Raw genomic sequence first — 54,452 nt, 5'->3', positions numbered from 1 at the left:
AACAGGCCGCCTTATGCGACCGGGACATCCAGAAATGTAAATCGCAACAAATGACCCTATGGCGCGCAAAGATTCAGGAATTAGAGCTGGAAACAGCCAACGCCAAGGTCCGACAAGTAAACAGCTTCATCAACAAATGGCGTATGACCACGGATGAAGAAACCTACAAACGTTCGGATCACTGGGCGGAACCGCTGGAATTTATTGTCAATGGCGGCGATTCCGAAGACTTTGCGATCATGAAATATATCAGTTTAAAGGAACTGGGCATCCCTGCATCAAGTATGAGAATTGTTGTGACCAATGATGTTCTTCGGGGGAAGACACACACCATACTCAGCGTTGATACAGGAAGTGAACGGTATGTTCTGGATTCTCAAAATAATACGATCTTGAGAGAGGATCTTGTGCGCTATTACGTTCCTTTTTACTCGTTAAATGAAACAAAAAGATGGGCCCACGTTCCTAAGCAGGCTGCCGATCTGAAAAAGGCAGCAGGGGTTGAAAAAAATGACTGAAACAATGGCCAGATTAGAGCTTAACAAATTCATGTCGGATGATGTACCGGATGAAAAACTGCCCTCTACATCCAGACCCCTAAAAATCGGGGCCTTAATAGCGATTGTGCTGCTGATCATTTGCTACTTTGCTTCCGACTTCTTTATTAGTAAGCAAAAAGCACAGATCCTGCATGAATTGAAAACCCGACAGGAAATCACCGTTGTCAGCAAAGCCGAAATTGTTCGAACCTGGATTGGCCAGACGGGTCAAAGGGCCAATCAAATTGTGAACAATCCGTTGTTTCGTCTTTTTGCGGCTGAAATCAATCAAGCAAAAACAGACGACTTACCCCGGGCACTGGCGGAGCAACTGCCCTATATGCAAAACGCGATTACCAGCTTCACACAGGAAAGCGATGTTCTTTCAGCCTATCTTGTAGGGGCGAATGGTCGGGCCTATCTTGCCTCTAGCGGGGCTTCGGGCTTGAGTGATCAACAACGTGAGCTTGCGATCGCGCAATATGCTTCCAAATCAATAACAACCTCCCCTTTGCGGGTCGTTGGTGAGACCCTTGTTTACGACTTTCTGATCCCTGTCCTTCCGGCACAATCTGCTGCCTCAGCAGAAAATGCAAAAGTCGCAGGTGTTCTTGTTATGACCGTACCGGCGTCTGGTCAGATCGCGGAAATCCTTAAGCCATCGCGTATTTCAACATCTGGCGAGAGAACCCGTTTTTACCAGATTTCGAATGATAACTACTTTGAGATCACTCCAACGTCACCTCCTTTTCTTGCAGAGCAGGCCTCGGAATTAACAAACCAGAAACCTCGCTCTTTTTCTGCCAAACAGCTGGAAGGGGAGCCTGATAGCGTTTATGGAATTGGTACAATCGTTCAAGGAACAAACTGGTATATTCTACAAGGTGAGACGGAGCGATCCGCCTTCGCCCCGCTAGAGACCTATGCACTGGTCATCTACGGTATTGCGGCCAGTATTTTTGTTGTTGCCATGAGTGTTTTGGTTGGAATCTGGTTAAGCCTTCGCAGTTCAAATGCTAAAGCAATGGCCGACCAGTACCGGGATTTTGCCCATCAGATCAACGCACAGCGCCGCTTGTTAGGCAGTATCAACAATACAATTGATGACCTGATTTCTTTGACAGATGCGTCTGGGCGGTATGTTTATGCCAATCCGGCGCTTGCCCGTTTTGTTAATTTTCCAGTGCAATCAATTGCCGGCAAATCAGATCGAGATCTTTTTGGGGATGTCATTGCCCGGAAACTGACCGACCTAAACCAGCAAGTCATGGATACCAAAGAAACAGCCAGTCGCATTGTTGAAATGGAAATTCAGGGGGAAACACGTATCCTTCGCATTGAAAAAAGCCGCCTGATGGATGATGACGGCCAATTTATGGGTATCGTTTCCGTTGCTGGTGACATTACAGATTTCATCATGCATCAGCGTCAGAAAGAAGAGCTCGGTCGCAAAACAATCTCGATTTTGGTTCACATTATGGAAGAAAACGATCCGTATTTGGCCGGGCATTCTAGCCGTATGAGCGAATTGTCAAACGCCGTTGCTGAAATCATGGAACTTCCCGAGGCAACAAAAGAAGCCATTCGCACAGGCGCAAACCTTTCCCAGATCGGCAAGATTTCCATCCCATCGGAAATCCGAACCAAGGAAGGCCGTCTAACCGAGCAGGAAATGGAGATCATGCGGGGCCATGTTGGCAAAGCAAAATCTGTCCTGTCTGACATGGAAATTGACCAATCGGTAGTTACTGCTGTTACCCATATGTATGAGCGACTGGATGGAAGCGGTTATCCAGCGCAGCTGAGCGGTGCCGAAATTGATATGTCCGGTCGAATTCTTGGCATAACAGATATTCTTGTGGCCCGCCTCTCACCCCGTTCTTATCGTGAAGCAATTAGCACTGAAGAAGCTATGGAAGTCTTTAGAAGCAATCCTGAGAAGTATGATCAGGACGTCGTCGTTGCACTGGACCAGTTCCTGACGACACCGGAAGGCGAGGCTTTCAAAGAGAATGTGAAAGAGGCCGCTATTCAAGAATAATCGGCGAATAGAATAGTCCAAACACTGAAGAAAGAGGATCAGAAATGATCCTCTTTTTTTAAGACTCGTCGGAAGGGAATGTATCTTTCAATACCGCATCATCGACTGCGGATACCATACTATCCATGCCACTGGTTAGATTGTCAGCGTTCAACGCTGTATTGGGCACAGTGAGAACGCCGTTCTTTTCGCCCGGCACTGTTTCAAACTGGATCGCGTCCAGATGATCGGCCGCTGCAATATTCAGGGCGTCAAATAACGCATCAAGATCGACAAGCTCTTCTTCTACAACGGCCGTAACTGCCTCTTCAGTCGCTGATGGGATTGCATCAGCAGAGACTTTACCCAGCTCGTTTTTTGTTTCATCAGAGTTCGTCATACTCATCACCTATACCGTCAAATACAAAACCAATGTTTCAACGGCTTCATTGCTATCACTAGAAAGGGCGCAAATTAAGCGTCAACCTATTAGTGCAATCTATAGATAGTAAGGTCTGCAAACATCCCTCATATGAGGTATCTTCATACAAATATGGTTATTTTTTATTAAAATTTTCGATATTTTTTAACCAAACCGCCATCAATTCGAATGAAAGGGGCAATTAATCCTTCGAATTAAGGGCGTTAGAAAATTGGAAACTGGGGACTGCTATCCCTAGTGCGGGCTGGTTTTTTTGGGCCCGTACCGTCGCGGAATGAATAGCTATCAATGTATAGGTGTTTTCGGTTTTTATGAACAAAGGCGACCCTGAATCCCCATTGGTCGCATCGCATTCATGCAAAAAAATCGGGGCTTTTTCCCCGTTCAATGTTCCGTACTGAACAATATCGCAACCCCGATGTACTGTCAGAACATGCGCAAAATCCCGACTGTAGCCAGCTTGAATGATATCGCCGGACGAACGGTTCTTTTTTAAATACCGGCCTCCTTTTGATGAAGACACGGACACAAAGCCAAACTGTTCTCCAAGGTCTTTATCAATCGTCAACACGGCCCAGTCATTCTGACGCTTCAGCGGAAATTGATTAAGGTCCGGGAGTTTCTTAAACGCAGTTTTGTAGGACACGCCCTTTGCGGCGGCTACATATTTTCCTTTTTCATAGCCAAGAACAAAGTGGAAATATTTTGCCTGCGACCAGCGTCGGGTTTTCTTATTCCAAAAACAATGTGCCGCAGTTAAAACCTTATTCTTTGCAACTAGGATGCCCGTACAAAACGAGCCATCTTTATTGATCCGGCCAATCGTATTCCAGGGAAATTGCTGAATATCAACTCGTTCGCGATCGTCATTGCCTTTGATACCCTGCAATTTTAAAGGAGCTGCCCCGGCAACAACGGCCCCAAGACACAGCATAATGCTGACCAGCCCCAACAGACGGGATAGACTGGGCAAACAGCAAAAGACCCTAGATTTTGGGAACATAAACGGCCATTCCAATTAAGAACAAATCATCCGCATGGCCAAAGAGCCTGCAACCGTGTAACAAACGTCGCCTTCTGATGTCTTGTAACGCCAGTGGCGTAAAGCACCGTCCTCGGCAATTTCATCGGGTTCTCCGACCGCTTCTAAAATACCTTCAGGTGACGTCGTGCCGGCAATTTTCTCCAGAAGTTCCGTCTGCGATCGATCATTGCAGGCAGACAAACCGGCTGCTAAAAAACTTAGGAACACCAGGTGAGATAAATATTGTTTCATCTATTGAGCTGACCTTCCAATTAAAGGGGTTGGGATAAACCACAGTCTATTCAGACAGTCCTAGTCTAGCGAAAGAAAGTTGCAAGGACATTAACTGCCCGGTAAAGGAAATAAATATGAAACGACAGCAGGAAATCCTGGATTTTTGGTTTTTACCGCCAGCCCATCCCGATTACGGAAAACCGCGGGAAGAATGGTTCTCTAAAAATGAGGAATTTGATGCTCTTGTTCGGGATAATTTTCTTGAAGATTTTTCCAAGGCAACCGAGGGGCATTACCTGGATTGGACGGATACCGACATGGGATGCCTAGCTCTCATCCTCTTGCTGGATCAGTTTTCCCGCAACATGTTTCGCGATGACCCAAAAGCGTTCAGTGCCGATGCAAAAGCAAGAGAGATTGCCCGCCACATGATTGACCGTGGCTATTTTGACGGCTTGTCCGCACTGCATAAAAAGTTTGCCGCCTTGCCGTTCGAGCACAGCGAAAATCTTCACGATCAGGAATATTCCATGACGCTATTTAAGGCATTTGGCGGAGAAGTCGACATAGACTACGCTCAACGACACTACGACATAATAAAAAAATTTGGTCGTTTTCCCCACCGAAACGCTGTATTGAACAGACAATCCACAGATGAAGAACGCGCGTTTCTGAAAACGCCGGGCTCTTCCTTTTAAATCAATTGGGCGCATAAAACAAAAACAGGAAATATCTATGAGCAACCTGAACGGAAAAGTTATTATTATTACAGGCGCCAGCCGGGGTATCGGTGCGGCCGCCGCAGTGGAATGTGCACGTCAGGGCGCAAAACTATCTATCAGTTCCAGAAACGCTGCAGATTGTGCAGATGTGCTGGAAAAAATTGATGGAGTTGGCGGAGAAGCATTTGCAGCGAGCTGTGACGTTTCTGATTTCAACGCCGTCGAGCAACTGGTCAAAGAAACCATCGAGCGGTTTGGTAAGGTTGATGCGATCGTAAACAATGCGGGAATTGTAGATCCTGTTGGATTGATCGAAGATACAGACCCACAGGAATGGGCTCGCAATATTTCTGTAAATCTTGTTGGTGTTTATAACGGCATCCGTAGTGCCCTGCCGCATTTCTACAAGCAGGGCTCAGGAACTATTATCAATATCAGCTCTGGTGCTGCGCATAACCCACTTGAAGGTTGGAGCGCCTATTGCAGTGGCAAAGCCGGGGTCTACATGATGACCCGGGCAACCGCCCATGAAGCCGGCGAAAAAGGCGTAAAAGTCTTTGGTTTTGCCCCTGGTGTTGTAGATACCGACATGCAGGGTATCATCCGGGCCTCCGGTATTAACCGGGTAAGCCAGCTTCCACGGGAAAATCTGTCTCCATCCCACGAACCTGCTGCGGCGATTGCCTGGTTGTGCGGCGAACAATCCGATGATCTGGCCGGTCAGGAGCTGGACGTTCGTAACGAAGACCTGCGGAAACGTGTTGGCCTTCCTGCGATCGCATAACATTTGTTAATTCAGGGTTTCCCAAAAGTCATTTAGCTCCTCTACCGAGATAGCATAGATTTCGGGAACCCTGATTTTATAGTGCTCGCACTGGCATTTCAAAAACTCCAGTTCATTCAGATACTCTTCCTCTTTTTTAAACCGGATACTGATTTCCTCACGGCTCATAAGCTGTAAGGATCGGACACTCATCAAAACACGTCGCCGATTTGCCTGCGCTGACTGGTCCATCGAACGCATCAACAAGCCGACGAATAATTCGGACATGGAAAATAAAAGGTGGGACGGATATACAAGAACGCTGCTTCTGATAAATTTCCGCTGCTGTCTTTGTGAAAAGGGACCAATCACGTCCAATTTCGAGTCTAAATAAAGCCGGACCGCCTCTCTTCTGCAATATATAAGCGAACGCGGCATCATCATTGCCAATTGCACAAAGGCAGGCATATAGACGCAAAGCTGCTCCAGCCTCAAAATTTTTGCCATAAATCGAAATTCGGCAAGCCAGAAACGTTTATCAATGGACGGAAGGGCGGCCAATTGTTCTTCGACCATCTCTGTCAGGTAATCCCGATCAGATTGTTCCTGTTCCTGCAAATCGCGGCGCAGTTCTCTTGTCATCTTGTTTTCAATCAGAACCGGGCGTGCCCACGGAGAGAGAAACCCGTTAACATTTTTCCATTCGATATCGTGCCGTGGCAACAAAAGCGACGTAATTTTTTGAGTAGATGCAGTATTTCCAGACACGCGAAACCCCGATAGATTTAATCTCTGATCGGATAAACGTTCGGTGCTGGCCTAACGTGAGAAAAGCGTTAGAAGGAGAGAGACGCCACGGCCATTTTAATCGGCCCATCTTTTTTCTTATTCCAAAATTGCTCCACATACGCATTCCCGGTATCGGTGATTGTATTTCCCGGACCAGACCATACACAGCGTCCTTCATGCAGCATCGCAATATCATCTGACACTTTTGCCGCCGTGACCAGGTTACTGGTAACAACAATGGCAGTGCTACCCAGTTTACGGACATTCTCAATGATCAGGTCGTTGATCACATTGCTCATGATCGGGTCCAGCCCGGCGGTCGGCTCATCCAGAAACAAAATCGGCGGTTCACCCGCCAGCGCACGGGCAATCCCAACCCGTTTTTGCATTCCACCGGACAATTCAGAGGGGAAAAGATCCACAACATCCGCTGACAGGCCGACGGCTCTCAGCTTTTCAACCGCTATTTCGCGGACCTGTTCCCGACTGTTTCCTTTTTCCTGCAACAGACGAAAACCGATATTTTCCCATACCGGCAGACCATCGAACAAGCCTGACCGCTGAAACAGAATGCCAAACTGATGTAAAAAATCGTCTCGCTCTGCGCTATTGATGGACGGAGCTGTCGATCCTGCGATTTCGATTAATCCCGCATCAGGCTTTATCAAGCCAAGTATTGTTTTCAGCGTTAGCGTTTTACCACTGCCTGATGGCCCGATCAGAGTCAGAATTTTTCCGGTTTCGACAGAAAGGGATACATCTGCCAGAGCCTGCACTTTGCCAAACCGCTTCTGTAATCCTTCGACCCGTATTTTCATCTGTTTTTGAGGCATGTATTTCTCTCTTTAAACGCTGAGTTTGCAGGCTACAGGATCGCCTTATGGAAGAAAACACGATAAATGCACAACCAAACTGTTTTTTGATCTTCCTGTTTTATCGGAATGCTTATTGGCGAAGAAGAAAATGCAGTGTAAAAGAAATTTATGGACAAAATAATGAGCAAAATCCCCCCTTTTGAACCAGGCAGTGTCTGGTTGGTCGGGGCAGGACCGGGCGACCCTGGACTATTAACCCTCTACGCCATTGAAGGACTACGGCAAGCCGATGTCCTCGTTTACGATGCCCTTGTCAGCAAAGAAATCCTCTCGCTGACAGGTGAAGATTGTATTTTGGAATATGCGGGCAAACGGGGCGGAAAACCCTCGGCGAAACAAAATGATATCACAGAGCGCCTTGTCGCCCTTGCCAAAGAGGGCAAACGCGTGCTGCGCCTGAAGGGGGGCGATCCGTATATTTTCGGGCGGGGCGGTGAAGAAGCGCTGACGCTGGAAGCCAATAACATCCCCTTTCGCGTTATTCCTGCTGTCTCATCGGGCGTCGGCGGCCTTGCTTATGCAGGCATACCCCTCACGCATCGAAATACAAATTCCGCAGCGACCTTTTTAACCGGTCATGATGTGAACGGCGAAGTCCCAAGTGTCAATTGGGAGCATATTGCCAAAGGTTCCCCTGTAATTGTCGTTTATATGGGGATGAAACATATCCGCATTATTACAGAAAAACTGATCGGATTTGGACGGGACAAAGACGAGCCTGTCGCCATCATTGCAAATGCGACCCTTGCCAACCAGCAAGTCCTGAAAACAACACTTCAGAATGCTGGGGATGATGTGGAAACAAGCGGCATCCAGCCCCCGGCCTTGATCGTTGTTGGACATGTGGTCGATCTGTCAGACCGTCTCGGCTGGTTTGCCAAAGTAACGCAACCTTAACGCAGGGTTATTGTTTGCGGGGTTTGGCCTTTGCTGTCGGCTCTGCCTGCAAGGGATCATCTGGCCAGTAGTGTTTTGGATACTGCCCCTTCAGGTCTTTTTTGACGGCCGTGTAACTGGTTCTCCAAAAACCGGCCAGATCCTGTGTTATCTGCGCGGGCCGTCTGGCAGGGCTGAGCAAATGGATCGTCAATGGAACACGCCCCCCGCCGACAGGCTTAACGTCCGCCTGCCCGAACATTTCCTGCAAACGAACGGCGAGAACCGGCGTTTCCGGGTTGGCATAATCCAGCCGAATACGGGACCCAGTGGGAACTTCGATATGGGACGGCGCAAATTCATCCAACGCCTGTTGTGCGGACCAATCCAGTCTGGACTTCAAGATATCAGCCAATTTCAATTGCCCTAAATCCGCAAGCCTGCTTTTCCCTGCCAGATAAGGGGCAAGCCAGGTATCCAGATCTTCCAGCAAAGCCTGTTCCGAAAGGTCAGGCCAAAAATCGGGATCCTCTGCATGATATCGTGCAAAGGTGACCCGTTCGATAAACGATCGACTGGCCGCATCCCACGGCAGGTCCCGCATTTTACGCTCTCGGATAACCGCCAAAAACGTGCGCTCAACAGCTTCTGGATCCAGGGATCTGGCGCGCTCAGAAGATAAAACCAACGCCCCCAGCTTGCGCTCCCGCATCCCCAAAACCCTGTCTTTCAACGGATCCCAATAAATTCTCTCGGTGTCATGAATTGACCCTGAAAAATGCGCAATGATTTCAGAATATCGAATGGGCGCTGCCAAATATACTCGCGCATCCCTGCCTTTTCCGTCCAGATCAGCCACAACAAGATAAGGCTCCCTTTGCAATCTGTCCCCCGCGGGAAGATGAACACCCCGTCCGCCAGATAAATGATAATGAGCATCACTTTCTTTGCGAAGACTACCTATCCGATCAGGATAGGCAAAGGCAAGGACAAGCCCGGCATCTGAAACGGAACTGGCCTCCTTTCCAACCTTGAACCGTCTGCGCAGATCATCTGCGTTTCGTTTTACCGCATGAATATTGGGGATATTCTGGCTCCCCGTGCGGGACCGATTTAAAATTTCAAGTCTGGCGCGGATATCAGTATTTGGATTGTCCCGTCCGGTTTTCAAAATATCCCGTTCTGACAAAATTGCCGCGAGGTCACATGCAATGGCTTGCTTTCCGACCGCCTGAGCTTTTATCAGCATATGGGCCAATCTGGGATGAAGGGGCAAATTTACCATTTTTTCGCCCATGGGCGTAATGCGCCCCTGATCGTCCAATGCGTCAAGGGAGCCCAGCAAATCTCTCGCCTGCGCCATCAGTGCAGGCGGAGGTACCGTCATCCAATTCAGGTTTTCAGGTGTCGTCTCCCCCCATTTGGCCAGCTCCAGCGCCAAAGCAGATAAATCAGTAACCGCGATTTCTGGTTCGGAATGCGGTGATAGCCCCCGATCTTCTGCTTTTGTCCAAAACCGATAACACAAACCCGGGGCTTGCCGCCCTGCCCGCCCACGCCGCTGATCGGCTGATGCCCGCGAAATACGCTTTGTTTCCAGCCGGGTCATGCCACTACCCGGATGAAACCGCGGCATACGGGCCAGCCCCGCATCGACAACAATATGAACGCCGTCGATTGTCAGACTGGTTTCCGCAATATCCGTTGCGAAAACAATTTTTCGACGCCCATCCGGATCCGGAAACAGGGCTTTATCCTGATCTTTTTGAGACAGCGTGCCATAGAGTGGATACAGGGCAACCTTGTCCTTTCGTGCATAGTCCTGCAACAGGGCCATTGTCCTGTTAATTTCGCCTGCACCCGGCAGGAAAACCAGTATATCCCCTTGTTCAACTGCGCAGATTTCTTCAATTTTCCGAGCAAGCGCAGGTTCCAGACGTGTCTTGAGCGCCCTCTCCAGAAAGCGCGTTTCCACGGGATACGACCGCCCTTCGCTTTTGATAACCGGCGCATTCGACAATAAATGTGCGACCTGATCGGTATCAAGGGTTGCCGACATGATAACCAGCTTCAAATCTTCCCTCAGGACATCCTGACATTGCAACGCCAACGCCAAACCAAGGTCCGTTTGTAAATTCCGCTCATGAAATTCATCAAAAATAAGGACCCCCGTATCTGACAATTCCGGGTCTTGTTGTAGTTTTCGGGTCAGGATCCCTTCCGTAACCACTTCAATACGGGTTCGCTCACTTACCTTTGTATCCAACCGGATCCGATACCCTACTGTTTCCCCAACCGCCTCACCCAAAAGATCCGCCATCCGCCGCGCAGCGGCCCGTGCGGCCAGTCTGCGGGGCTCAAGCATTACTATTTTTTTATCCGTCAGTCCCAGCAACCAAAGCGGCACAGTTGTCGTCTTTCCTGCCCCGGGTGGGGCCTGCAATACGGCACTGTTCCTGTTTTTCAAAGCATCAACAAGGGAGGGAAGAACCTGTTCAACGGGCAATCCGATTTCTGGAATTTTATACGTCATACTCATTCTATATCAGGTCACTGCCGGACAAAAAACCGGGCAAACAGTGGAAACGCTGCCAAAGCAACAAAAACAGCCAATAATGAGCCACACACGACCATCAGACCAAACCGGACAGTAGGGGGAAAATCCGAGAAGGAAAAAATAAGAAATCCGATAGCGATAACCATGGCTGACGTAATAATTCCGGGGCCCTGCTCCTCGATCGCTTTCAACCAGACCGTCTGTTTTTCCATATCCGCCCCTTTTCGTTTAACTGCCATCGCCAAATGGATCAGCGCGTCAACAGCCAACCCGATCGTAACACTTATTGCAGGGGCAGAAATAATATCAACAGGGATGGAGAACTGACCTATTCCCCCCAGCAGAATAAAAGGGATCATGCTGGCCGCCCCTCCCATGACAAGGGCCATTGGGATCTGCCTTGTTACGATCCAACTGACCCCCACGAACAGCAAAAGCACTCCCAAGACACCACTAATCAAGCTCTCGTCTACCAGATCCGCCAGTTTCGCTTGCAGGAAATATACGCCCCCCGTCAGGTCTAACCGAAAGCCCGATTTTTCGACAGTCGATCGGATATCATTGATCACGGCCGTTCGAGGATTGTCGCGCCCCTGCTCCTTCATTCGAATAAGAAATAACGCCTGCTCACGGTCGTTGGTCAGGAAATTTTCAACAACACTTTGGTTCATATCCAGGGAAAGCAGTGTCACGATTTCCCGCCAGGGCAACAAGAACGCAAAAGGATGGTCGTTTGCCTCTGCCAACAATGCGGGAAGGGACAATACTGTTCCCACTTGAGAGTGTTGCGCCAGTTTCTTGTGAAGGGTCCATAACTTTTTATAGGCCGCCTCATTATCCAATGAGTTCGAAGACTTTAACGAAACAACAAGAAGCAGTGGACTACTTCCTCCATTTTCATCAATGCGCCTCAACCCCGTTTCAATATTTGAGTCTTTCTTGAAATAGGACAAAAGGCTGGGGTCTGTATTGAGTGTCCAAAGCCCGAAAAAAGAAAACCCCATGATAAACAATAAGAGCAATCCGCTAACCGCCTGAAACCCTGTCAGGCGACGTTCGGAAAGTTGAACACTTTGCTTGGGCTGTTTAATCTGTGCAAAGATCAGAAATGACGGAAAAATAAGATAGCAACAGGCGAGCGCGCAGAGAACTGCGACAATTCCCCCCGCCCCTAGTTGCCGTAACGGTTCCGCAGAAACGAACAACAATGTCAGAAAGCCCAGCAATGTGGTCAGCGCGCACCAGCAGGAGGGCCTAAATGTCTTACCCACGGCCTGACGCACGCGCCATTTTGCCGTTTGCTTTTTGTTTTCTCGCAACCAGTTGTTCGTAAGATAGATAATTTGGGACTGGACCAGAACATAAACAATGATCGACAGATTTGCCGTCAGAATACCAATCGGTTGCCCAAGCATCTGAAGGACAATCAGCGTCATGAAAATAGCACTCAGCCCGCTCACGCAAGAGCCCAGCGCAATCATTGCAGACCGGTAAAAGAAACCGATCAGCGTTATAAAAACAACAAGTGCAAGGCTGCTGAAAATCTTGACATCCCGCACCAGACTTTGCCGGATTTGTTCAGCGATATAAGGCATACCGGATAATCCGATCCGTGTCAGGTCCGGACTTTGCGCCGCTTCCTGACTGATCTCGTCAATTTTTCGCACCAGTAACGACTGCCCGTCCTTTTCTACAAAAACAAGGATCAGGCTGGCCGTTTCGTCCCGGTTGATTAACAAAGGACGCCAGAACGGGCTTTTACGGGCATCTTCCGCAGTAGCGGGTCCATTCGCTAGGCTAATCAGGCGGTTGGTTCCCGGCAGCATTGCCAGTTTTTCAGACAGGGACTTTATCTGACGGTAATAGGGTGCCGAATAAATGTTATGACCACCAACACTTAGTAAAAGAAATGCCTCCGACGGGAACAGTTCTCTTATTTTCTGGGCTTGCTGGGCGGCCGGGTCATTGCTGCCAAAGAAAAAATCTTCGGTTATTTTGGGCTTAAGATCGACCCATACAGAAAAAACAGCAAACAGCAGCAGGGCCACCAGAAAACTACCCCCCAGATAAAATTTTGATGATTTACCCCCGTCTGATATCATTTGGGTTCGCCCGCCTTGCCTTTATTAATCTCACTTCTTTTAATTAATAGCCTTCTGGTCAGAATGACAATGTCCCTTTCAGAAAAACAGGTCACAAAAATCAGGCAGCTTGAAGACCATTCCTTTAAAGCCGTTCCCGCTGAACAGGAAATCGACTTGGATGGCTGGCGCATCAGAATGTCAGGCGGGCATACCAAACGAATAAATTCTGTCAATTTTCTGACGCCCGGTCAAAGGCCGGCAGATGAAAAAATCAAAACAGTTGAAGCGTTGTTCCAGACTGCAAAAAAAGCCCCCTGTTTTCGAATGACGCCCCTGGCATCCCCTGAAAACCTGAAAGAGATTCTGCAAAATTCAGGATATTCTGAGATTGATCACACAGATGTTCGTCTGCTGGATCTGGCGTCCTTTCAAAGACAGGATGTCGGCGCCTCTCTTGAAACCAGCAACACCCTAACATCAGACTGGATGTCGGCCCATCTTGCAATAAAAGGGCTAAATGACAATCTCAGAGCGCCTCTTGCAGCGATGTATGAAAGGATCAATTTACCGACCGCCTATGTCAGCTGCCGTCTGAACAACAGGACTGTTTCTATCGGAATGGCCGTTTTTTCAGAGACCTATGTCGGCTTGTTTGATTTCATGACCGATCAAAACTATCAACGTAACGGATTGGCCCGGGACATTGCGGTATCGCTCCTAACGACCGCAAAGAAACGGTCGGTTAAGACCGCGTATCTACAGGTCGTCCGAGACAATATCGATGCACAAAAGTTCTGGCAGTCTGTCGGCTTCAACGACATTCTATATTCTTATTTTTACCAGATGAAATCGTCCACTGACTGACCAAGCGTGATATCATCTTGTTCTTCAAAGAACCACTCGTCGCAATTTTCACCATCCCCCCCCCGATCAACCACCAAAAAGTCACTTATTTCGTGCAGGGCCAGAACAGGATGATGCCAGGTTCCTGCGTGATAATTGATGCCTTGATCACGGTCTGCGTAAAAAGCCTGCAGATCGGCAGAATTAACGTCCTCCCCGGCCGGTGCGACAACCACAAGATACGGCAGGCCGCTCATGGGAACGAAGGCTTGACTGCCCAGCGGGTGCCTTTCAACCATCGTAATTTTTAACGGGTAGGTAAGCGGCGTTGCCCTGAAAATATTTATCAGGGCCCGACCACCGTTCAACAACTGCACCTTCGCCAGATCATGATAGCGTTCCGTAGATCCATTATTGATCAGGAAATGATCATTTTCACGCACACTGATGACGTCCCCGAAGGGCGCGAAGGCTTCTTTTGTCAAAGGCCGGATTTGAAGCGTCATAGTCGTCACCCTATTGCTCGATTTTTCCATAAAGACGCAGCCGGCTTATACCGCCATCAGGGATAATGTTAAGCCGCACATGTGTTATGGGACCAATATCCTGGACCTCATGTTCAAATTTATGAATAGCATCCATGGACAGTTTCTGTTCCGGCAAGAGGGTTTTCCAAAACATGCTTTGCGTAATGATTGACTGTTCCGTGCCGCCCTTCATATAAGCTGCCTGAAGGGTGCAGCCTTCCGGAAAGTTCCCTTTAAAATGAGCCGTATCGACTTCGATGGCGCTCACCGTGCCGGGATGGCCCAGCGCAATGATTGCCCAGTCGTTGCCCGGTTCGCGGCGACGGCGTGTTTCCCATCCGTCTCCCATATTCACCCCTCGGCCGGGCGCCAGAATATTCGTCGGCGAGCCATAATGTGAATTATTTGCGGCAATTCCCCGGCCGCCATTAACCAGCGCCGCAAGATCAACGATTTCGTTCGGATCGCGTGTTTCCCAATTGCAATTGATCTGTCCATAGACCCGAAGGCGCGCAACCCCGCCATCAGGATAAATATTAAGCCGCAAATGGCTCCATGTTTGCTCGCTTTCTACAGCCACAAGATGGTGGCTGTCCGCCCCAAGGGTTACAGAAGGTACAATCTCCTGCCAAACCGTTTCCCCATCAGGGTCCCCCTCGCAATAACAGCCGTCGATGGAGGCGGCGGGTGGAAAATTTCCGGTAAAATGACTTGTATCGATATTTACGCCATGAACAATGCCCGGCAACCCCAGTCGAATGATGCAATGATCATATCCTTCACCACGCTTTCTCCGACTTTCCCAGCCATCCATCCATTTTCCATGATCATCATATTTATCATCAATAAATACCGGCTCGGCAGGATCGATCAAACGCGCTTTATCCGCAAAAAAATCATCAGTCGCATATATGACCTCGGACCCTAAACGTGGCTGGGCGAGATCTGTATAACGGCTGACAAAACCAGCTTCTTCTGCAGTGAGTAACTTCATTTTATTTAACTCCGATAGCCCCTTGAAGGGTGCTTATAATTCCTGCAGGCGGAAGCCTGCGATTTTGTCAATTTCCTGCAATGCTGCATTAAATTCAGTTTGCGGATCATTCTTCAATCGCTCTTCAAAGCCCGCCAGAATTTCATGCCGATTGCTGTTCTTAACGGCTTTGATAAAAGGGAAGCCGAATTTGCTTTTATAGGCGTGGTTATACGCCTGAAATTGCTCAAACTCTTCGGCCGTACATTCGTTCAAGCCAGCGCTTTCCTGTTCAGATGTTGACGAATGTGTCAATTCCCCCTGAACAGCAGCTTTGCCCGCCAGATCAGGATGCGCCTTTATCAACGCCAGTTTCTCAGCATCCGTAGCCTCTGCCACAATTGCCGCCATCAACGTGGCCAGCGCCTCAACATGATCGAAATCCGATGTCTCTATCTTCGTCCAGGCACGTTCAGCAACCCAGGGAGAATGCTCATAAATACCGCCAAAGATGCCAACGAACGTCTCAACATCCATTTCACTGGGCCGATTTTTTAACGCTGTCATATATTATCCTTCAACAGGGTGATGTTCATGCCAATGCCGGGCAATATCAATGCGCCGGGCAAACCAGACATGCTCATGTGAACGCGCATATTCCAGAAAACGCTTCAAAGCCGCTATTCTGCCGGGTCGGCCAACCAGACGGCAATGCAATCCCACAGACATCATTTTCGGAGCATCAGCCCCTTCTTCATAAAGGGTATCGAAACTGTCTTTGAGATACGTAAAATACTGATCCCCGCTGTTAAAACCCTGCAACGCGGCAAATCGCATGTCGTTGACATCCAGTGTATAGGGAACAATCAGCTGATTTTTATCGCCCACCGTCGCCCAATATGGCAGGTCATCATCATAGGCGTCAGCATCATACAAAAAACCGCCTTCCTCGGCGACCAGCCTGCGCGTATTTGGACTTGTCCGGCCGGTATACCAGCCTAGGGGTCGCTGACCTGTCAGGGAAGTAATGATCTCGATAGCTTTGCGCATATGCTCCCGTTCCACGTCTTCGGGAACATATTGATAATTGATCCAACGATATCCGTGGCTACAAATTTCATGTCCGGCATCAACAAATGCTTTAGCCACAGCAGGATTTCGTTCCAAGGCCATAGCGACCGCAAAAATCGTCAGGGGGATATCGAATTTTTCGAACAGCCGAAGCAGCCGCCAAACCCCTGCCCGGCTACCATATTCATAGATGGATTCCATACTGATGTGCCGCACATCCGGCAACATATCGGCCCCGATGATTTCTGATAGAAACGCTTCGGAAGCATCATCGCCGTGCAGGATGTTATTCTCTCCACCTTCTTCGTAATTTAAAACGAATTGCACGGCGATCCGCGCCTTGTTCGGCCACTTCGGATCTGGTGTTTCAGCGCCATAGCCGATCATATCTCGTGGATAATCTGTGGTGATCGTCATTCTATCGTCCTGCCCTATCAATCTGCTGCGCTAGAAAAGATTTTGTAAAGATCGCTAACAGGATCAGCACCGTCCAGTTTTAACTGCTCTTCGCAGGCCTGAAGGTGATCATGCATCAGCTTAACGGCTTTTTCCTCGTCCTGATCACGAATGGCGGCGATGATATCGCCATGCTCATCGCAAGAACAACTTTGATTGCCTGCACGGCCAGTTTGATATTGAACCAATATCAACGAGGTACGTGAGACAAGTTCCCGAAGGTAATCCTGCAAGGGCTCGTTCTTTGCTATTTCGGCCAGGACGAGATGGAAATCACCAGAGAGAGCGACCCATTTACTATATTTACCCTGCTCAATACTGCCCGCCTCTTCAGCCAACATTTTTTCCAGACGCTTGATATCCGCTTCTGATCTGTTTCTGACAACCTTGCGGATAATACCCGCTTCGACAATTTTGCGAGCTTCCAATACATCGCGCGCTTCATCAGGGGACGGTTCAGACACGTAAGCGCCCCGATTTGGCAGAATTCGCACCACTTTTTCATAAGCAAGACGTTGAAGGACCTTGCGTATAACAGTTCGGCTAACACCAAAAATCTCGCCCAGAACATCCTCAGACAACTTCGTCCCCGGCGACAATCGTTGCTCCAGTATCGCAGACAGCATCTGATCATAGATATGCTCATCCTGCTGATTTTTCTTTGCTGGTTTTTGCCGTGTTGTGTCAACAGCGCGCAACATATCGCTCATTCGTCATCCCAACCAAGAAGGAAAATTCAATAACTTCAAAACAATATGTTCAAATATTGTATACAAAGCAAGCCCATATTGATCAACAAAAGAAGAAAAAAGGTCAGTAATCTCCGCAAATATTGATTATTTTTGCAGCAATTGCTCAAAATTTAGCACTCAGGCCGTTTTTCGAATAATAACCTCAATACAAAAACAACGAAAAATGTAGACAATTTTTTACTTCTCGGGCATGGTTTTCGAATTGGGGACTTTTTATCAACGTAAAAATCGCGAAATTCAGGCAAACTGGTAAGCGGTAACAAGGCATAGTATGGGAAAGCTAACAACACATATTCTGGATACCGCCGCAGGCATTCCAGGCAAAAATATTCAGATTGATCTGTATATTCTGAAAGAAGACAGTTGGGAGCTATTGAAAACTGTTACCTCTAATGAAGATGGTCGTTGTGACGGCCCACTTCTTGAAGGCACAGACCTTGTATGCGGCCAATATGAACTGGTTTTTCACGCTGGACAGTATTTTGACGCCTGCGATCAGGATCTGCCAGAACCAAAATTCCTCGATGAAATTGTCATAAGGTTTGGGGTGCCCGACGCAACAGAGCATTATCATGTTCCGTTACTTGTGTCCCCCTATAGCTATTCAACATATCGGGGAAGCTAACCCCGGAAAATAACCGACGAGAAAGCAAGGGAGAGATGCTTTCTCAGATAAAGCCTATAACAGGGGGCATATTATGAGTGAAATTTCACAATCTGGGAAAGCAGGGAGCTTCAACAGTGAAGGCCTGCGTGATCCCAATTATACACCACCATTGGGGACAGCGATCCCGCTTGGTATCCAACATGTACTGGCAATGTTTGCCGGTAATGTTACTGTTCCGATCATCATTGCCGGTGCGGCTGGCCTTGCCGGGGGCGACAAGGTTTTCCTGATTCAGGTTGCAATGCTGGTCGCCGGCCTTGCCACCCTTTTACAAACAGTTGGCGCAGGACCTATCGGTGCCCGCTTGCCAATTATGCAGGGAACCAGCTTTGCCTTTCTGCCTGTCATGATACCGATTGCGGCATCAGTAAAAGGAACAGACGCCCTGGCAATCATCTTCGGGGCAACGATCGTCGGCGGTATTTTCCACTTTTTCCTTGGCACCTTCATCGGTCGTTTTCGCGGTATCCTACCGCCACTTGTAACAGGCCTTGTTGTTGCGACAATCGGCCTGACTCTGCTCCCGATCGGTGTCGAGTATGTAGGCGGTGGTAAATTTGCAAAATTTGTTACCAAGGATTTTGGTGCTTGGTATCATCTTGTTCTTGGGTGTTCCGTTATTGTCATTATTCTGGGCGTGAAATTCATGACCAAAGGAATGACGTCCGCCTCTGCAATCCTGATTGGCCTTGTTGCTGGTTACCTGATGGCGATCCCAATGGACATGGTAAAGTTTAGTGGTATTTCAGATGCGGCCTGGTTCGCCTTTCCAGAACCTCTTAAATTTGGGTTGAAATTTGAAACTGCGGCCATTATCGGGATGTGCCTGATGGCCATCGTGTCGGCTATTGAAACAGTAGGCGATATTTCCGGGATCACGAAAGGCGGCGCTGGCCGGGAAGCAACGGACAAAGAAATCGCGGGTGGCACCATGGCTGACGGTCTTGGCACAGCAATCGGTGGTCTTTTTGGCTCCATGCCCAACACATCCTATAGTCAGAATGTGGGTGTCGTTTCCCTGACAGGCGTCATGAGCCGGCATGTTGTCACCATCGGCGCCATTTTCCTTCTCGTTGCCGCTTTTGTCCCTAAAGTTGGTGCCATCGTATCTGCAATGCCATATGCCGTCCTCGGAGGCGGTGCCGTGGTAATGTTTGGTATGATTGCCGGCGCAGGTATCAATCTGCTCAGTGACGTAAAAATGAACCGCCGTAACATGGTCATCATTGCGGTTTCTCTGAGCGTGGGCCTGGGCTTGAAAGCCGAGCCAGGTGTCGTTGGCATTTTCCCGGACTGGGCAAAAATGATGCTGACGTCTGGCTTATTTCCGGTCGCATTCCTGTCAATCTTGCTGAACTCGATCTTGCCGCAAGAAAAAGACTGATGTGAACTTACACTCTGGCTGCACTGAAAGTTCAGTGCAGCCTCTCTTATTTTAGTTATATTTTACATGCTGCTAGCCCTATATATAAAAGTATTCTTCGGAGGAACCAATGCGTCATAAAATCAGGTTCGTCCATAATGGACAGATTAGAGAGTTGGAAAATTGCGACCCAACACAATCAGTCTTGAATTTTTTACGATATGAAGATGCTCTTACAGGGACAAAAGAAGGCTGCGCCGAAGGCGATTGTGGTGCCTGCACTGTCGTCCTGGGAGATCTTCAAAAAGATGGATCCGTTCGCTATCAGGCCGTCAATGCGTGCATTCAGTTTATGCCGATGCTGGACGGCAAAGAACTTTTGACGATTGAGGATTTGAAATCACCCAATGGTGATCTTCATCCCGTACAAGACGCGATGGTAAAAAACAACGCAACTCAATGCGGTTTCTGCACCCCCGGATTTGTTATGTCGATCTTTGCGGAACGGCAAGGCCGGAACTCTAAAGATGCGGCGGACATCAATGATGTTCTGGCTGGCAACTTATGTCGCTGCACCGGATATGGCACGATCATTCAGGCGGCCAAAGACGCGGCTGACCATGCCGATACCCCATCATTTGATCCTATAAAAAGCCAAACAGCGGGTCATCTCCGAGAATTGAAGAATGACCCATCTCTTGGCTATCAGTGGCATGATCGCCGGTATTTTGCACCAAAAACCACGGAAGAGCTTACGGCATTGCTGGAGGATCATCCAAACGCCGTTCTTTTATCTGGCTCTACAGATGTTGGGCTATGGGTTAGCAAACTGCATAAAGAATTAAAAACAATCATTTATCTGGGCCAAATCGAAGAACTGCAACAGATAAAGCTTACCGAAACGGATCTTACGATTGGCGCGGGCGTTACTTATTCTGAGGCATGGCCAGTTTTATCCGAACATTTTGAAGATCTTGGCGAATTGGTGAGGCGCATAGCCTCCACGCAGATCCGCAATTCAGGCACCATTGGCGGTAACATTGCCAATGGCTCCCCAATTGGCGACATGCCGCCGGCCCTGATCGCGTTAAACGCGACATTGACGTTGCAAAGTGCAACGGGACGCCGGGAAATCGCGCTGGAAGATTTTTTTATTGAATATGGAAAGCAGGACCTTCGGGCAGGTGAATTCGTCGAAAAGGTCAGTATCCCTTTATCAACGAAAGAAAACCACTTCCGTAACTACAAGATATCAAAACGGTTTGATCAGGACATTTCCGCCGTTTGCGGCGCGTTTTACCTGTCTCTGAAAAGCGACACCGTTGAGGATGTTCGGATTTGTTACGGCGGAATGGCGGGCACGCCTTTACGGGCATCTCTGGCAGAGGCGGAACTGCGCGGAAAAGTGTGGAGCCAGGAAACTGTTCAGCAGGCTATGGCACTGATGACACAGGACTATCAACCAATGTCAGATATGCGGGCAAGTAGTGAGTATCGGATGATGGCTGCACAAAACCTGCTACAGAAGTTCTTTGTTGAAACGACAGCCCCCGAAATTCAAACAAGGCTTGTCGGCAAGGGAGGATTGAGCGATGCGTAATCCAACACCCAGCAAAACTGAAATTCGAGGCAAGGTTCACAAACCTCTTATCCATGACAGTGCGATAAAGCAGGTTTCTGGAGAAGCCGACTATATCGACGACATTTCAGAGCCGAAAGACCTGCTGCATTTATATGTTGCCCAAAGTGAAAAGGCCCATGCGGATCTGGTCGAACTGGATGTAACAGATGTCAAAGCAGCGGATGGCGTTGTCGCTGTTTTCACAGCAACAGACGTGCCCGGCATAAATGATGCGTCTCCTGTCCTGGGGGACGATCCGGTTTTTGCCGAAGATATTGTAGAATATGTCGGACAATCCCTGTTTGTGGTCGCTGCAGAAAGTATCGAACAGGCACGACGTGCGGCAAAACGGGCAAAAGTGGTCTATAACGAAAAACCCGCCATTTTGACCGTTGACCAAGCAATGCAAGCGGGCTCTTTTGTTCTTCCAACCCGCCAGTTAAAACGGGGTGCACCAGAACTGAAACGGGAACAAGCCGACCGCCGACTGTCAGGCCGCCTTGAGATCGGCGGACAGGACCACTTTTACCTTGAAGGGCATATCTCACTTGCAACCCCCCGTGAAGACGGCGATGTTCATATTCATTGCTCAACACAGCATCCAACAGAAGTACAGCATAACGTCGCAAAATTTCTGAATGTTCCGGATCATTCCGTTACTGTCGAAATCCGCCGAATGGGCGGTGGGTTTGGCGGCAAAGAAACCCAAGGGGCGTGGTTCGCAGCAATGGCGGCCCTTGTCGCCACTCGAACGGGACGCCCTGCCAAGCTGCGTCTTGATCGCGATGACGATATGATCATGACAGGTAAACGCCATGATTTTGTTGTGGACTATGATGTCTCCTTTAACACGGATGGTGTTGTTCAGGCCGTCGAGTTTGTCTTCGCCTCGCGGTGCGGGCGTTCGGCGGACCTTTCAGCTGCGATCAATGACCGGACAATTTTTCACGCGGATAATTGTTACTATTTCGAAGACATTTCGATTATTTCCCATCGATGCAAAACCCACACTGTCTCCAATACAGCCTTTCGTGGCTTTGGCGGCCCGCAAGGCATGGTTGCCGTTGAACGCATGATGGACGCAATCGCACATGATCTGGGCAAAGATCCACTTGAGGTTCGCAAGGCCAATCTTTATGGCAAAAACGAGCGAAACGTCACGCCCTACCACATGACGGTTGAAGACAATATTGCACCTGAAATTATTGCGGAACTTGCTGAAAAATCGAACTACTTGGCCCGACGGGATGAAATTCGGGAATTCAACAAAAATAGCCCCTATCTCAAAAAAGGCCTGTCCCTGACACCTGTAAAATTTGGGATTTCCTTTACAACCACCTTTTTAAATCAGGCTGGCGCGCTTCTGCATGTTTATACAGATGGCAGCGTAATGCTCAATCATGGCGGGACAGAAATGGGACAGGGCTTATTCGTAAAGGTCGCCCAAGTTGTCGCAGAAGAACTTCAAATTGATATTGAGCGCGTCAAGATAACGGCAACAACAACGGATAAAGTCCCAAACACGTCCGCGACCGCGGCCTCTTCGGGCTCTGACATGAACGGCAAGGCGGCCCAGGCGGCCGCACGGACGATCAAAGAAAGGCTGATCGAGTTTGCAGCCGAGCATTTTGAGGTGGCACAAAGCGCTATTCAGTTTATGCCCAATCGGATTTTGATTGGCGATAAAAAGACCCTGACCTTTGCCGAACTTGTTCAGTTGGCCTATCTAAACCGGGTCTCCCTGTCATCGACCGGATACTATCGCACGCCAAAAATTCATTATGATGCTGAAAATTATTCCGGCCGTCCTTTTTACTATTTTGCCTATGGTGCCGCGGTATCTGAAGCCGTTGTTGATATTCTAACCGGCGAAAACAAAATTACCCGTGTTGATATCATTCACGACACGGGTAAAAGCCTGAACCCGGCGGTCGATTTAGGCCAGATTGAAGGGGCTTTTATTCAAGGAATGGGGTGGCTTACGACGGAAGAGCTTTTCTTCGATGACAAGGGGAATCTGAAAACACACGCTCCGTCCACTTATAAGATTCCGGCCTGTAGTGATCGGCCTGATATATTCAACATGGCGTTATTCGAAAATGCTGAAAATGTTGAAGACAGTATTCACAAATCCAAAGCCGTGGGAGAGCCTCCGTTCATGCTGGCAATCTCTGCTTTTAATGCGCTAACAGAGGCTGTTTCCAGTGTGTCAAATTATGAACTATTCCCTGAACTGGATGCCCCAGCAACACCTGAACGGATACTGAAATCCGTTCGAGCAATGCAGATTGGCGTGACCTCGGACAGATCGGCTGCCGAATGATGAACTGGTCCGATATCCTCCGTTTTCACAAAAAGGCCGATGAACACTCTGTCTTGCTGACGGTGGCCGCGACACAAGGATCAATACCCCGTGAAACGGGCGCCTCCATGCTTGTGACCAATGCTAGTGTGCACGGCACAATCGGAGGCGGAGAACTCGAATATCGGGCCATTGCAAAAGCAAAAGAAGTGCTCTGTTCTGAAAAACCGATGGCCCAACTCCTGGACATGCCACTTGGACCTGAACTGGCGCAGTGTTGCGGCGGAACCGTGCGTCTTCTGTTGTCTCCTCTGCAGCGGTCAGATCAGATCTGGATGGAACCCCTTTGCCAGAATACGGATAATCAGGTTCTTGTAACCAGTTGGACGGATGGATCCCTGACACGCGATGTTGTTACCTACACGGCAGGCACAGAAATGACGCATGCCGCACTGATTGAACAGTGTTTGACCGAACACCGCAGTAAAATTGTTACCGCCGGCGATGAGGCCTTCACATTGATTGAACCCGCCTCTCCCTATCGGTTTCATCTAACCCTTTTTGGCGCCGGACATGTGGGCAAAGCAATTGTAAACGCTTTATCCCCCCTACCGTGTAAAATCGACTGGGTTGATGAACGGGCGGAGATGTTTACAAGCAACCTGCCGGCTAATGTCACTCCCATCGTCATCAATGATCCAAGCGCTGCTGTTTTGGAGATACCTAAAAACGGACATTGCCTTATCCTCACCCATAGTCACCAACAGGATCTTGAGATATGTGCCAAGGTCCTTAAACGAACAGATGTAGGATTTGTTGGGCTTATTGGATCGGATACGAAACGGGTAAAATTTGAACGGCGCTTGAAATTGCGCGGCATCGACGAAGCTGTCCTTTCGTCATTGGTCTGCCCGATTGGAATTTCTGGTTTGCATGGTAAAGCCCCCGCGGAAATTGCGATCTCGGTGTGTGCCGAATTACTGATCTATCAACAAAAAGCGGAAGACAAAAGTATCGGGGCCTCTTGCGAGAGGAAAACTTTGTTCGGATCAAAATCGAGAAAAGGTTAAAAACTCCGATTGAATATAGTAATGTCACGGTTCTGGCCGTATTGAAACTCGTCAGAGCCAAGAGCAGGGAGAATTAATAAATGGAAATGGGAGAGGCTGCGACACCGCGCCTTGAGCTACGGGGAATTACCAAGGCTTATCCGGGTGTTCTGGCGAACGACAACATCGACCTGAAAATTCTTCCTGGCGAAATTCATGCGCTTCTGGGTGAGAACGGTGCCGGAAAAAGCACGTTGGTGAAAATCATTTACGGTGTTCTGCGGGCCGATAGCGGCAGCATGCACTGGAACGGCCAACCCTTGGAAATTGCCAACCCTCATGCCGCCCGTAAAACCGGCATTGGGATGATTTTCCAGCACTTCTCGTTATTCGAGGCGATGACCGTTACCGAAAATATTGCACTCGGTATGCCCGGTCGGCAAAATATGGCGGAGCTCGCCAGACGCATTACCGAAATTTCTGAAAATTATGGCTTACCACTGCAACCTGACCGTCAGGTTCACACCTTGTCTGTCGGGGAAAAGCAGCGAATTGAAATTGTACGGTGCCTGCTGCAAAATCCAAAACTTCTGATCATGGATGAGCCGACATCGGTTTTAACACCGCAGGAAGCGGATAAAATGTTCGAGACCCTCCGCCGGCTTGCAGATGAAGGTGTCTCTATTCTCTATATCAGCCACAAACTGGACGAAATCAAAAACCTTTGTCACAAAGCGACAATTCTTCGTGGCGGTAAATATATTTCAGAGTGTGACCCGACAGTGGAGACTGCGAAATCCCTGGCGGAAATGATGATCGGGACAAACCTGACGGCGCCAAAGCACCTGGACGGCGAAACCAAAGGGCCGGTGCGACTGAAAGTGCGGAATATGTCACTGGACAGCACGGATCAGTTTGGTATTGACCTGAACCTTGTAAATTTTGAAGTACGGCGGGGTGAAATTCTTGGAATTGCGGGAGTTGCTGGTAATGGTCAGGTAGAGCTTCTGGAAGCGTTGAGCGGAGAAGCATTACTTGAAAATGCAAACGAAATCCTGCTTGAAGAGCAACCCATCGGAAAATTGGGACCAAACGAGCGCCGAAAACTCGGCATGGCGTTTGTTCCAGAAGATCGGCTAGGGCATGGGTCGGTCCCTGACATGAGTCTTGTCGACAATGCTTTCCTGAGTGCCTATGGCCAGAAAAAACTATTGAAAAACGGTTTGATTGAAAGCCGGAAAACAACAAACTTCGCTGAAGAGATTGTCTCCAAATTTGATGTTCGGACCGCTGGCGTTTCACATACTGCTGGTAGTCTATCAGGGGGAAACCTTCAAAAATTCATTGTTGGCCGTGAAATGCTGCAAGATCCCGGCCTGATCATTATTGCCCATCCGACATGGGGCGTTGATGCAGGCGCGGCGGCGTCTATCCATCAGGCTATGATTGATCTGGCTGAAAAAGGGGCGGCTGTTCTGGTGGTCAGTCAGGATCTGGATGAATTATTCGCCATCAGCAATCGAATTGCGGTGATCGCTGAAGGTCGACTGTCAGTGAGCCGTGGCATTAATGAAATCACCATTGAAGAGATCGGCCTCTTGATGGGTGGAACTCATGGCGCCGGATCAGGTAAGGAAACTGCTAGTGTTGCTTAAGATCGAAAAAAGGCCAGAACCCTCCCGTTCCATGATCTATGCAACACCGGTTCTCGCGTTGTTGCTAACGATTTTGACAGGGATTGCCTTGTTCACATTTTTGGGTGTTGATCCTCTGGAAGCACTCAAAAACTTCTTTATCGTGCCGATTAACAACCCTTACGGCTTTACCGAACTTCTGGTCAAGGCAACGCCCTTGGTGTTATGTGCCATTGGGCTTTCAGTCGGTTTCAGGGCCAATGTTTGGAACATCGGGGCTGAGGGTCAACTGACAATGGGGGCGATTGTCGGCGGGGGTGTTTTTATCTACCTGCATGATGTTGATAGTGTCTTTCTGTTACCATTGATGGTTATTTTTGGAATTATTGGCGGGGCACTCTGGGCGGCAATACCAGCCTTTCTAAAGACCCGATTTAATGCCAATGAAATATTGACAAGCCTTATGCTGGTTTATGTTGCCATCCTTGTTCTCAGTTTACTGGTTCATGGACCATGGCGCGACCCTGACGGCTTTAACTTCCCGGAATCGCGAACCTTTTCCGAAAGTGCCACCATGCCAATCCTTTGGGAAGGCACCAGGCTGCATTTTGGATCGATCATAGCCCTACTTGTGGTCTTCGGGACTTGGATCATGTTATCCAAAACATTGATCGGTTTTCAGATTAAGGTAATCGGGGCCGCCCCGAAAGCGGGTAGCTATGCCGGTTTCAGCCAGAAAAAAATTGTCTGGTTCTGCCTATTATTCGGTGGGGCCATGGCAGGCCTTGCTGGCGTGGCAGAAGTGTCTGGTCCAGTAGGCCAGCTTCTTCCGTCCATTTCGCCCGGCTATGGTTTCACCGCTATTATCGTCGCCTTTTTGGGTCGCCTGCATCCCATCGGTATTGTTTTCGCCGGATTATTAATGGCCCTTACCTATCTGGGCGGCGAAACGGCTCAGATTAATCTGGGGCTGCCCGTCGCAGTAACAGGTGTCTTTCAAGGTATGGTACTCTTTTATTTGCTGGCCTGTGATGTGCTGGTCAATTATCGCTTTCGCTTCGCACAGTTTGGAAAGGCCGCATCATGAACGGGTTTGAATGGATTGTTCCGGTCATCCTGACCGTTATTACTGCCGCAACACCACTTGTTTTTGCCGGTATTGGCGAATTGGTTACCGAAAAATCTGGCGTCCTCAATCTGGGTGTTGAAGGCATGATGGTGATCGGTGCTGTCGCCGGTTTTGTAACAGCGACCCTTACAGGCAATTATTTGCTGGCCATTCTTGCCGCGGCACTCGCCGGGTCTTTTATGGCTTTTCTTTTTGGCATCCTCACCCTTTCCCTGATGGCCAATCAAGTGGCAACGGGTTTGGCACTTACCCTGTTTGGTGTGGGCCTGAGCGCGCTTATCGGTCAGGATTTTGTGGGTGTCCCCGTTGAAAAACTGCCCCAACTTAATATTGAAGGTCTGAGTGATCTGCCCATTATTGGTGCTATTCTGTTCGGTCAGGACATACTGGTCTATTTCTCTTTTGTTATGGTCGGGGCCGTGAGCTGGTTTCTTTATAAGACTAAAGCGGGCCTGATCCTGCGGGCGGTAGGCGATTCTCATGATGCGGCGCATTCAATTGGCTATTCTGTCATCGGAATTCGTTATCTCGCGGTCATTTTCGGCGGGGCAATGTCCGGGATTGGCGGGGCCTATCTCTCACTTGCCTATACACCAATGTGGGCAGAAAACATGACAGCGGGGCGCGGCTGGATTGCCCTTGCCCTTATTGTGTTCGCCACCTGGAAGCCAGGTCTGGTTCTCGTCGGTGCCTATATGTTTGGTGGCATTACAATCCTGCAGCTGCATGCACAGGCAGCAGGGCTTGACTTACCTTCGCAAATATTATCCATGTTGCCATATCTGGCGACGGTAATTGTCCTTGTACTGATTTCCAAGGATGAATCACGTATTAGAAAACACGCTCCTGCTTGTATCGGAAAAATTTTCCATCCTGCAGCATAAAGAGCAAAACAAGTTTTGACAGAGGAGAAGACTATGAAATTTAAGTCCGTTATTTCCCTAGCAAGTGCAGTTGCCGTAGCAGGCACTCTATTTGCCGGGGCCGCAGCCGCTGAAGACAAAATCGGCTTTGTATATGTTGGACCAGTGGGCGACCACGGTTGGACATACCGCCATGACATTGGCCGTCAGGCTGTTGTAAATGCGTTCGGCGACAAAGTAAAAACGACGTTTGTTGAAAGCGTGAAAGAAGGCCCGGATTCAGAACGCGTCATCCGCCAGATGGCAGCAGATGGCCATAAAGTGATTTTCACGACTTCGTTCGGTTTCATGAACCCAACATTGAAAGTGGCAAAGCAGTTTCCAAACGTAAAGTTTGAACACGCGACTGGCTATAAACGGTCCAAAAATGTCAGCACATATTCCTCTCGTTTTTACGAAGGCCGGTATGTCATCGGTAAGATTGCCGGTAAAATGACTAAATCCAATGTCATTGGATATGTCGGATCTTTCCCAATTCCAGAAGTTGTACGGGGCATCAATGCCGTTGCGCTTGCAGCCAAAAGTGTAAACCCGGACATCCAGATTAAAGTCGCTTGGGTGAACACTTGGTATGATCCAGGCAAAGAAGGCGATGCCGCCAAAGCCCTGATCGATCAGGGTGCAGACATCATCCTACAACACACCGACAGCCCAGCACCTCTTCAGGTTGCTGAAAGCCGGGGTGTCTGGGCTGTTGGTCAAGCTTCTGACATGCACCATTTCGCACCGAAAGCGCAGCTGACTGCAATCATTGATGACTGGGATGGTTACTATGTTGATCGCGTAAAAGCGGTGCTGGACGGAACGTGGGAATCAAAAGATACATGGGGCGGTCTGAAGTCTGGCATGGTTGGATTGGCTGACTACAACAAAGCAATTCCGGCTGATGTTGTGAAACTGGCTGAAGACACCAAAAATGCCATCATGGACGGATCCTTGAAGCCATTTGCCGGTCCGATCAAAAAACAGGACGGTAGCGTTGCTGTTCCTGCGGGCGAGGAGCTGGATGATGGCGCTTTGCTTGGTATGAACTGGTATGTTGAAGGTGTTCAGGGCAAACTGCCTAAATAAGAACCCGAAGACGATCATGACCCTCGCTGGACTTGATATGTCTGGCGAGGGTTTTATGTATCTAAAAGGAGAGAAACATAGAATGTCCACGCTAAAACAGTTTATTGAAGGCTTACCAAAAGCAGAATTGCATCTTCATATCGAAGGCAGCCTTGAGCCTGAACAAATGTTTCTTTTCGCCCAACGCAACAAAATCGATCTTCCTTACAAATCCGTCGAAGATATTCGGGCAGCCTACGAGTTCACCGAGCTGCAGGATTTTCTTGATATTTATTATCAGGGCATGGGTGTTCTGCAAACGGAACAGGATTTTTACGACCTGACATGGGCCTATCTGGAAAAGGTACACGCCCAAAATGTTATTCATGTTGAAATTTTCTTTGACCCGCAAGGCCATACAGATCGTGGCATCCCATTCAGCACCGTCATCAATGGCATCTACAATGCCCTGACCGAAGGTGAAAAAACACTTGGTATTTCCTTTAAACTGATCATGAGCTTCCTGCGCCATTTAAGCGAAGAAGAGGGTTTCAAGACGCTGGAAGAAGCGTTACCCCATAAAGGCAAAATCGCGGCTGTTGGGTTGGATTCCTCCGAATTGGGCCATCCTCCGTCAAAGTTTGAACGGCTTTATGCCCGGTGCCGGGAAGAAGGTTTCCTAACCGTTGCCCATGCGGGAGAAGAAGGCCCGCCTGAATATGTTATTGAGGCGTTAGATCTGCTGAAAATAGACAGACTTGATCACGGAAACCGTAGTCTGGAAGACAGTGATTTAACAGCCCGCCTGAGCCAATCTGGTATTGCACTAACCGTCTGTCCGCTCTCAAATTATAAACTGGCTGGTGTAACCGATATGCGCAAGCATCCCATTAAAACCATGCTGGACAAAGGTTTAAAGGCCACTGTGAATTCAGACGACCCCGCTTATTTTGGCGGCTATATGAACGAAAATTATCTGGCCATTTCGGAAGCCCTTAATCTTTCAAAAGAAGATCTGATAACCCTATGCCGAAATGGTTTCGAGGCGACCTTCTGCGCACCTGAACAAAGGCGTCGACATTTGGACCAGCTAGAAAACTACCTTGCCACATGACCAATATCGGGGATTATATCAAACTGATCGAGTTTGAAGGAGAAGAAATTCTCCTCCCCCTTTTTTTGGACCATCAATCGACAACGCCCCTAGCGCCTGAAGCCGAACTTGCACTGTTCAACGCTTTGGAACATCCAGGAAACCCGCAAAGCAAAGACCATATTTTTGGCTTGAACGCAGCCCACTTGATTGAAAAATCCAGACAGGATGTGGCCAACCTTATCGGGGCGAAACCAGATGAAATCCTGTTTACATCGGGCGCAACAGAAGCCAATGATATCGCTCTCAAGCTTTTCCTGTCTAATCGTCAGGCGCCTGCCCATATTATTTCATGTGTCACGGAACATCATTCAATCCTGAACCTTTTGTCTTTTTATCAGGAAGAGGGGCACAGGGTGACATTACTTCCCGTCGATCCAACAGGCCGCGTTTGCCTTCAAAAGTTGAAAGAAGCGATACGCCCCGAAACGGCTTTAGTAACCTTGCAGGCGGCCAATAATGAAATTGGGACACTGCAGGATATCCTGGCTATTGACGAGATCTGTGCGCTTAATGAAATTCCTTTTCACAGCGACTGTGTCCAGCTTCTGGCCTCTAACAAATTAGATGTTAGCACCCTGAAAATCAAAGCTGCCAGCCTTTCAGCCCATAAGCTTTACGGGCCTCAAGGCATTGGCGCGCTCTATGTCAGGAGAGGGGTCGAAATACCCAAGCGGGTGAGGCCAAGCGGAACACAATCGGCAGCCCTCGCTGCCGCCTTTGGTGCTGCAGCATCCCTGATTTCGCATTCCAGTGCCGCAGATAATGCCGAACTTCACCAGCTTTCCAAAACCTTGAAAAACCATTTAATTGACAAGCTGGGCGACGCTATTCGGTTTAATGGTTACCCAAAAATGACACTTCCAGGATGTCTGAGCATTACATTCAAACATGTATCAGCAGAAGACCTGCTGGCGGCCTTGCCTATGCTTGCTCTATCAACGGGGTCTGCCTGTCTGTCCCATGACGGAAAGCCGTCCCATGTTTTGAAGGCCATCGGGCTCACCCCATCAGAATGTGACCGTACAATCCGGATTGGTCTGGGGCGTTATGTCACAGAGACTGAGGTACGCTACGCCGCTAGTATGATTGCCAATGCCTGTCAGAAGTTAGGTACGTAAATGATCCCTCCCATTGAAAATCCCCGACGCGCATCGCGCACGGCTCGTATTCCAAATGATGAAATCATCAAAATGGTGGATCGCTTTTATGAGAAAGTAAAAGTCGACGACGTCCTTGGTCCCATCTTCAATTCAGCGATAGGGGATCACTGGGACGAGCATATGCCTAAAATGTATCGGTTCTGGTCATCTGTCCTGAACGGCAGTGGTCTTTATTCCGGCAACCCGATGAAGGCCCATATATCGCTAAAATCAAAAGTCGAACTGGAAAATTTTGATCGCTGGCTCTCTTTATTTCATGAAACTCTGACGGAACTATTCTGTGAAGACGACGTCGTCTATATTTTCGGCAAGGCTGAAAATATTGCCCAAAGTCTATCCCTTGGCATGTTTTATAATCCGGCCAGTCCTCATATGATACAAACGCCAAAAAGCTCAGCCTAAGCCTGCAGAGACTTTCTCGGCCAGATAGTCGATCAACAATCGAACCTTCATAGGGGTCATTTTCCCATAAGGATAAAGAGCTGAAATGCTCACCGGAGACGGTGGATACTTTTCCAGAACCGGGATCAGGTGACCTGCCTTAAGATCATCTTCAATTTCCCATCTGGACTTCAACACCAATCCGCGCCCTTCCAGCGCCCATTGGCGAAGAACATCCCCATTGTTACTATCCAATTGGCCGCGAACCGGAATGGTTTGCATACCGGTAGCGGTCTGCACGCGCCATTGAAACTGGGTTGAACCCGGAAAACGAAGGAGCAGACAATTATGCCGCAGCAAATCATCTGGCTTTTCCGGGCAACCGTTCACGTTCAAATAATCTGGAGAGGCACAGATAACCCGAGGGCTGTCTGCCAGCTTCTTCATCACCAGAGACGAGTCGGATGGATCAGCAATACGAATTGCCATATCCATGCCTTCGCCCACAAGATCCACAAAGTGGTCGGCCAGATGCAGGCGAATTTGTAAATCTGTATATGCCAACTGGAATTCCGACAGAAGCGACGCAAGATAGCGGCGACCGAATACAATCGGCGCTGTGATCTTCATGCTTCCCGAAGGATTTTCCCGCCTTGAAGATAAACTGGCTTCGGCTTGCTCAACCTGCCCCAATATATTCTTGCAATCCTGATAGTAGCGTTTGGCCTCTTCAGTCGGCACAACCTGACGGGTTGTTCTATTCAGCAATCTTACACCAATCTGCCTTTCAAGCCGTGCCACGCGTGCACTGATAACGGCAGTTGACACTCTGAGTTCCCGCCCAGCGCTCGAAAAACTACCCTGCTCCACAACCGCGACAAATGCGGCCATATCCGTTAATGTTGCCATTTAATTATCAATATTATTTTGAAACTATATATTCTTTATTTAGACTTCCAATATAATAAAAAAATTCGCACAATTGTCGATCAGTCATTTGCAGGATAAAAGTAATTGGGGACTGACAGGATGAGTGGAGAGACTAATGGGCATTGATCTGATGGAGTGGCTTCTTCTGGGAGTAAGATGGATCCATATCATTACCGGGATCGCATGGATTGGTGCATCCTTTTATTTCATTTGGCTGGATATGAACCTGACGCCCCCCAAAGCAGGTGGGCGGAAAGACAAGGATGGTGTCGGGGGTGAACTCTGGGCCATTCATGGGGGTGGTTTTTATGAAGTTCAAAAATACCGCGTTGCCCCGCCAGCATTGCCAGATCATCTTCATTGGTTCAAATATGAGGCCTATTTCACTTGGTTAAGCGGCTTCGTTCTGCTGACGTTGCTATATTACTTTGGTGCAGAGATTTACCTGATCGACAAAAGCGTCGCGGATATTTCAACAGACACAGCTATTTTGATCGGCTTGGGATCACTGGTCGGTAGCTGGATTGTTTACGATTTCCTATGTAAAACCCCGCTTATTCGGCATCAGGGCGTTTTTGGTCTTTGCCTGTTTTTGTTACTCACTGCCGCAGCCTGGGGGTTGAGCGAGGTGTTCAGTGGTCGGGGAGCCTTCATCCATGTAGGCGCCATTATTGGTACCATTATGGCGGCGAATGTTATGATGGTGATCATGCCCGGCCAGCGCGCCCTTGTTGGCGCCGCTGAACGCGGGGAAACACCTGATCCCGCACCGGGCTTAAAAGCAAAACAGCGGTCCTTGCATAACAACTATTTCACCCTGCCGGTCCTGTTTATCATGATCAGCAATCACTACCCCATGACCTTTGGCCATGAGTTCAGCTGGCTGGTGCTGGCCGCGATTGCCGCTGTTGGGGTCTTGGTCCGGCATTATTTCAATATGAAAAACCAGGGAAAATCAAAACAGGGAATAGTTCTGTTACCCATTGCATTCGTTTTATTCTTTGCTATTGCCTGGGCAGCCACTCCAAAAACAGAGGACTTCTCTGGCGGTAATAAAGTCTCTTTTGCGACCGTCCAAACGATCATACAGGATCGATGTGTCAGCTGTCATGCGGCCAAGCCAACAAGCGAAGATTTTGACACCCCGCCAAAAGGGGTGGTGCTGGAAACTGCAGCCCAAATACTACGTGAGCACAAGCGCATTCGCCAGCAGACCGTTGATACGGATGTTATGCCTTTGGGTAATATTACGGAAATGACTGAGGCCGAACGGAAACTTGTTGGTCAGTGGGTCGCACAGGGCGCAAGCGCCGACTGATCCATCTATTGCTCTATCATGATGATTGAAAAGGCCGCTTTGCTAAAAGCGGCCTTTTCAGTATAAAGACCGCAGGCAGGAGGGTATTCATGAAAATCATGCAGGCAATTGGCGGCGCTGGACACGGCGGAGCAGAAACGTTCTTCGTCAATTTGGCAGGTGCTTTTCATCGTTCCGGATTTGATCAGCTTCTGACAATGCGGGCGAATGAAACCCGGAAAGAACAATTGCTCAAACAGGGCCTAACGCCCATCGAACTCCGGTTTGGCGGAAAATTCGATTTCTTTACCCGGCGTAAGCTCCAACATATGGCAAATACCTATAAACCCGACATGTTTATGAGCTGGATGTCACGGGCTTCTGACCTCACCCCTGACGGGAATTTTCCAAAACTTGCCCGGCTTGGAGGCTATTACAAACTTAAGTATTTTCAAAAAAGCGATCATCTGATTGGTAATACCGAAGCGCTTTGTGATTTTATCATTCAGCAAGGTTGGCCTGCACAGAAAACCCATTATATTCCCAATTTTCTGACCTGGAAGTCGGCACCGCCCATAGATCGGGCTTCCTTAAACACCCCAGAAGACGCCACCGTGCTGCTGTCCTTGGGCCGCCTGCATCATAACAAGGCGATGGACACTGCGCTCAAAGTTCTCGCTGATCTGGACAATTGCTATTTGTGGATTGCCGGTGCCGGTGATTTATTGGCCGATCTTCAAAAACTGGCAGACACCCTTGATGTTACTGACAGAGTTCGTTTTCTTGGGTGGCGTACGGATAAGGAGGCCCTGTTTGCAGCGGCGGACATTTGTTTATATCCATCCCGCATCGAACCATTTGGAAATGTCACATTGGACGCTTGGGCATCCGGCACCCCTATTGTTGCAGCGGCCTCTGCCGGGCCTGCAGCCTATATCACGCATGGCGTGAACGGATTATTGGCAGACGTCGATAATGTAGGGGAGCTGAGCGCGCATGTAAGATCTGTTGTCGAAGAAGCCGGCTTATCGGAGACGCTCACGAAAAATGGTCTTGCAGAATATAATCAGAAATTCACGGAGCAGGTCGCTGTTCAAAACTGGAAGTCCCTTTTTGAACAGGTAACCTGACCCGCAACAAGCCTGATCCTAGTGACGGAAATTACTTCCTTTATTGTCAAGAATACGCAGCAGACCATCCCATTCGAGGACATTCCGGCTACTCAGTGATTTGAATTGCTCCAGCGCTGTTTCACACACTTCAACCGGCGGAATAATAATTTCTGATCCACCGCTCAAGGCTTGAATTTGAGCCTGACAGGCTTTTTCAAGATAGAAAATGCGTCGGAAGGCTTCTGCAACTGTTGCACCAACCGTCAGCAAACCATGGTTGCGCAGGATCATGGCAATATTATCTTCGCCCAAGTCTCGAACCAAACGCTCCCGTTCGTCCAGATTAAGGGCAATCCCTTCGTATCCGTGATAAGCCAGTCTGTTATAGAACATGAGTGAATGCTGTGAAATTGGGAGCAAACCCTGCTTTTGCGCAGAAACCGCCATGCCTGAAACCGTATGTGTATGCAGAACGCATTCAACATCATGCCGTGCACCATGGACAGCACTGTGAATGGTATATCCCGCAGGGTTGATGAAAAAATCGGTTTCATCCAGGACGTTTCCGTCAATATCAACCTTCACCAGGCTGGATGCTGTAATTTCATCGAAAAACAAGCCATAGGGATTAATCAGAAACTGGTCATGAGACCCGGGAATACGGGCCGAGATATGTGTGAAAATCAAATCCGACATATCATAATGAGCGACCAACTGATAACAGGCGGCAAGATTAACACGAGTTTCCCATTCTTCGTCTGACACCTTGCCTTTCAGGCTGGGTACCATCTGTTTAATTTTATCAACTCCCATTTTCAGCTCCTTTGTTCAATTATTTATTATTTAGCCGTTTACTGATTTCAGCATATTTCTGCCAATAACCAGTTGCTGGATTTGTGTTGTGCCTTCATAGAGTCGCAGCAACCGAACATCGCGGTAAAACCGCTCGACCTTATATTCCGACATATATCCGGCCCCGCCGTGGATCTGAACGGCTTTGTCTGCGATACGTCCGGCGGCTTCCGTTGTGAACATTTTACAACAGGCCGCAAGCATCGCGATATCCTCTCCGGCATCATAACGGCGGGCCGCATCAAGGGTCATTGATGTTCCAGCATACAGATCTGCCTGACTATCAGCAAGCATGGCCTGTACCAATTGGAACTCACCAATGGCTTGACCAAACTGTTTACGATCCGCGGCATACGTCAGGCCCTCATGCAGAATGCGTTCGGAAATGCCTGTTGCGACCGAACTCAAATGAAGGCGCCCACGATCCAGAACTTTCATGGCAGTATAAAAACCCTGCCCTTCTACGCCACCAAGCAGGCATTCTTTAGGGACGCGCACATCTTCAAAAATGACATCGCTGGTCTTCGTGCCGCGCTGTCCCATTTTATCGTCCGCCTTGGCAATTGTAATGCCCGGAGTAGCAGGGTCGATTAGAAAAGCGGAAACACCGGAGGCACCTTTTTTTGATATGTCCGTTCGCGCCATAACAGTGAGCATGCCCGCCCGCAAAGCATTGGTGATGTAGCGCTTTGTTCCGTTTAGGACGTAATCATCACCGTCTTTGATCGCGGTTGTCTTGAGCGATGCAGCGTCTGAGCCCGCTTCTGGCTCGGTCAGACAAAAGGAAGAACTGATCTCTCCCGTTGCAAGCCTTGGCAAATATTGTTGCTTCTGTTCTTCCGTACCGGTCATAACAAGGCCCTGACTGCCAATTCCAACCGTTGTTCCGATGACAGAGCGAAAAGATAGTGATGCCTGACAGATCTCATGAATGATGCCACATTCCTGCTCCATATTCAGACCGATCCCACCATATTCTTCGGGAATTGAAAGACCAAACAGGCCAAGTTCCTTCATTTCCTCGATGATATCTTCGGGAACATCGTTTGTTTGTTCGACAATATCTTCGGCAGGAACAAGACGTTCTCGGACGAAGCGGCTCACCGCTTCTTTCATTTGTGAATAGGTTTCTTGATCTAATGCCATCGCACTAAGTCCTTTTTTTGTTTTTCTTGATTGAGTGTTAGAAGTTAGGGGGTCGTTTCTTTTAGAGTTTTAGGCAAAGTCAGGACGGGCCACACATGACCTCGACACCCCTTGCCAATGCGACCAGTTGTGGTCCAATTTCTTCTCGCAGCTTATCTTCTGAAACCAGATAGGCAGATCCGCCGCAATTAAAAGACATCAAGTCGCCATTACTAGAATCCCAAACCGGAACGCCGACCGCGCTGGTCGCGCGCTGCCAGTCACCACTGGACAGACAAAATCCAAAATCCTGAAAATCCCGCATGGCCTGTTCAAGGCCACTATTGATTCGGCCCCAGTCGGCGCCCGCATCCCGTTTCACATGATCCAGCAAAAAGTTTCGTTCGTCTTCCTGCATGCGGCAAAGATAAGCCCGTCCCATTGAAGTTGTTGCGATCGGAATGTAGGAACCGACCTCCAAAACAAGGGTACTAGACACCGATCCTCTCGCGGCCTCAACGTATAGCATTGTAAGCTTTTCCCGAGCCCCGAGTGCTACACTATATCCGGTTTGCTTAGCCATCTCTCGCATTGCAGGACAGGCGAATAAGCGCAATCGGCTATTCGCCAATACGGTATATCCAAGGGAAAGAACAGCGGGTGAAGGCTCGTAACGCCCTATATCTTCTCGGTGAATCAGATATCCAAGCTGAACAAGAGTATTGGTCAATCGCGATACTGTTGACCGCGGCAAAGACGTCCTTTTTGCAAGATCATTATTGCCAACAGCACCTTCTCCAGGCCTAAAGGCCCGCAAGACTTCCAAGCCTCGCGCGAGGGACGTTACAAAATGCCGATCTTTTTCAACCGGATCGTCCACAATTTCTTCAAATTTTTTAATGGTCATTCTCGATCTCAGTTAAATATCAGACGGAATAAAATTAGATAAATACAATAATTTATTGCGGAATTAAATTCTGCTATGCAGAATACCCTTCTAATGGAATCACGAGAAGAAAAAAAGTTCCATTTTCATTGGGAGGAGAAGAAGCATATGAAAACAGGATTAATTTCCGTAGCGTCAGCAATTGTATTCGGGCTTACAGGTTTAGCAACGGCAAGTGACGTAAAATTACCGGGCACACTTGCATGGAGCGCCTACAACACTGGTACAACAGGTTATAACCAGTCTGTAGCGATTGGCAAAGCGCTCAAAGACAAATATGGCGTAAACTTGCGTGTCGTGCCGGGTAAAAACGATATTTCCCGCATGTCCCCTTTGCGTACCAACAAGGTCCAGTTTGTTGCCAATGGCGGAGGTACCTATTTTGCTTCTGAAGGCGTATTTAACTTTGCATCAAAGGCATGGGGACCCCAAAAGGTCAGACTGGTCATGTCTGCAACATCAGACGCGAATATTGGATTAGGCACAGCAGCGGACGCGAATATTCGCAAAATGTCTGATCTAAAAGGCAAGCGCGTCGGTATTGTCCGTGGCTCGCCGGCCCTGACGATCGGTGCACAAGCGGCCTTGGCGTTTGCTGGCCTGACATTTGACGATGTTGAAGTGGTCGAATTTGGTGGTTACGGTGCGATGTGGAAGGGCATGGTCAGCGGTCAGGTTGATGCTGCCATTGCATCAACCGTTTCAGGACCAACAAAGAAACTGCAGGCGTCACCACGTGGCATCTATTGGCCTGATTGGCCGCATGACGACAAAGAAGGTTGGAAACGCCTGAAAGAGGTTGCTCCCTACTTTGTTCCTCATGTCGCAACACTTGGTACCGGGATTTCAAAAGATAAACCCTATGAAGCCGGGTCCTATCCCTATCCTATTCTGATCACTCAAGACGATCAGGATGCTGAGCTGGTCTATTCCATGGTAAAAGCCATTCATACGGAATATGATAATTATAAAGATGCGCTTCCTGCGATGTCAGGTTGGAATCTGGACCGTCAGACCTTCAAGTGGGCTGTTCCCTATCATGAAGCAGCCGTAAAATACTGGAAAGAGATCGGTGCCTGGACGGCGGATATGGACGCCCATAATAATGCACTTATTGACCGTCAGAACACACTGGCTGATGCATGGGCAACAATGGGGTCCAAAGATCTTTCCGAAGAAGATTTCAAAACCGAATGGATGAAAGTCCGTGCTGCAGCACTGGAAGCTAAAGGTATGAATCCAGTATGGAAATAACCAAAGAGCTGGAAAACAACGTGGCGGAGCCTGAAATTCAGGCCCGCCACCGCACTCTGTCGTCTTTTTGGAATTTAGTTCTGATTATAGCCACCCTCATCGTTGTGGCCCTTTCGGTGAACCAGCTCTTTAATTTCGGCTTTTTCATTAATCATATTTGGCTGGACAACAAATACCAATACGCCCTGTTTGGTTTACTTGTCCCGTTAGTTTTCCTAATTTTCCCGATGCGCCAACAATCCAGCACGACACAAGTGCCCTGGTATGACGTCTTATTCTTCGCCGGCATGCTTGCTGTTTTGATGTTCTTTTTCATCAATGCAGAAAGAATTCTGGATAGTGGATGGGAAATGGGGGCACCAGATTACGTTGTGGGCATGGGCCTGCTCCTATGGGCTTTGGTTCTGGAAGCAACCCGGCGGGCGGGCGGAACAGCACTTTTCGTTATTGTCTTCCTGATTTCTCTATACCCGCTCTATGCTGAAGTAATGCCAGGGCCGATTTCAGGACTATCGAGCACATTTGCGGATACCACCGCCTACCACACTCTAAGTGCAGAGAGTATGCTCGGCATTCCAATGCAGGCATTGGCCAATCTTGTCATCGGTTTTCTGATTTTCGGTGTTGCGCTTACACAAACCGGAGGTGGACGCTTCTTTATCAACTTGGCGTTTGCCTTACTTGGGCATGTCAGAGGAGGACCCGCAAAAGTAGCCATTTTTTCTTCAGGCTTAATGGGTTCCATGAGCGGCAGCGTTGTCTCAAATGTTATTACAACAGGTGTATTGACAATCCCGGCCATGAGAAAAACCGGCTTTTCAAGAGCCTATGCGGGAGGTGTTGAAGCCTGTGCTTCTACAGGCGGTGTGCTTATGCCTCCGATAATGGGATCAACAGCCTTCATTATGGCCGTCTTTTTGGATGTGCCCTATATCACGATTGCGGTTGCCGCCATTATTCCATCCATCCTGTATTACCTTGCTCTGTTTATTCAGATCGATGCTTTTGCAGCGCGCAATGATATGCCGGGGATAAAGCGGGAAAATTTACCGTCGCTCAAACAGACACTGCTGGAGGGGTGGCATTTTATCGCTGTATTCGTTCTGTTAATCGTCATGCTGATTTATCTGAAACAGGAAGTACTGGCTCCGTTTTATGCAACGGTCCTCTTGCTGGTGATCAATCAGCTATTTCCGCATAGCCGGTGGAACGGAAAAGACTTCGTAAATTTCGTTCTGGCGACAGGCAAACTTCTGGCGGAAATTGGTGGTATCCTTGTGGGCGTCGGCTTGATTGTGGGTGCTCTTTCCATTACTGGGATGGCAGGAACATTGGTCAACGACCTGATTTTCCTTGCCGGTGGCAACACACTTGTTCTGTTGATAATGGGTGCGATTACAAGCTTTATTATGGGCATCGGCATGACAGTGACCGCCGCCTATATTTTCTTGGCAATCGTATTGGCCCCCGCACTGATTCAAGGTGGTCTGGAGCCGATGTCAGTACATCTGTTTATTTTGTATTGGGGTATGGTTTCTTTCATAACACCGCCAGTTGCCCTGGGTGCCTTTGCTGCGGCATCGATTGCTGGCGCCAGTCCAATGAAAACAGGACTGGAAGCCATGCGGTTGGGATCGATTATATATTTCGTTCCCTTCTTCTTTGTTCTTGACCCTGCCTTTATTTTACAAGGTGAAATTGGGCGGTCGATGTTACTGTTTGTATCCGCCGTTGGCGGTGTCATCCTGGTCGCAAGTGCCCTGCAAGGGTACTTAATCGGTATTGGAAACCTGCACAGACATCCTGTCTTCGGATGGTTGATCAGAGCCGCCGTCCTTTTCGGAGGATTACTCCTTGCAACACCAGGGGGGAGCGATCTGATCCCCTTTAGTGACCTGGAATTAGGCTTGGCAGCCCTCATGTTTGCGGGCCCTGCCGTTGCTATGGCGTATTATTTTGATCGCGGCCACACCAAAAAACAACATGTTGCCTAACGACCAATTGAGGAACAGCAGATCTGATTTTGACAAAACAATCAGATCTGCTGTTCTTTTTTCATCGGCATAAATATTATATAAATCAAATACAAAGCACTTTTTTATTACCCTTCCCCCAAGCCATACCCGCATTCAGTGTGCGCACTTCACCTGCATTACGATTCTGCTGCAAGTCAAACAATTTTTGCTCTTGCAGAATGGTGTTCTGCTATGCAGAATGCCCCCGCGTTGGAATGACAAAAACAAAACACTCCAATTCTTATATCGGGAGAAACAAATGCGCATTTCTATAAAAAACTCACTGACTATTAGCTTCGCGGCTGCTGCTGGCTTGGCCGCTGTCAGTGCCACTTCAATTGCTTCTGCTGAAGGCTTGCCTAAATCACTGATCTGGACCGCTTACGGCACCACATCCAGTGGATACGCTCAGGCAGTTGCCATTGGTAATGTTCTGAAAAATGAATTCGGAACGTCACTCCGTGTCTTGCCAGGCAAAAATGATATTTCTCGCATGACCCCCCTGAAAATCGGCAAAGCTGATTACTGCGCTTGCGGTATTGCCAGCTACTTCGGTCAGGAAGGCGTAATGCAATTTGCGACTGATAAATGGGGCCCGCAGCCACTGCGTGCACTTTTAACATCAAAAGGATCTTTCGGTCTTGGTGTTGCGATCGCAAAAGATTCAGGTGTTGAAAAACTAAGCGACCTTAAAGGCAAGCGAATTGCCTGGGTCCGCGGCGCTGATGGCCTTAACATCGCGTCTACAGCATTTCTTGCCTATGGTGGACTAACTTGGGATGATGTAACTAAAGTTGAATTCCCTGGCTTTAAAGATTCAATTGATGGCGTGATCAACGGTCAGATCGATGCGGCGTTCTCCTCAACTGTGTCTCCACATGTGAAACGTCTTGCTGCAAGCCCTCGTGGCGTTACCTGGTCAACATTGCCAGCAGATGACACTGCAGCGTGGAAACGGATGAACGATGTTGCGCCTTACTTCTCACCAGTGAAAGCAACAGTCGGCGCCGACATCAGCAAAGAAAAGCCTTGGATTGGCGCAGGTTACCCTTATCCAATTTTGGTGACAAACGCCAGCCAGCCTGCCGATCAGGTCTATACATTGACGAAAGCCATGGTCGAAAAGCATGATGGCTATAAAGACAATGCCCCTGGCGCCAAGGGCTGGGCTATTGAAAACCAGAATTTTGAATGGATTATTCCTTACCACGAAGGTGCTGTAAAATACTTCAAGGAAATTGGTAAGTGGACTGATGCCGCACAAAAGCATCAGGACCGCCTCGTAAAACGTCAGGAAGTGCTTGCAACAGCCTATGCCGCGTACAAAGCGACCAATCCATCAGAAGACGAGTTTAAAGCAGGTTGGACGAAAGCCCGTGCAGAAGCACTGGCAGCAGCGAAGCTTGCCGTAAACTTCAACTGATGTACTGATCGTTCAGTGTCATGAAAGAGAATGAACATTCTCAAGAGGAAGCGGCGGCGGGATCTTCCCGCCGTCGTTCTCTCGCTGGCGGGTGGGAACTTCTTCCCTATATCTCTGCGATTACCGTCCTTATCCTGTCAATAAATCAGCTTTTTAACCTCGGCTTTTTTGTTGGCTTTACTTTCCTCTCAAACCAGTACGCCTACATCATTGCGGGCTTCCTCCTTCCGCTCATCTTCTTGATGTGGCCAGCCCATTCAAAAGCATCTCTTTCAAAAGTTCCTCTTTATGATGCCCTTCTAGCGGCAATCATGATGGGAATTTGCTTTTACTTTGCCTTCAGCAGTGAAAAAATACTGGATGAAGGGTGGGAATATGCGGCCCCGGATCACGCCATTTATATGAGCTATCTGTTTTGGGCACTGATCTTTGAGTGCACTCGAAGAGCGGGCGGTCTGGCGATTTTTGCGATTGTCGTGGTCATTTCTTTCTATCCGACATTCGCAGATATTATGCCGGGACCAATTTCAGGTGCCGCGGCAAGCCTGCCGGACACGGCGATTTTCCACACGATGAGTTCCGAGAGTGTCCTTGGGATACCGTTGCGAGCCTTTACCAATCTGGTCATCGGTTTTCTGGTGTTTGGCGTTGCCCTGCAACATACAGGCGGCGGTAAATTCTTCATCGATTTCGCATTTGCCCTTTTGGGTCATGTTCGCGGGGGCCCAGCAAAGGTCGCAATTTTCTCGTCCGGTCTTATGGGCTCCATGAGCGGAAGTGTAATCACCAACGTCCTGACAACCGGCGTCCTGTCCATTCCGGCCATGCGCCGAGTGGGCTTTTCGCGGGCCTATGCGGGCGGCGTTGAAACTTGTGCTTCTACAGGCGGCGTTCTGATGCCACCCATTATGGGGGCAACCGCCTTCATCATGGCAACCTTTCTGGAGATTCCGTATATCGATATCGCCATTGCCGCGATTATTCCATCGGTCCTCTACTTTTTTGGCCTGTTCGTACAAATTGATGCCTATGCAGCAAAGAACGATCTGAAAGGATTGCCAAAAGAGGAATTGCCTTCCCTGGGCAAAACCCTGAAGGAAGGTTGGCATTTCATTGCGGTGTTTGTGATCCTTGTCTGGCTTCTTGTCTTCCTGAAACAAGAGTCTGTTGCCCCTTTCTATGCAACAGCGCTGCTTATTCTGATCAATCAGATTTTCCCGTATTCCCGCTGGGGATGGCGCGAATTGAAGCAGTTTGTTTTCGGTGCAGCCAGCTTGTTCGCCGAATTGGCGGCCATTTTGTGTGGTGTTGGCCTAATCGTAGGCGCGCTCGCTGTTACAGGGATGTCCGGCACAATTGCCAATGACCTTATTTTTCTGGCGGGCGGAAATCCCCTGATCCTCCTTGTGATGGGTGCCCTTACCAGTTTTATTCTCGGCATTGGCATGACAGTGACGGCTGCATATATTTTTCTGGCAATTTCATTGGCTCCGGCCGTGATTTCTGCTGGTCTTGATCCGCTCGCTGTCCATCTGTTTATCCTGTATTGGGGAATGTTGAGCTTCATCACCCCTCCAGTTGCACTGGGGGCGTTTGCTGCGGCAACAGTGGCGGGCGCAAAACCGATGGAGACCGGCGTTCAGGCAATGAAACTGGGAAGTATCATCTACTTTATCCCGTTCTTCTTTGTTCTGAACCCGGCCTTGATCCTTCAGGGTGAAACGCTGGAGATTATCAAGGTTGTGTTCACCGCACTCTTGGGTACGTGGATAATTGCGAGCGCTCTTCAGGGATATCTTGCTTGGGTTGGCAAGCTCGATATTCATCCGCAAGGACGCTGGATTATTCGTGGCTTATTGCTGATCTCTGGTCTTGCTCTTGCGACACCCGGCGGCGGTTTAATGCCGGTCAGTAACAATGAACTGGTCTTCATTGCGGTAGCGCTTGCTGTGCCAACCGTTCTCGTCGTATTGTTTGCCAATAGGAGAAATCAAACAATACGGAATGCCTGATTTATGAAACGTGGTTTAACTATTGCGATGGCCGCCGGCTTACTTATCTTTTGTGCGGCCATCGTCACCGTTTATGTCTCTATCGGTTCGATTATCATTGATACGATAGAACAAGAAGGCACGGCCCTCACCCAAACGGGGGTCACGGTGCAAGACGCTGAATTTGCACCGACAACAGGCACCGCGACGTTGGTTCAGGTAAAAGTCGCCAATCCAGTGGGATATTTGGAAAAAAATGCCTTCTCAATAGACAGGATTGATCTGTGGATAGACCCAGAAACCCTGAACAGCGACGTACTTCACATTAAAAGCATGATTCTCGTCGCTCCGGAAATCAACTATGAAATAGCAACCGAAACAGACAATCTTCGAACGCTAAAACAATATATTGATAATTCCGCGCCGACAGGTGGCACCAAGAAGAAATTGATCGTTGACAATTTCTACCTGAAGAACGGGGTTGTTGTCGTACAGGCCAACGATTTGATTGGCCAGCGCAAGACAGCCAAATTAGAGGACATTCACCTGACAGGTATTGGACAGGCAGAAAATGGCCTGACACCCGCGGCCCTTGCAAGTCAAGTGTTGGTTCCTATCCTTCGCAACACCACCCTTGCCGCGCTCAGTACGGATCTCAACCTATCCGATCAGGCTCGAAATATTATGAACGGTGCCTTGGACGAAACCGAAAAGGCGTTTCAGGCAATCCGTCAGCTCCTTAACCAGTAAGGCCAAAATAATATAGTCCATTGACAGACCGCTTTATTCTCTGTATTTAACGGATCAGTTAATTAAAGTGAATATTAAACATGAACACAGATCCTCTATCGACAATTTTTGCGGCGCTTGCGGACCCCACCAGACGGGCCATTATTGACCAGTTAACCCATGGCGAGAAAACGGCTGGCGAACTTGCAAAACCGTTTTCCATGTCTGCCCCCGCGATCTCTCGGCATCTGAAAGTCCTGGAAAATGCCAATCTTATTGACCGGACAGTTGATGCTCAATGGCGACGTTGCTCGCTTAATCCAAAGGGCCTGGAAGAAGTAAGTAACTGGGTTTCCCATTATCAAAAATTCTGGGCCGATCGATTTGCCGCGCTTGATGATTATTTGGAAGATCTGAAATCCCGAGGAGACAAAACCGATGAACGTGATGACAAGGGAAGAAAATAAAACAAATATTCAGCTGGAACTGGTCCGTGAATTTGACGCCTCCCCTGAGGAGGTTTTCAAGGCCTGGACCGATCCGATTGCCCTGCAGGCCTGGATGGCGCCAGAAGGAATGACGTGCCCAGATGCGGAAGCTAACGCCTTCGTCGAGGGATCTTATAAATTTCCAATGGTCAGTAGCAACGGTGAAGTGGATACGGCCGTCGGACACTACACATGTGTGGAAGCCCCCTACAAATTAGCTTTTTCATGGAGCTGGCTTCAAGAGGATGGCACTGTTGGTCATCCAATGCATGTTACGCTGGAATTTGAACGCTTGCCCGACAATCGAACACGCATGAACATGCTTCATATTAACCTCGCTGATCAAGAACTGAAAGAACGCCATAACTCAGGTTGGGAAAGCTGCTTTAATTGCCTCGATTCGTATTTGGCGTCCTAGATTGGGGGCAAAAAACACCTTAACAAAACAGTTGTCTGTTTTTTTCAGTTGCCGCCCCTCAATTCAGAGGGCATAACCGAAAAGACCAACAACTGTTCGTTAGGGAAGTTTTGTGGCGGATTCAAAAGAAAAACACGACGATGGCCCCTACCGGAGTGACAATCGCCGGCAAGAATTAATGGCCTCTGCAGCCCATCTTTTTAACCAACGCGGTTATGATGCAACTTCCATGCGCGACATTGCTCGTGAGGCCGGCATGCTGGCAGGATCCATGTACTATCATTTTCCGTCAAAAGACGATCTGATCATTGCGACCTATGAAGAGGGCACCCGCCTCATAACGGAAGCCGTTGAAACGGCAATTGAGGGTGTTCAAGACCCATGGGAACGCTTGGAAAAAGCGGCTATTGCTCATATGAACACTTTGTTCGGTGGCAACAATTTTTCCATTTTATTATGTGCGGATATCTCGCGCACAGCACCCGCCCTTCGGATCAGACTCATTGAAAGCCGAGATAGCTACGATGCCCTTTTCATGGCATTGATTGAGGCCCTGCCGCTTCCTGCCGATGTGGATCCCACTCTTTTGCGACTGAGCCTGCTAGGTTCCCTAAACTGGTCCAGCAGCTGGTATCGCCCCGGCGGACAAACCCCCGCGCAGATCGGCGCCCTGTTTGTTCGCCTCTTGAAAGACGGTCTAAAACTCCCATCTGACAAATAACACACAAAAATTTTGTGTAATTATTTTATTTACATAATCAGATTATAAAATATATTTGCTGTGTGAGTGCAATTATCATTTGTACACATACAATAATTTGCGTTATTCTTTATTGAATTTAATCCCCCTTGCGGGACCTATCACTAAAAAGAGTGTTTTCAGTACGGTATAACAAGGCGTAAGATTAAACCTTACTATGGGTAACACCGGTAAGATCAGAACTGTCAGTGTGAACGAAAATACAATCTGATTGGAAGCGAGTAATAAAGTGAACGAACTAAATACGAAATTGTCGGGACCTTCCCAACACAGAGCAAACGTGCCCTCTGTCGTCATCCGGTTTGCCGGCGATTCCGGTGACGGAATTCAAATCACTGGTAGTCGCTTCACCGATACCACGGCCCTTGCTGGAAATGATCTGGCCACTTTCCCGGATTTCCCTGCTGAAATTCGCGCCCCGGTCGGAACAACCTTTGGTGTCTCTGCCTTCCAGATTAACTTTGGAGCCCGGCGGATTGAAACCCATGGCGATGAACCTGATGTTCTGGTGGCGTTAAACCCGGCCGCCTTGAAAGTAAACATTCAGCGCCTGCGTAAAGGCGGCTCTATCATTGTCGATAAAGGCGCCTTCAATACGCGGAATTTGAAAAAAGCCGGATATGATACAGATCCTCTGCAAGACGGATCTCTTTCCAACTATAAAGTCCTGGAAATCGATATCACCCGGTTGGTACTTGAGTCTGTTAAAGAGTTTGGTCTTAGCCAAAAAGAAGGCCTTAGATGTAAAAACTTTTGGGTTCTGGGGCTGGTTTACTGGATTTATGGACGGGATCGTTCAGACACGACACAATGGTTGAACGTCAAATTTGCAAAACGCCCTGAAATTGCAGCGGCCAATATCGCAGCCCTGAACGCCGGGCACGTTTATGGTGAAGCCGCAGAACTATCAGATTCCGTTGGCTTGTTTGAAATCGACCACGCTGAGATGAAGCCTGGTGTGTACAGGACTGTAACAGGCGGTGAAGCCCTTGCATGGGGTCTGGTCGCCGGCGCCGAGCTTGCTGGCCTTGATATATATTTCGGCTCCTATCCGATTACACCTGCGTCTCCGGTCTTGCATACACTTGCCAAGATGAAACAATTCGGCGTTAAAACCTTTCAGGCGGAAGACGAAATCGCCGCTATTTGTTCGGCAATTGGCGCTTCCTATGCGGGCGCCCTTGGTATTACGTCTTCTTCTGGCCCCGGTATCGCTTTGAAGGGTGAAGCCATCGGCCTCGCCATTTCAACGGAACTGCCGCTGGTTATTGTTAACTCTCAACGGGCCGGACCTTCGACCGGCTTGCCAACAAAAACCGAACAGTCGGACCTATATCAATCAGTCTATGGTCGAAACGGTGATGCCCCGCTTGTCGTACTTGCAGCAAGTGGACCGGCCGATTGTTTTGAAGTCGCCATTGAAGCCTGCCGTTTGGCGACCAAATACATGACACCCGTTATGTTATTGACCGACGGGTATATTGGTAATGCTGCGGAACCATGGCTTATTCCGTCTGTGCAGGACCGAGAGCCTTTTAAAGTCACCCATTACACGGATGCAGAGAGCTTCGCGCCGTTTAACCGGGATCCGGAAACGCTGGCCCGGCCTTGGGCTGTTCCTGGAACCGCTGGACTGGAACATCGGATTGGCGGCATCGAAAAAGAAAGTGGCAGCGGCCATATTTCTTATGAGCCCGACAATCACCAAACCATGACGGATTTCCGCAGAAACAAGATTCTGGGGATCGCAAATGACATTCCCGCGCAAAAACCGGCTCAAGGAAACGAGAACGGTAAACTGGCCATTGTTGGCTGGGGGTCAACCTTCGGTCCCATCAGTCGTGCGGTCAGCAACAAGCTGTTGCAGGGTAAAGACGTGGCTCATATCCATTTGACACACTTATGGCCGCTACCTGCTAACCTTGAAGAGTTACTGAAAGGATACGATACTGTTATCGTACCTGAGATGAACGATGGTCAACTGAAAACAGTTCTAAGAGATCAGTATCTGATCGATGCCCGTCCGATTACTAAAGTAACAGGACAACCCTTTAAAATTGCCGAGATTGAAGAGGCAATTGATCAGGCGTTGGAGAAGTAAGATGAATGTGATTTCTACAAAAGATAAAATGAAACCCGCTGATTTTGCCTCTGATCAGGAAGTCCGCTGGTGTCCCGGTTGTGGCGATTACGCCATTCTGAAAGCCGTTCAACGGACTTTGCCGGACCTTGACGTTCCGAAAGAAAACTATGTCTTCGTATCGGGGATCGGCTGTTCTTCACGCTTTCCATATTATATGTCGACTTATGGCTTCCACACCATTCACGGTCGGGCGCCTGCCTTTGCTACAGGCATCAAGATGACCAACACAGACCTTGACGTTTGGCTGGTCACCGGGGATGGCGATGGTTTCAGCATTGGCGGAAACCATATGCTGCATGTATTGCGCAGAAATGTGGATATTCAGATTCTGCTTTGCAACAACGAAATTTATGGTCTGACGAAGGGCCAATATTCTCCCACGTCAGAACCGGGGCTACGCACCCCTTCATCCCCGACAGGGTCAGTTGACGCTCCGTTGAAACCTCTGGTCTTTTCATTAGGGGCCGGCGCCCGTTTCGTTTCGCGCGGGTACGATACTCAGAAAAACCTGCCAGACACCCTTAAACGGGCACACGCCCATAAAGGGACCTCAATGGTGGAAATTCTACAAAACTGCATTGTTTACAATGATGCTGTTTTTGATGATGTGCTCGCCCGTGATATTGCCAAAGAAAAACAGCTTCATGTCGAGCATGGCAAACCGCTGATCTTTGGCGCAGAAATGGACAAAGGAATTCGTTTAAACACCCAGTCCCTGACCTTGGAAGTGGTAACACTTGGCGAAGATGGGGTAACTGAAGACGACATTCTGGTTCATGACGAAAAGAATAAAATGATGGCCACCCTTCTCGCAGACATGGGAGGAAACGGTTTTCCAACTGCGTTTGGCGTCCTTTATTGTGACCCTGCACCAAGCTATGAACTTAGTGTAGAAGAACAGATGACCACGGCAAAACAGGCCTCTTCAGCCCCTTCTCTGGATGCCTTGCTAAGAGAGGGCCATACTTGGGAAGTCAAGTAACTGCGTTCTAAATTTGATATCAAGCCGGTGCCCTGCACCGGCTTTTTTTTGCATCCGTTTCAATTTCCCGCTAACCTCGGTCTTTTATTAGATGGTGCGGATGAACATTCAGGAAGCAAAAGAAAAGTTGCTGGCCCGAAAAGCCGAGCTAGAAGATATTATGGCCGCCAGTATCAATGATGAAAAACCGGTCGAACTGGATCAGTCCCGGGTAGGTCGGCTATCCCGAATGGATGCCCTGCAAAATCAGGCGATGGCACAAGATACTGTCCGCAGACGCAAAAATGAACTCACACGTATTGACGCAGCCCTTCAACGGCTTGTCGATGGCGATTATGGCTATTGCGTAACCTGTGATGAAGAAATTTCAGAAAAGCGGCTCTCGCTCGACCCCAGCACCCCTGTCTGTATCGAATGCGCTTCGATTTGATCAATCTGGTTTATCTGTCGGGCGCCCTTTTCGGCGTGACTTTGCCTGTAGAAAATTCATACCTGCGACAATTGCCCAGATGGGAATAACAATGACAGCCCCCAGAAGAATATAGTCAGCTGCCCATCTGACAGTCGACAACGCCATTGAATATATTTCACCGATCGTTCCTGTCAGGTCTTTAAGAAGGTCCAGTGGTGTTATGTCAAACCATGTCAGCATCCAGCCAACAAAAAACGAGCCAATCAAAAGCTTTACAATTAAAGATCCAACATTTTTTGACATACGACCTGCTCATCCATTCACATTATTCAATGGCATCATACAGTCTATTCGACGCCTGATACCAGCCAAAACTGAAAAGCTGCAGTGAAACGTGAAAGCCAAAAAAAAGCCCGGCAGATTGCCGGGCTTTCTCAGTTTCATAGAAAGGTTTCGTAATTAGCTTTCGTCACTAACCACAATTCCGTTCTGCGCCAGAAGCTGTTCCTGTGTCAGCGAACCGTCCCCTGTAAGGTCTGATCCGTGAACAGTGATGGAGAAGTCAGACTGACCATCGACTGTAATAACAGTATTACCGCTATCCAATGTCAGATTGACCATATCCGCACGGGCATCCGGGGCAATTCCCAGCTCATCGAACACGGCGTCCAGATTAATGGTGTCATCTCCTTCTTCGAAGTTCAGGATAATGTCGTCACCATCTGTATCTGCATCAGAGTAATGGAAAGTATCGTCGCCGTCGCCAGCATCCAATACGTCATTTCCTTCACCACCGATCAGCGTATCATCACCGTCACCGCCGGAAATCGTATCAGCTTCATCACCGCCGATAATGATTTCGTTGGCGTCGCCACCGGCGAGATAGTTTCCTGTCTGATACTGAACATCAACATGTCCTGTATCTTCCAGATCACCATCACTCACCTGATAGTCATAGTCACGGTCACCGACATAAACGTTGTCAATGTAACCGCCTTGCGTGTCTTCCGTTGGCAAGCCATGGAACTCAAGACGGGTTTCAGATCCGCTACCAGCGTCAACTTCGAAGGAGAACTCTGTCCAGCCTTTTGTCGTACCGCTCAGGGTCGTCAGAAGTTCACCATCCCAATAGACTTCCACGTCGTTTGTGGAGCCTGATGAGCGAGGAGAATACCAGAAACTGACAGTCAACTCTTCACCTGGGGTTGTTGAAACATCCTGATAGACATGAGAGTTGCTCTGTGTGTAGCCCCCCTCATTATGGCTATCCAGTTCCATTTTCGTATTACCGTCCTGCGCACCGATACCACCGGTACCACCAAACTGCAGTTCGATCGGCGCATCAGCACCATCAAGATCAACAAACCAGCCTGGGACACTGTTATATGTGGCCCATGAACCATGCCCGATATTTACGTCAGTTCCATGATCTTCGAAACTACCGTTAATAATGCGGTTTGACCCTGGAACATAAACGTCGTCCCCTGCCAAAGAAGCATCCGGCGTAACGCTCGCAACGTTCAATGGATCGCCTTCGATATCAGTGTCATTCGCCAGCATTGCATATTGAGGAACATAAATGCCGTCCAATGTATTGGTGATAACAATGTCATCGCCAGCGATCGGAGCGTCATTCACACCGTTGATATTGATTGTTACAGTTGCATCTTCAACGCCATCTACTGTTGCAGAATAATCGAAGACGATCTGTGCCTGATCCCCATCATCCATTGGGTCATAGATTGTATCCTGACCGGCTGGAACATCCAGGCTAACCTGAACATTTTCTGGGTTTGAAGCATCAAAAATCAATGTTCCGTAGTTATCAGAACCATCGACAAGATCGATTGTCCATACCTGTCCAACCTGGTTCCAGTCGCCTTCGCCAAATGTCTGCGGGAAGGCTGCGCCTGGCATCGTCACACTGACGGCACCTGGGGCATTAAAGGATACATCACCATCATTCGGGATGAAGTCTTGTGTCGGCGTTGCCAGGGTTGCTGTAATGATGTTGCCAAGGCTGTCAACATTCTCGTCTGTTTCGATGAGATCATCGATCAGGACCGGAATTTCAACATTATCAACCATCACCGCAACATTTTCGATGTTATTGGCAACCAAAGTACGGCCACCGATTGTCAATGTCGCGTCAACTTCACCATTTTCAACACGGTTCGCAAATTCGGCGATTGCCTCTTCATTTGCATCGAACTCTGCCTGAGTGAAGAACAATTCAAGCGTATCGCCATTATTGCCACCATTGTAAGTATCCGTAGAAACATTTTCCTGATCAGACATTGTCCAACGCAGGGTGTCGTTTCCGCGACCACCTTCTACGGTATCATCACCCGATCCACCGGTCAGCGTGTCATGTCCACGACCACCAATCAGATGGTCATCTCCTGAGCCGCCTTCAAGATCATCTCGGCCACGGCCACCGTCCAGAATATCGTCACCGTCTTCACCGCGAAGCACATCATTGTTTCGACCACCGGATATAACATCGTTACCAGCACCGCCGGACATTGTGTCACTACCGTCATCGCCGTACATGACATCTGCTCCGCCTTCGCCGAACATTACGTCATCGCCATCGCCACCATGCATGGTGTCATTGTCACCTACTTCAGCGTTGTCGCCGTTGTCGCCATACATCAGGTCGCTTCCAGCACCACCATCCATAACATCGGCACTGCCGGCACCACCGAACATCGTGTCAACACCGTCGCCGCCTGACATATCGTCATTGCCGCTACCACCATGCATCCAGTCATCGCCAGCATCACCTGACATACTGTCGTCGCCCGCGTCACCGCGCATGACATCGTTGTCGTCACCGCCCAGCATAGTATCGTCACCAGACCCGCCACGCATGGCGTCTTGTCCGGAGCCACCTTCCATGTGGTCATTACCGTTTTCACCGAACAGGCTGTCGTTGCCTGCATCGCCATAAAGAACGTCATCCCCGTCACCGGTCCACATGATGTCGTTACCGTCACCACCCCGAACCGTGTCCTGGCCACTATTAATGAAGTTGTCATCAAAGCGATCATTACCATCACCAAGGTCAACATAATCATTACCGCTGGAACCAACACCGTCGTTGTAGTTGTTGTTACTACCACCCCAGACAGTATCGTCACCCGTTCCGGCAGAAATATTATCGTCCCCAGCATCACCGAAGATCAGATCATTTCCAGCACCACCAGACATGTTGTCATTGCCGGCACCACCAGACATAAGGTCTGCTCCGCCTTCGCCGAACATCACGTCATCGCCGTCGCCACCTAGCATGGTGTCATCGTCACCTACTTCAGCACCGTCGCCGTTGTCGCCATACATCAGGTCGTTACCAGCACCACCATCCATAACATCGGCACTTCCGGCACCACCGAACATCGTGTCAACACCGGCTCCGCCTGACATATCGTCATTGCCGCTACCACCATGCATCCAGTCATCGCCGGCATCACCTGACATACTGTCGTCGCCCGCGTCACCGCGCATGACATCGTTGTCGTCACCGCCCAGCATAGTATCGTCACCAGACCCGCCACGCATGGCGTCTTGTCCGGAGCCACCTTCCATGTGGT

Annotated in this window: 49 protein-coding genes; 31 read left to right on the top strand and 18 right to left on the bottom strand. The window is 48.9% G+C overall.

All coding sequences use genetic code 11. The features are described 5' to 3' along the window. Positions 1-518: transglutaminase-like cysteine peptidase (locus ACJAYR_RS11260; protein ID WP_415236694.1), on the top strand; the 518-nt coding region annotated here is incomplete at its 5' end. Further along, on the top strand, positions 511-2,580 hold the full coding sequence (locus tag ACJAYR_RS11255) for an HD domain-containing phosphohydrolase (protein ID WP_415236693.1): 2,070 nt from the start codon (positions 511-513) through the stop codon (positions 2,578-2,580). The genes ACJAYR_RS11260 and ACJAYR_RS11255, both read left to right, overlap by 8 nt. Before the next feature lie 58 nt (positions 2,581-2,638). Here ACJAYR_RS11255 and ACJAYR_RS11250 read toward each other — a convergent pair whose 3' ends face one another. The 3 genes from ACJAYR_RS11250 to ACJAYR_RS11240 all read right to left on the bottom strand — a co-directional run bounded on the left by ACJAYR_RS11250 (position 2,639) and on the right by ACJAYR_RS11240 (position 4,277). Beyond that, a complete protein-coding gene (locus tag ACJAYR_RS11250; RefSeq protein ID WP_415236692.1) occupies positions 2,639-2,959 on the bottom strand; it encodes a hypothetical protein in 321 nt (106 codons plus the stop codon). A 223-nt stretch (positions 2,960-3,182) separates the two neighbouring features. Beyond that, positions 3,183-3,974 (bottom strand): trypsin-like serine peptidase, encoded by a 792-nt coding sequence (locus tag ACJAYR_RS11245; RefSeq protein WP_415236691.1) that lies wholly within the window; start codon positions 3,972-3,974, stop codon positions 3,183-3,185. 45 nt (positions 3,975-4,019) lie between these two features. Then, a complete protein-coding gene (locus tag ACJAYR_RS11240) occupies positions 4,020-4,277 on the bottom strand; it encodes a hypothetical protein (protein WP_415236690.1) in 258 nt (85 codons plus the stop codon). 116 nt (positions 4,278-4,393) lie between these two features. On the opposite strand from ACJAYR_RS11240, the gene ACJAYR_RS11235 reads away from it, so the two are divergent. Both ACJAYR_RS11235 and ACJAYR_RS11230 read left to right on the top strand, forming a co-directional pair. Next, positions 4,394-4,957: a DUF924 family protein gene (locus ACJAYR_RS11235; RefSeq protein WP_415236689.1), complete on the top strand. Its 564-nt coding sequence runs from the start codon at positions 4,394-4,396 to the stop codon at positions 4,955-4,957. Between the two features lie 37 nt (positions 4,958-4,994). Beyond that, entirely contained in the window at positions 4,995-5,765 is a 771-nt protein-coding gene (locus ACJAYR_RS11230) for an SDR family NAD(P)-dependent oxidoreductase (protein ID WP_415236688.1), read from the top strand. A gap of 6 nt (positions 5,766-5,771) precedes the next feature. Here ACJAYR_RS11230 and ACJAYR_RS11225 read toward each other — a convergent pair whose 3' ends face one another. Continuing rightward, the gene (locus ACJAYR_RS11225; protein WP_415236687.1) at positions 5,772-6,512 is read right to left on the bottom strand and encodes a hypothetical protein; all 741 of its coding nucleotides are present in this window, start codon (positions 6,510-6,512) and stop codon (positions 5,772-5,774) included. A gap of 68 nt (positions 6,513-6,580) precedes the next feature. After that, a complete protein-coding gene (locus ACJAYR_RS11220; RefSeq protein WP_415236686.1) occupies positions 6,581-7,366 on the bottom strand; it encodes an ABC transporter ATP-binding protein in 786 nt (261 codons plus the stop codon). Positions 7,367-7,516: 150 nt separating this feature from the next. Here ACJAYR_RS11220 and cobA point away from each other — a divergent pair, with 150 nt between their 5' ends. Next, positions 7,517-8,305 carry a uroporphyrinogen-III C-methyltransferase gene (gene cobA, locus ACJAYR_RS11215; RefSeq protein ID WP_415236685.1) on the top strand — a complete coding sequence of 263 codons (789 nt, stop codon included), beginning with the start codon at positions 7,517-7,519 and terminating at the stop codon, positions 8,303-8,305. Between the two features lie 7 nt (positions 8,306-8,312). Here cobA and hrpB read toward each other — a convergent pair whose 3' ends face one another. Both hrpB and ACJAYR_RS11205 read right to left on the bottom strand, forming a co-directional pair. Next, on the bottom strand, positions 8,313-10,817 hold the full coding sequence (hrpB, locus tag ACJAYR_RS11210) for an ATP-dependent helicase HrpB (RefSeq protein ID WP_415236684.1): 2,505 nt from the start codon (positions 10,815-10,817) through the stop codon (positions 8,313-8,315). A gap of 17 nt (positions 10,818-10,834) precedes the next feature. Then, on the bottom strand, positions 10,835-12,943 hold the full coding sequence (locus ACJAYR_RS11205; protein WP_415236683.1) for an efflux RND transporter permease subunit: 2,109 nt from the start codon (positions 12,941-12,943) through the stop codon (positions 10,835-10,837). A gap of 69 nt (positions 12,944-13,012) precedes the next feature. Here ACJAYR_RS11205 and ACJAYR_RS11200 point away from each other — a divergent pair, with 69 nt between their 5' ends. Next, the gene (locus ACJAYR_RS11200) at positions 13,013-13,789 is read left to right on the top strand and encodes a GNAT family N-acetyltransferase (protein ID WP_415236682.1); all 777 of its coding nucleotides are present in this window, start codon (positions 13,013-13,015) and stop codon (positions 13,787-13,789) included. Here ACJAYR_RS11200 and ACJAYR_RS11195 read toward each other — a convergent pair. The 5 genes from ACJAYR_RS11195 to ACJAYR_RS11175 are packed head-to-tail and all read right to left on the bottom strand — an operon-like array spanning position 13,762 to position 17,505. Continuing rightward, positions 13,762-14,274, bottom strand: a complete 513-nt coding sequence (locus ACJAYR_RS11195; RefSeq protein ID WP_415236681.1) for an ureidoglycolate lyase — start codon at positions 14,272-14,274, stop codon at positions 13,762-13,764. The two genes, ACJAYR_RS11200 and ACJAYR_RS11195, sit on opposite strands and share 28 nt — an antisense overlap. A gap of 10 nt (positions 14,275-14,284) precedes the next feature. Further along, positions 14,285-15,289, bottom strand: coding sequence for an allantoicase (alc, locus tag ACJAYR_RS11190; protein WP_415236680.1), 1,005 nt, complete (start codon positions 15,287-15,289; stop codon positions 14,285-14,287). Positions 15,290-15,322: 33 nt separating this feature from the next. Continuing rightward, positions 15,323-15,835: a 2-oxo-4-hydroxy-4-carboxy-5-ureidoimidazoline decarboxylase gene (uraD, locus tag ACJAYR_RS11185; protein WP_415236679.1), complete on the bottom strand. Its 513-nt coding sequence runs from the start codon at positions 15,833-15,835 to the stop codon at positions 15,323-15,325. 3 nt (positions 15,836-15,838) lie between these two features. Then, the gene (gene puuE / locus ACJAYR_RS11180; protein ID WP_415236696.1) at positions 15,839-16,750 is read right to left on the bottom strand and encodes an allantoinase PuuE; all 912 of its coding nucleotides are present in this window, start codon (positions 16,748-16,750) and stop codon (positions 15,839-15,841) included. Between the two features lie 23 nt (positions 16,751-16,773). Next, complete coding sequence (locus ACJAYR_RS11175) at positions 16,774-17,505, bottom strand: GntR family transcriptional regulator (protein WP_415236678.1); 732 nt, start codon at positions 17,503-17,505, stop codon at positions 16,774-16,776. A gap of 313 nt (positions 17,506-17,818) precedes the next feature. On the opposite strand from ACJAYR_RS11175, the gene uraH reads away from it, so the two are divergent. The 12 genes from uraH to ACJAYR_RS11115 all read left to right on the top strand — a co-directional run bounded on the left by uraH (position 17,819) and on the right by ACJAYR_RS11115 (position 32,003). Next, entirely contained in the window at positions 17,819-18,172 is a 354-nt protein-coding gene (uraH, locus tag ACJAYR_RS11170; protein WP_415236677.1) for a hydroxyisourate hydrolase, read from the top strand. A gap of 73 nt (positions 18,173-18,245) precedes the next feature. Further along, entirely contained in the window at positions 18,246-19,598 is a 1,353-nt protein-coding gene (locus ACJAYR_RS11165) for a uracil-xanthine permease family protein (protein ID WP_415236676.1), read from the top strand. 109 nt (positions 19,599-19,707) lie between these two features. Next, positions 19,708-21,177: a xanthine dehydrogenase small subunit gene (xdhA, locus tag ACJAYR_RS11160; protein WP_415236675.1), complete on the top strand. Its 1,470-nt coding sequence runs from the start codon at positions 19,708-19,710 to the stop codon at positions 21,175-21,177. Then, positions 21,170-23,521: a xanthine dehydrogenase molybdopterin binding subunit gene (xdhB, locus tag ACJAYR_RS11155; protein WP_415236674.1), complete on the top strand. Its 2,352-nt coding sequence runs from the start codon at positions 21,170-21,172 to the stop codon at positions 23,519-23,521. Before xdhA ends, xdhB begins: the two co-directional genes overlap by 8 nt. Then, positions 23,518-24,570 carry a xanthine dehydrogenase accessory protein XdhC gene (xdhC, locus tag ACJAYR_RS11150; RefSeq protein ID WP_415236673.1) on the top strand — a complete coding sequence of 351 codons (1,053 nt, stop codon included), beginning with the start codon at positions 23,518-23,520 and terminating at the stop codon, positions 24,568-24,570. Before xdhB ends, xdhC begins: the two co-directional genes overlap by 4 nt. Positions 24,571-24,650: 80 nt before the next feature. Next, complete coding sequence (locus ACJAYR_RS11145; RefSeq protein ID WP_415236672.1) at positions 24,651-26,204, top strand: ABC transporter ATP-binding protein; 1,554 nt, start codon at positions 24,651-24,653, stop codon at positions 26,202-26,204. Then, positions 26,197-27,270: an ABC transporter permease gene (locus ACJAYR_RS11140; protein WP_415236695.1), complete on the top strand. Its 1,074-nt coding sequence runs from the start codon at positions 26,197-26,199 to the stop codon at positions 27,268-27,270. The genes ACJAYR_RS11145 and ACJAYR_RS11140 overlap by 8 nt, the downstream gene beginning before the upstream one ends. After that, a complete protein-coding gene (locus ACJAYR_RS11135) occupies positions 27,267-28,196 on the top strand; it encodes an ABC transporter permease (protein WP_415236671.1) in 930 nt (309 codons plus the stop codon). Before ACJAYR_RS11140 ends, ACJAYR_RS11135 begins: the two co-directional genes overlap by 4 nt. A gap of 33 nt (positions 28,197-28,229) precedes the next feature. Continuing rightward, entirely contained in the window at positions 28,230-29,306 is a 1,077-nt protein-coding gene (locus ACJAYR_RS11130; RefSeq protein WP_415236670.1) for a BMP family ABC transporter substrate-binding protein, read from the top strand. Positions 29,307-29,388: 82 nt separating this feature from the next. Beyond that, a complete protein-coding gene (locus ACJAYR_RS11125) occupies positions 29,389-30,399 on the top strand; it encodes an adenosine deaminase (RefSeq protein WP_415236669.1) in 1,011 nt (336 codons plus the stop codon). Further along, positions 30,396-31,559: a cysteine desulfurase family protein gene (locus ACJAYR_RS11120; protein WP_415236668.1), complete on the top strand. Its 1,164-nt coding sequence runs from the start codon at positions 30,396-30,398 to the stop codon at positions 31,557-31,559. Before ACJAYR_RS11125 ends, ACJAYR_RS11120 begins: the two co-directional genes overlap by 4 nt. Beyond that, positions 31,560-32,003, top strand: a complete 444-nt coding sequence (locus ACJAYR_RS11115; RefSeq protein ID WP_415236667.1) for a group III truncated hemoglobin — start codon at positions 31,560-31,562, stop codon at positions 32,001-32,003. On the opposite strand, the gene ACJAYR_RS11110 is transcribed toward ACJAYR_RS11115, so the two are convergent. Next, positions 31,995-32,891 carry a LysR substrate-binding domain-containing protein gene (locus ACJAYR_RS11110; protein WP_415236666.1) on the bottom strand — a complete coding sequence of 299 codons (897 nt, stop codon included), beginning with the start codon at positions 32,889-32,891 and terminating at the stop codon, positions 31,995-31,997. The genes ACJAYR_RS11115 and ACJAYR_RS11110 overlap by 9 nt on opposite strands. Positions 32,892-33,027: 136 nt before the next feature. Between ACJAYR_RS11110 and ACJAYR_RS11105 the strand changes: the two genes are divergently transcribed. Further along, positions 33,028-34,230, top strand: a complete 1,203-nt coding sequence (locus ACJAYR_RS11105; RefSeq protein WP_415236665.1) for a urate hydroxylase PuuD — start codon at positions 33,028-33,030, stop codon at positions 34,228-34,230. Between the two features lie 89 nt (positions 34,231-34,319). After that, positions 34,320-35,339, top strand: a complete 1,020-nt coding sequence (locus ACJAYR_RS11100) for a glycosyltransferase (protein WP_415236664.1) — start codon at positions 34,320-34,322, stop codon at positions 35,337-35,339. Between the two features lie 18 nt (positions 35,340-35,357). Here ACJAYR_RS11100 and ACJAYR_RS11095 read toward each other — a convergent pair whose 3' ends face one another. The 3 genes from ACJAYR_RS11095 to ACJAYR_RS11085 all read right to left on the bottom strand — a co-directional run bounded on the left by ACJAYR_RS11095 (position 35,358) and on the right by ACJAYR_RS11085 (position 38,205). Then, positions 35,358-36,134, bottom strand: a complete 777-nt coding sequence (locus ACJAYR_RS11095) for a class II aldolase/adducin family protein (RefSeq protein WP_415236663.1) — start codon at positions 36,132-36,134, stop codon at positions 35,358-35,360. A 30-nt stretch (positions 36,135-36,164) separates the two neighbouring features. After that, positions 36,165-37,319: an acyl-CoA dehydrogenase family protein gene (locus tag ACJAYR_RS11090; RefSeq protein ID WP_415236662.1), complete on the bottom strand. Its 1,155-nt coding sequence runs from the start codon at positions 37,317-37,319 to the stop codon at positions 36,165-36,167. A 79-nt stretch (positions 37,320-37,398) separates the two neighbouring features. After that, complete coding sequence (locus tag ACJAYR_RS11085; protein WP_169543127.1) at positions 37,399-38,205, bottom strand: IclR family transcriptional regulator; 807 nt, start codon at positions 38,203-38,205, stop codon at positions 37,399-37,401. 147 nt (positions 38,206-38,352) lie between these two features. Between ACJAYR_RS11085 and ACJAYR_RS11080 the strand changes: the two genes are divergently transcribed. From ACJAYR_RS11080 to ACJAYR_RS11030, 11 genes are all read left to right on the top strand, one after another. Next, a complete protein-coding gene (locus ACJAYR_RS11080; RefSeq protein ID WP_415236661.1) occupies positions 38,353-39,498 on the top strand; it encodes a TAXI family TRAP transporter solute-binding subunit in 1,146 nt (381 codons plus the stop codon). After that, on the top strand, positions 39,489-41,492 hold the full coding sequence (locus ACJAYR_RS11075; RefSeq protein ID WP_415236660.1) for a TRAP transporter permease: 2,004 nt from the start codon (positions 39,489-39,491) through the stop codon (positions 41,490-41,492). The genes ACJAYR_RS11080 and ACJAYR_RS11075 overlap by 10 nt, the downstream gene beginning before the upstream one ends. A 280-nt stretch (positions 41,493-41,772) precedes the next feature. Next, positions 41,773-42,936, top strand: a complete 1,164-nt coding sequence (locus ACJAYR_RS11070; protein WP_415236659.1) for a TAXI family TRAP transporter solute-binding subunit — start codon at positions 41,773-41,775, stop codon at positions 42,934-42,936. Between the two features lie 20 nt (positions 42,937-42,956). Next, on the top strand, positions 42,957-44,948 hold the full coding sequence (locus ACJAYR_RS11065) for a TRAP transporter permease (RefSeq protein WP_415236658.1): 1,992 nt from the start codon (positions 42,957-42,959) through the stop codon (positions 44,946-44,948). 3 nt (positions 44,949-44,951) lie between these two features. After that, positions 44,952-45,677, top strand: a complete 726-nt coding sequence (locus tag ACJAYR_RS11060) for a hypothetical protein (protein ID WP_415236657.1) — start codon at positions 44,952-44,954, stop codon at positions 45,675-45,677. 80 nt (positions 45,678-45,757) lie between these two features. Next, entirely contained in the window at positions 45,758-46,123 is a 366-nt protein-coding gene (locus tag ACJAYR_RS11055) for an ArsR/SmtB family transcription factor (RefSeq protein WP_415236656.1), read from the top strand. Next, the gene (locus ACJAYR_RS11050; protein ID WP_415236655.1) at positions 46,095-46,562 is read left to right on the top strand and encodes an SRPBCC family protein; all 468 of its coding nucleotides are present in this window, start codon (positions 46,095-46,097) and stop codon (positions 46,560-46,562) included. Before ACJAYR_RS11055 ends, ACJAYR_RS11050 begins: the two co-directional genes overlap by 29 nt. 112 nt (positions 46,563-46,674) lie before the next feature. After that, the gene (locus tag ACJAYR_RS11045) at positions 46,675-47,283 is read left to right on the top strand and encodes a TetR/AcrR family transcriptional regulator (RefSeq protein WP_415236654.1); all 609 of its coding nucleotides are present in this window, start codon (positions 46,675-46,677) and stop codon (positions 47,281-47,283) included. A gap of 319 nt (positions 47,284-47,602) precedes the next feature. Next, entirely contained in the window at positions 47,603-49,423 is a 1,821-nt protein-coding gene (locus ACJAYR_RS11040) for a 2-oxoacid:acceptor oxidoreductase subunit alpha (RefSeq protein ID WP_415236653.1), read from the top strand. Between the two features lies 1 nt (position 49,424). Then, the gene (locus ACJAYR_RS11035; RefSeq protein ID WP_169543135.1) at positions 49,425-50,447 is read left to right on the top strand and encodes a 2-oxoacid:ferredoxin oxidoreductase subunit beta; all 1,023 of its coding nucleotides are present in this window, start codon (positions 49,425-49,427) and stop codon (positions 50,445-50,447) included. 100 nt (positions 50,448-50,547) lie between these two features. Then, positions 50,548-50,877, top strand: coding sequence for a TraR/DksA family transcriptional regulator (locus tag ACJAYR_RS11030; protein WP_415236652.1), 330 nt, complete (start codon positions 50,548-50,550; stop codon positions 50,875-50,877). On the opposite strand, the gene ACJAYR_RS11025 is transcribed toward ACJAYR_RS11030, so the two are convergent. Together ACJAYR_RS11025 and ACJAYR_RS11020 are read right to left on the bottom strand one after the other, a co-directional pair. Beyond that, positions 50,878-51,162: a DUF6460 domain-containing protein gene (locus tag ACJAYR_RS11025; protein WP_169543137.1), complete on the bottom strand. Its 285-nt coding sequence runs from the start codon at positions 51,160-51,162 to the stop codon at positions 50,878-50,880. Between the two features lie 156 nt (positions 51,163-51,318). Next, a partial coding sequence (locus tag ACJAYR_RS11020; RefSeq protein ID WP_415236651.1) for a hypothetical protein occupies positions 51,319-54,452 on the bottom strand: 3,134 nt, incomplete at its 5' end.

Origin of the sequence: Sneathiella sp., assembly GCF_047631475.1 — a bacterium.
Lineage (GTDB): Bacteria > Pseudomonadota > Alphaproteobacteria > Sneathiellales > Sneathiellaceae > Sneathiella.
Note: the sequence above shows the minus strand (reverse complement) of the source record. Positions and strands in the feature narration are given on the sequence as shown.

What these genes read in the sequence shown, in the direction of transcription:
- ACJAYR_RS11030 (WP_415236652.1), top strand. Translation starts at nt 50,548, where the DNA reads ATGAACATTCAGGAAGCAAAAGAAAAGTTGCTGGCCCGAAAAGCCGAG.
- ACJAYR_RS11175 (WP_415236678.1), bottom strand. Translation starts at nt 17,505, where the DNA reads ATGAGCGATATGTTGCGCGCTGTTGACACAACACGGCAAAAACCAGCA.
- alc (WP_415236680.1), bottom strand. Translation starts at nt 15,289, where the DNA reads ATGAAGTTACTCACTGCAGAAGAAGCTGGTTTTGTCAGCCGTTATACA.
- ACJAYR_RS11205 (WP_415236683.1), bottom strand. Translation starts at nt 12,943, where the DNA reads ATGATATCAGACGGGGGTAAATCATCAAAATTTTATCTGGGGGGTAGT.
- ACJAYR_RS11135 (WP_415236671.1), top strand. Translation starts at nt 27,267, where the DNA reads ATGAACGGGTTTGAATGGATTGTTCCGGTCATCCTGACCGTTATTACT.
- ACJAYR_RS11230 (WP_415236688.1), top strand. Translation starts at nt 4,995, where the DNA reads ATGAGCAACCTGAACGGAAAAGTTATTATTATTACAGGCGCCAGCCGG.
- ACJAYR_RS11025 (WP_169543137.1), bottom strand. Translation starts at nt 51,162, where the DNA reads ATGTCAAAAAATGTTGGATCTTTAATTGTAAAGCTTTTGATTGGCTCG.
- uraD (WP_415236679.1), bottom strand. Translation starts at nt 15,835, where the DNA reads ATGACAGCGTTAAAAAATCGGCCCAGTGAAATGGATGTTGAGACGTTC.
- ACJAYR_RS11220 (WP_415236686.1), bottom strand. Translation starts at nt 7,366, where the DNA reads ATGCCTCAAAAACAGATGAAAATACGGGTCGAAGGATTACAGAAGCGG.
- ACJAYR_RS11065 (WP_415236658.1), top strand. Translation starts at nt 42,957, where the DNA reads ATGAAAGAGAATGAACATTCTCAAGAGGAAGCGGCGGCGGGATCTTCC.
- ACJAYR_RS11055 (WP_415236656.1), top strand. Translation starts at nt 45,758, where the DNA reads ATGAACACAGATCCTCTATCGACAATTTTTGCGGCGCTTGCGGACCCC.
- xdhB (WP_415236674.1), top strand. Translation starts at nt 21,170, where the DNA reads ATGCGTAATCCAACACCCAGCAAAACTGAAATTCGAGGCAAGGTTCAC.
- ACJAYR_RS11070 (WP_415236659.1), top strand. Translation starts at nt 41,773, where the DNA reads ATGCGCATTTCTATAAAAAACTCACTGACTATTAGCTTCGCGGCTGCT.
- ACJAYR_RS11080 (WP_415236661.1), top strand. Translation starts at nt 38,353, where the DNA reads ATGAAAACAGGATTAATTTCCGTAGCGTCAGCAATTGTATTCGGGCTT.
- ACJAYR_RS11165 (WP_415236676.1), top strand. Translation starts at nt 18,246, where the DNA reads ATGAGTGAAATTTCACAATCTGGGAAAGCAGGGAGCTTCAACAGTGAA.
- ACJAYR_RS11105 (WP_415236665.1), top strand. Translation starts at nt 33,028, where the DNA reads ATGGGCATTGATCTGATGGAGTGGCTTCTTCTGGGAGTAAGATGGATC.
- xdhA (WP_415236675.1), top strand. Translation starts at nt 19,708, where the DNA reads ATGCGTCATAAAATCAGGTTCGTCCATAATGGACAGATTAGAGAGTTG.
- ACJAYR_RS11200 (WP_415236682.1), top strand. Translation starts at nt 13,013, where the DNA reads ATGTCCCTTTCAGAAAAACAGGTCACAAAAATCAGGCAGCTTGAAGAC.
- ACJAYR_RS11125 (WP_415236669.1), top strand. Translation starts at nt 29,389, where the DNA reads ATGTCCACGCTAAAACAGTTTATTGAAGGCTTACCAAAAGCAGAATTG.
- ACJAYR_RS11035 (WP_169543135.1), top strand. Translation starts at nt 49,425, where the DNA reads ATGAATGTGATTTCTACAAAAGATAAAATGAAACCCGCTGATTTTGCC.
- ACJAYR_RS11130 (WP_415236670.1), top strand. Translation starts at nt 28,230, where the DNA reads ATGAAATTTAAGTCCGTTATTTCCCTAGCAAGTGCAGTTGCCGTAGCA.
- ACJAYR_RS11250 (WP_415236692.1), bottom strand. Translation starts at nt 2,959, where the DNA reads ATGACGAACTCTGATGAAACAAAAAACGAGCTGGGTAAAGTCTCTGCT.
- ACJAYR_RS11090 (WP_415236662.1), bottom strand. Translation starts at nt 37,319, where the DNA reads ATGGCATTAGATCAAGAAACCTATTCACAAATGAAAGAAGCGGTGAGC.
- ACJAYR_RS11085 (WP_169543127.1), bottom strand. Translation starts at nt 38,205, where the DNA reads ATGACCATTAAAAAATTTGAAGAAATTGTGGACGATCCGGTTGAAAAA.
- ACJAYR_RS11240 (WP_415236690.1), bottom strand. Translation starts at nt 4,277, where the DNA reads ATGAAACAATATTTATCTCACCTGGTGTTCCTAAGTTTTTTAGCAGCC.
- ACJAYR_RS11120 (WP_415236668.1), top strand. Translation starts at nt 30,396, where the DNA reads ATGACCAATATCGGGGATTATATCAAACTGATCGAGTTTGAAGGAGAA.
- ACJAYR_RS11235 (WP_415236689.1), top strand. Translation starts at nt 4,394, where the DNA reads ATGAAACGACAGCAGGAAATCCTGGATTTTTGGTTTTTACCGCCAGCC.
- ACJAYR_RS11075 (WP_415236660.1), top strand. Translation starts at nt 39,489, where the DNA reads ATGGAAATAACCAAAGAGCTGGAAAACAACGTGGCGGAGCCTGAAATT.
- xdhC (WP_415236673.1), top strand. Translation starts at nt 23,518, where the DNA reads ATGATGAACTGGTCCGATATCCTCCGTTTTCACAAAAAGGCCGATGAA.
- ACJAYR_RS11195 (WP_415236681.1), bottom strand. Translation starts at nt 14,274, where the DNA reads ATGACGCTTCAAATCCGGCCTTTGACAAAAGAAGCCTTCGCGCCCTTC.
- ACJAYR_RS11060 (WP_415236657.1), top strand. Translation starts at nt 44,952, where the DNA reads ATGAAACGTGGTTTAACTATTGCGATGGCCGCCGGCTTACTTATCTTT.
- ACJAYR_RS11115 (WP_415236667.1), top strand. Translation starts at nt 31,560, where the DNA reads ATGATCCCTCCCATTGAAAATCCCCGACGCGCATCGCGCACGGCTCGT.
- cobA (WP_415236685.1), top strand. Translation starts at nt 7,517, where the DNA reads ATGGACAAAATAATGAGCAAAATCCCCCCTTTTGAACCAGGCAGTGTC.
- ACJAYR_RS11145 (WP_415236672.1), top strand. Translation starts at nt 24,651, where the DNA reads ATGGAAATGGGAGAGGCTGCGACACCGCGCCTTGAGCTACGGGGAATT.
- ACJAYR_RS11255 (WP_415236693.1), top strand. Translation starts at nt 511, where the DNA reads ATGACTGAAACAATGGCCAGATTAGAGCTTAACAAATTCATGTCGGAT.
- ACJAYR_RS11110 (WP_415236666.1), bottom strand. Translation starts at nt 32,891, where the DNA reads ATGGCAACATTAACGGATATGGCCGCATTTGTCGCGGTTGTGGAGCAG.
- ACJAYR_RS11100 (WP_415236664.1), top strand. Translation starts at nt 34,320, where the DNA reads ATGAAAATCATGCAGGCAATTGGCGGCGCTGGACACGGCGGAGCAGAA.
- ACJAYR_RS11050 (WP_415236655.1), top strand. Translation starts at nt 46,095, where the DNA reads ATGAACGTGATGACAAGGGAAGAAAATAAAACAAATATTCAGCTGGAA.
- uraH (WP_415236677.1), top strand. Translation starts at nt 17,819, where the DNA reads ATGGGAAAGCTAACAACACATATTCTGGATACCGCCGCAGGCATTCCA.
- ACJAYR_RS11095 (WP_415236663.1), bottom strand. Translation starts at nt 36,134, where the DNA reads ATGGGAGTTGATAAAATTAAACAGATGGTACCCAGCCTGAAAGGCAAG.
- hrpB (WP_415236684.1), bottom strand. Translation starts at nt 10,817, where the DNA reads ATGACGTATAAAATTCCAGAAATCGGATTGCCCGTTGAACAGGTTCTT.